Source organism: Thermoactinomyces sp. DSM 45892 (assembly GCF_900107305.1).
In the GTDB taxonomy this organism is placed as follows: Bacteria; Bacillota; Bacilli; order Thermoactinomycetales; family Thermoactinomycetaceae; genus Baia.
The window spans coordinates 1-55492 of sequence record NZ_FNPL01000010.1; the positions used below are offsets into that span (position 1 = coordinate 1).

Annotated in this window: 76 protein-coding genes, 1 rRNA gene and 2 other annotated features (1 of these 79 cut by a window edge); of the genes, 7 read left to right on the top strand and 70 right to left on the bottom strand. The window is 43.5% G+C overall.

Going from position 1 to position 55492, the window contains the following annotated elements; translation table 11 throughout:
* The 3 genes from BLU58_RS09195 to BLU58_RS09205 form a co-directional block, all read right to left on the bottom strand.
* Positions 1–98, bottom strand: a 16S ribosomal RNA gene (locus BLU58_RS09195); the annotation flags it as partial.
* Positions 99–392: 294 nt separating this feature from the next.
* Positions 393–812: an OsmC family protein gene (locus BLU58_RS09200; RefSeq protein ID WP_093291943.1), complete on the bottom strand. Its 420-nt coding sequence runs from the start codon at positions 810–812 to the stop codon at positions 393–395.
* 15 nt (positions 813–827) lie between these two features.
* Positions 828–1436: a stage II sporulation protein M gene (locus tag BLU58_RS09205; RefSeq protein WP_176786588.1), complete on the bottom strand. Its 609-nt coding sequence runs from the start codon at positions 1434–1436 to the stop codon at positions 828–830.
* Between the two features lie 89 nt (positions 1437–1525).
* Here BLU58_RS09205 and pdaB point away from each other — a divergent pair, with 89 nt between their 5' ends.
* Positions 1526–2302 (top strand): polysaccharide deacetylase family sporulation protein PdaB, encoded by a 777-nt coding sequence (pdaB, locus tag BLU58_RS09210; RefSeq protein ID WP_093291945.1) that lies wholly within the window; start codon positions 1526–1528, stop codon positions 2300–2302.
* Positions 2303–2317: 15 nt separating this feature from the next.
* Here pdaB and BLU58_RS09215 read toward each other — a convergent pair whose 3' ends face one another.
* On the bottom strand, positions 2318–2953 hold the full coding sequence (locus tag BLU58_RS09215) for a KinB-signaling pathway activation protein (protein WP_176786589.1): 636 nt from the start codon (positions 2951–2953) through the stop codon (positions 2318–2320).
* Positions 2954–3104: 151 nt separating this feature from the next.
* On the opposite strand from BLU58_RS09215, the gene gerD reads away from it, so the two are divergent.
* Positions 3105–3728, top strand: a complete 624-nt coding sequence (gerD, locus tag BLU58_RS09220; protein WP_143123761.1) for a spore germination lipoprotein GerD — start codon at positions 3105–3107, stop codon at positions 3726–3728.
* A 68-nt stretch (positions 3729–3796) separates the two neighbouring features.
* On the opposite strand, the gene BLU58_RS09225 is transcribed toward gerD, so the two are convergent.
* The 43 genes from BLU58_RS09225 to BLU58_RS09435 form a co-directional block, all read right to left on the bottom strand.
* The gene (locus tag BLU58_RS09225) at positions 3797–4891 is read right to left on the bottom strand and encodes a P-loop NTPase (RefSeq protein WP_093291948.1); all 1095 of its coding nucleotides are present in this window, start codon (positions 4889–4891) and stop codon (positions 3797–3799) included.
* Between the two features lie 154 nt (positions 4892–5045).
* Entirely contained in the window at positions 5046–5798 is a 753-nt protein-coding gene (gene cwlD / locus BLU58_RS09230) for an N-acetylmuramoyl-L-alanine amidase CwlD (protein WP_093291949.1), read from the bottom strand.
* Positions 5799–5894: 96 nt separating this feature from the next.
* Positions 5895–6614: a sulfotransferase family 2 domain-containing protein gene (locus BLU58_RS09235; protein ID WP_093291950.1), complete on the bottom strand. Its 720-nt coding sequence runs from the start codon at positions 6612–6614 to the stop codon at positions 5895–5897.
* 158 nt (positions 6615–6772) lie between these two features.
* Positions 6773–7165 (bottom strand): 30S ribosomal protein S9, encoded by a 393-nt coding sequence (gene rpsI / locus BLU58_RS09240; protein WP_072332725.1) that lies wholly within the window; start codon positions 7163–7165, stop codon positions 6773–6775.
* Between the two features lie 19 nt (positions 7166–7184).
* Positions 7185–7622 (bottom strand): 50S ribosomal protein L13, encoded by a 438-nt coding sequence (gene rplM / locus BLU58_RS09245; protein ID WP_093291951.1) that lies wholly within the window; start codon positions 7620–7622, stop codon positions 7185–7187.
* Positions 7623–7844: 222 nt separating this feature from the next.
* Complete coding sequence (truA, locus tag BLU58_RS09250; RefSeq protein WP_093291952.1) at positions 7845–8594, bottom strand: tRNA pseudouridine(38-40) synthase TruA; 750 nt, start codon at positions 8592–8594, stop codon at positions 7845–7847.
* Between the two features lie 7 nt (positions 8595–8601).
* The gene (locus BLU58_RS09255; RefSeq protein ID WP_093291953.1) at positions 8602–9396 is read right to left on the bottom strand and encodes an energy-coupling factor transporter transmembrane component T family protein; all 795 of its coding nucleotides are present in this window, start codon (positions 9394–9396) and stop codon (positions 8602–8604) included.
* Complete coding sequence (locus BLU58_RS09260; protein WP_093291954.1) at positions 9393–10250, bottom strand: energy-coupling factor transporter ATPase; 858 nt, start codon at positions 10248–10250, stop codon at positions 9393–9395. The genes BLU58_RS09255 and BLU58_RS09260 overlap by 4 nt, the downstream gene beginning before the upstream one ends.
* On the bottom strand, positions 10226–11083 hold the full coding sequence (locus BLU58_RS09265) for an energy-coupling factor transporter ATPase (RefSeq protein WP_093291955.1): 858 nt from the start codon (positions 11081–11083) through the stop codon (positions 10226–10228). Before BLU58_RS09265 ends, BLU58_RS09260 begins: the two co-directional genes overlap by 25 nt.
* A 79-nt stretch (positions 11084–11162) precedes the next feature.
* Positions 11163–11555 carry a 50S ribosomal protein L17 gene (gene rplQ / locus BLU58_RS09270; protein ID WP_072332740.1) on the bottom strand — a complete coding sequence of 131 codons (393 nt, stop codon included), beginning with the start codon at positions 11553–11555 and terminating at the stop codon, positions 11163–11165.
* A gap of 26 nt (positions 11556–11581) precedes the next feature.
* Positions 11582–12535, bottom strand: coding sequence for a DNA-directed RNA polymerase subunit alpha (locus BLU58_RS09275; protein WP_072332743.1), 954 nt, complete (start codon positions 12533–12535; stop codon positions 11582–11584).
* A 231-nt stretch (positions 12536–12766) separates the two neighbouring features.
* Complete coding sequence (gene rpsK / locus BLU58_RS09280; RefSeq protein ID WP_072332746.1) at positions 12767–13168, bottom strand: 30S ribosomal protein S11; 402 nt, start codon at positions 13166–13168, stop codon at positions 12767–12769.
* Positions 13169–13190: 22 nt separating this feature from the next.
* Entirely contained in the window at positions 13191–13559 is a 369-nt protein-coding gene (gene rpsM / locus BLU58_RS09285) for a 30S ribosomal protein S13 (RefSeq protein ID WP_072332749.1), read from the bottom strand.
* Between the two features lie 20 nt (positions 13560–13579).
* On the bottom strand, positions 13580–13693 hold the full coding sequence (rpmJ, locus tag BLU58_RS09290) for a 50S ribosomal protein L36 (RefSeq protein WP_072332752.1): 114 nt from the start codon (positions 13691–13693) through the stop codon (positions 13580–13582).
* A gap of 32 nt (positions 13694–13725) precedes the next feature.
* Complete coding sequence (gene infA / locus BLU58_RS09295) at positions 13726–13944, bottom strand: translation initiation factor IF-1 (protein WP_072332755.1); 219 nt, start codon at positions 13942–13944, stop codon at positions 13726–13728.
* 3 nt (positions 13945–13947) lie between these two features.
* Entirely contained in the window at positions 13948–14262 is a 315-nt protein-coding gene (locus BLU58_RS09300; RefSeq protein WP_093291956.1) for a KOW domain-containing RNA-binding protein, read from the bottom strand.
* Positions 14263–14273: 11 nt separating this feature from the next.
* On the bottom strand, positions 14274–15020 hold the full coding sequence (map, locus tag BLU58_RS09305) for a type I methionyl aminopeptidase (RefSeq protein WP_093291957.1): 747 nt from the start codon (positions 15018–15020) through the stop codon (positions 14274–14276).
* On the bottom strand, positions 15017–15670 hold the full coding sequence (locus BLU58_RS09310) for an adenylate kinase (protein ID WP_093291958.1): 654 nt from the start codon (positions 15668–15670) through the stop codon (positions 15017–15019). The genes map and BLU58_RS09310 overlap by 4 nt, the downstream gene beginning before the upstream one ends.
* A gap of 111 nt (positions 15671–15781) precedes the next feature.
* A complete protein-coding gene (gene secY, locus BLU58_RS09315; protein WP_093291959.1) occupies positions 15782–17086 on the bottom strand; it encodes a preprotein translocase subunit SecY in 1305 nt (434 codons plus the stop codon).
* Between the two features lies 1 nt (position 17087).
* Positions 17088–17528 carry a 50S ribosomal protein L15 gene (gene rplO, locus BLU58_RS09320; RefSeq protein ID WP_072332768.1) on the bottom strand — a complete coding sequence of 147 codons (441 nt, stop codon included), beginning with the start codon at positions 17526–17528 and terminating at the stop codon, positions 17088–17090.
* 31 nt (positions 17529–17559) lie between these two features.
* Positions 17560–17748: a 50S ribosomal protein L30 gene (gene rpmD, locus BLU58_RS09325; RefSeq protein WP_093291960.1), complete on the bottom strand. Its 189-nt coding sequence runs from the start codon at positions 17746–17748 to the stop codon at positions 17560–17562.
* Positions 17749–17759: 11 nt separating this feature from the next.
* Complete coding sequence (gene rpsE / locus BLU58_RS09330; protein ID WP_093292052.1) at positions 17760–18227, bottom strand: 30S ribosomal protein S5; 468 nt, start codon at positions 18225–18227, stop codon at positions 17760–17762.
* A 47-nt stretch (positions 18228–18274) separates the two neighbouring features.
* Complete coding sequence (gene rplR / locus BLU58_RS09335) at positions 18275–18634, bottom strand: 50S ribosomal protein L18 (protein WP_072332777.1); 360 nt, start codon at positions 18632–18634, stop codon at positions 18275–18277.
* Positions 18635–18667: 33 nt separating this feature from the next.
* Positions 18668–19204 carry a 50S ribosomal protein L6 gene (gene rplF / locus BLU58_RS09340; protein WP_093291961.1) on the bottom strand — a complete coding sequence of 179 codons (537 nt, stop codon included), beginning with the start codon at positions 19202–19204 and terminating at the stop codon, positions 18668–18670.
* Positions 19205–19235: 31 nt separating this feature from the next.
* On the bottom strand, positions 19236–19634 hold the full coding sequence (gene rpsH, locus BLU58_RS09345; protein ID WP_072332783.1) for a 30S ribosomal protein S8: 399 nt from the start codon (positions 19632–19634) through the stop codon (positions 19236–19238).
* Positions 19635–19660: 26 nt separating this feature from the next.
* A complete protein-coding gene (locus tag BLU58_RS09350) occupies positions 19661–19846 on the bottom strand; it encodes a type Z 30S ribosomal protein S14 (protein ID WP_072332786.1) in 186 nt (61 codons plus the stop codon).
* A 28-nt stretch (positions 19847–19874) separates the two neighbouring features.
* Positions 19875–20414, bottom strand: coding sequence for a 50S ribosomal protein L5 (gene rplE / locus BLU58_RS09355; RefSeq protein ID WP_072332789.1), 540 nt, complete (start codon positions 20412–20414; stop codon positions 19875–19877).
* A gap of 26 nt (positions 20415–20440) precedes the next feature.
* Positions 20441–20797 (bottom strand): 50S ribosomal protein L24, encoded by a 357-nt coding sequence (rplX, locus tag BLU58_RS09360; RefSeq protein ID WP_093292053.1) that lies wholly within the window; start codon positions 20795–20797, stop codon positions 20441–20443.
* A 58-nt stretch (positions 20798–20855) separates the two neighbouring features.
* The gene (rplN, locus tag BLU58_RS09365) at positions 20856–21224 is read right to left on the bottom strand and encodes a 50S ribosomal protein L14 (protein ID WP_072332792.1); all 369 of its coding nucleotides are present in this window, start codon (positions 21222–21224) and stop codon (positions 20856–20858) included.
* Between the two features lie 39 nt (positions 21225–21263).
* A complete protein-coding gene (gene rpsQ / locus BLU58_RS09370) occupies positions 21264–21530 on the bottom strand; it encodes a 30S ribosomal protein S17 (RefSeq protein ID WP_093291962.1) in 267 nt (88 codons plus the stop codon).
* Positions 21527–21739, bottom strand: a complete 213-nt coding sequence (gene rpmC / locus BLU58_RS09375) for a 50S ribosomal protein L29 (protein ID WP_093291963.1) — start codon at positions 21737–21739, stop codon at positions 21527–21529. The genes rpsQ and rpmC overlap by 4 nt, the downstream gene beginning before the upstream one ends.
* Complete coding sequence (gene rplP / locus BLU58_RS09380) at positions 21736–22158, bottom strand: 50S ribosomal protein L16 (RefSeq protein ID WP_072332801.1); 423 nt, start codon at positions 22156–22158, stop codon at positions 21736–21738. Before rplP ends, rpmC begins: the two co-directional genes overlap by 4 nt.
* A 3-nt stretch (positions 22159–22161) precedes the next feature.
* Positions 22162–22827, bottom strand: a complete 666-nt coding sequence (gene rpsC / locus BLU58_RS09385) for a 30S ribosomal protein S3 (protein WP_093291964.1) — start codon at positions 22825–22827, stop codon at positions 22162–22164.
* Positions 22828–22851: 24 nt separating this feature from the next.
* On the bottom strand, positions 22852–23184 hold the full coding sequence (gene rplV / locus BLU58_RS09390) for a 50S ribosomal protein L22 (protein ID WP_072332806.1): 333 nt from the start codon (positions 23182–23184) through the stop codon (positions 22852–22854).
* Positions 23185–23215: 31 nt separating this feature from the next.
* Entirely contained in the window at positions 23216–23497 is a 282-nt protein-coding gene (rpsS, locus tag BLU58_RS09395; RefSeq protein ID WP_072332809.1) for a 30S ribosomal protein S19, read from the bottom strand.
* A 42-nt stretch (positions 23498–23539) separates the two neighbouring features.
* A complete protein-coding gene (gene rplB, locus BLU58_RS09400; protein WP_072332812.1) occupies positions 23540–24370 on the bottom strand; it encodes a 50S ribosomal protein L2 in 831 nt (276 codons plus the stop codon).
* Positions 24371–24404: 34 nt separating this feature from the next.
* Positions 24405–24692, bottom strand: coding sequence for a 50S ribosomal protein L23 (gene rplW / locus BLU58_RS09405; RefSeq protein ID WP_093291965.1), 288 nt, complete (start codon positions 24690–24692; stop codon positions 24405–24407).
* Entirely contained in the window at positions 24689–25315 is a 627-nt protein-coding gene (rplD, locus tag BLU58_RS09410) for a 50S ribosomal protein L4 (RefSeq protein WP_093291966.1), read from the bottom strand. The genes rplW and rplD overlap by 4 nt, the downstream gene beginning before the upstream one ends.
* Positions 25316–25340: 25 nt before the next feature.
* On the bottom strand, positions 25341–25970 hold the full coding sequence (gene rplC, locus BLU58_RS09415) for a 50S ribosomal protein L3 (protein WP_093291967.1): 630 nt from the start codon (positions 25968–25970) through the stop codon (positions 25341–25343).
* Positions 25971–26003: 33 nt separating this feature from the next.
* Positions 26004–26312, bottom strand: a complete 309-nt coding sequence (gene rpsJ / locus BLU58_RS09420; RefSeq protein WP_093291968.1) for a 30S ribosomal protein S10 — start codon at positions 26310–26312, stop codon at positions 26004–26006.
* A gap of 329 nt (positions 26313–26641) precedes the next feature.
* Positions 26642–27364 (bottom strand): hypothetical protein, encoded by a 723-nt coding sequence (locus BLU58_RS09425; protein ID WP_093291969.1) that lies wholly within the window; start codon positions 27362–27364, stop codon positions 26642–26644.
* A complete protein-coding gene (locus BLU58_RS09430) occupies positions 27361–28059 on the bottom strand; it encodes an ABC transporter ATP-binding protein (protein WP_093291970.1) in 699 nt (232 codons plus the stop codon). Before BLU58_RS09430 ends, BLU58_RS09425 begins: the two co-directional genes overlap by 4 nt.
* Entirely contained in the window at positions 28056–28442 is a 387-nt protein-coding gene (locus tag BLU58_RS09435; protein ID WP_093291971.1) for a GntR family transcriptional regulator, read from the bottom strand. The genes BLU58_RS09430 and BLU58_RS09435 overlap by 4 nt, the downstream gene beginning before the upstream one ends.
* A gap of 188 nt (positions 28443–28630) precedes the next feature.
* On the opposite strand from BLU58_RS09435, the gene BLU58_RS09440 reads away from it, so the two are divergent.
* From BLU58_RS09440 to BLU58_RS09460, 5 genes are read left to right on the top strand one after another with little or no spacing between them, the layout of a single operon-like run.
* Positions 28631–29377 (top strand): ABC transporter ATP-binding protein, encoded by a 747-nt coding sequence (locus BLU58_RS09440; protein ID WP_093291972.1) that lies wholly within the window; start codon positions 28631–28633, stop codon positions 29375–29377.
* Positions 29374–30498 (top strand): ABC transporter permease, encoded by a 1125-nt coding sequence (locus BLU58_RS09445; RefSeq protein WP_093291973.1) that lies wholly within the window; start codon positions 29374–29376, stop codon positions 30496–30498. Before BLU58_RS09440 ends, BLU58_RS09445 begins: the two co-directional genes overlap by 4 nt.
* Before the next feature lie 12 nt (positions 30499–30510).
* The gene (locus BLU58_RS16435) at positions 30511–31218 is read left to right on the top strand and encodes a hypothetical protein (RefSeq protein ID WP_093291974.1); all 708 of its coding nucleotides are present in this window, start codon (positions 30511–30513) and stop codon (positions 31216–31218) included.
* Positions 31219–31234: 16 nt separating this feature from the next.
* Entirely contained in the window at positions 31235–31651 is a 417-nt protein-coding gene (locus BLU58_RS09455; RefSeq protein ID WP_093291975.1) for a GntR family transcriptional regulator, read from the top strand.
* On the top strand, positions 31651–32523 hold the full coding sequence (locus BLU58_RS09460; protein WP_176786590.1) for an ATP-binding cassette domain-containing protein: 873 nt from the start codon (positions 31651–31653) through the stop codon (positions 32521–32523). The genes BLU58_RS09455 and BLU58_RS09460 overlap by 1 nt, the downstream gene beginning before the upstream one ends.
* Positions 32524–32699: 176 nt before the next feature.
* Here BLU58_RS09460 and BLU58_RS09465 read toward each other — a convergent pair whose 3' ends face one another.
* The 23 genes from BLU58_RS09465 to gltX form a co-directional block, all read right to left on the bottom strand.
* Entirely contained in the window at positions 32700–33146 is a 447-nt protein-coding gene (locus tag BLU58_RS09465; RefSeq protein WP_093291977.1) for a hypothetical protein, read from the bottom strand.
* A 236-nt stretch (positions 33147–33382) separates the two neighbouring features.
* Positions 33383–34570, bottom strand: a complete 1188-nt coding sequence (gene tuf / locus BLU58_RS09470; protein ID WP_093291978.1) for an elongation factor Tu — start codon at positions 34568–34570, stop codon at positions 33383–33385.
* 114 nt (positions 34571–34684) lie between these two features.
* A complete protein-coding gene (gene fusA / locus BLU58_RS09475) occupies positions 34685–36760 on the bottom strand; it encodes an elongation factor G (RefSeq protein WP_093291979.1) in 2076 nt (691 codons plus the stop codon).
* 44 nt (positions 36761–36804) lie between these two features.
* Complete coding sequence (gene rpsG / locus BLU58_RS09480) at positions 36805–37275, bottom strand: 30S ribosomal protein S7 (RefSeq protein ID WP_072332850.1); 471 nt, start codon at positions 37273–37275, stop codon at positions 36805–36807.
* Positions 37276–37322: 47 nt separating this feature from the next.
* A complete protein-coding gene (gene rpsL / locus BLU58_RS09485) occupies positions 37323–37736 on the bottom strand; it encodes a 30S ribosomal protein S12 (RefSeq protein ID WP_093291980.1) in 414 nt (137 codons plus the stop codon).
* A 153-nt stretch (positions 37737–37889) separates the two neighbouring features.
* Positions 37890–38138, bottom strand: a complete 249-nt coding sequence (locus BLU58_RS09490) for a ribosomal L7Ae/L30e/S12e/Gadd45 family protein (RefSeq protein ID WP_093291981.1) — start codon at positions 38136–38138, stop codon at positions 37890–37892.
* Positions 38139–38235: 97 nt separating this feature from the next.
* A complete protein-coding gene (rpoC, locus tag BLU58_RS09495; RefSeq protein WP_093291982.1) occupies positions 38236–41844 on the bottom strand; it encodes a DNA-directed RNA polymerase subunit beta' in 3609 nt (1202 codons plus the stop codon).
* A 74-nt stretch (positions 41845–41918) separates the two neighbouring features.
* Positions 41919–45470: a DNA-directed RNA polymerase subunit beta gene (gene rpoB / locus BLU58_RS09500; RefSeq protein WP_176786591.1), complete on the bottom strand. Its 3552-nt coding sequence runs from the start codon at positions 45468–45470 to the stop codon at positions 41919–41921.
* Positions 45471–45737: 267 nt separating this feature from the next.
* On the bottom strand, positions 45738–46337 hold the full coding sequence (locus tag BLU58_RS09505; protein ID WP_093291984.1) for a class I SAM-dependent methyltransferase: 600 nt from the start codon (positions 46335–46337) through the stop codon (positions 45738–45740).
* Positions 46338–46407: 70 nt separating this feature from the next.
* Positions 46408–46770, bottom strand: a complete 363-nt coding sequence (gene rplL / locus BLU58_RS09510; RefSeq protein WP_093291985.1) for a 50S ribosomal protein L7/L12 — start codon at positions 46768–46770, stop codon at positions 46408–46410.
* 77 nt (positions 46771–46847) lie between these two features.
* Positions 46848–47360, bottom strand: coding sequence for a 50S ribosomal protein L10 (gene rplJ, locus BLU58_RS09515; RefSeq protein WP_093291986.1), 513 nt, complete (start codon positions 47358–47360; stop codon positions 46848–46850).
* Between the two features lie 22 nt (positions 47361–47382).
* Positions 47383–47503: a sequence feature (ribosomal protein L10 leader region), on the bottom strand.
* Positions 47504–47562: 59 nt separating this feature from the next.
* On the bottom strand, positions 47563–48261 hold the full coding sequence (gene rplA, locus BLU58_RS09520; RefSeq protein ID WP_093291987.1) for a 50S ribosomal protein L1: 699 nt from the start codon (positions 48259–48261) through the stop codon (positions 47563–47565).
* Positions 48262–48349: 88 nt separating this feature from the next.
* Positions 48350–48775 carry a 50S ribosomal protein L11 gene (rplK, locus tag BLU58_RS09525; protein WP_072332875.1) on the bottom strand — a complete coding sequence of 142 codons (426 nt, stop codon included), beginning with the start codon at positions 48773–48775 and terminating at the stop codon, positions 48350–48352.
* Positions 48776–48933: 158 nt separating this feature from the next.
* Positions 48934–49467, bottom strand: a complete 534-nt coding sequence (gene nusG / locus BLU58_RS09530) for a transcription termination/antitermination protein NusG (protein ID WP_072332878.1) — start codon at positions 49465–49467, stop codon at positions 48934–48936.
* A gap of 54 nt (positions 49468–49521) precedes the next feature.
* Positions 49522–49749 carry a preprotein translocase subunit SecE gene (secE, locus tag BLU58_RS09535; protein ID WP_176786592.1) on the bottom strand — a complete coding sequence of 76 codons (228 nt, stop codon included), beginning with the start codon at positions 49747–49749 and terminating at the stop codon, positions 49522–49524.
* A 35-nt stretch (positions 49750–49784) separates the two neighbouring features.
* On the bottom strand, positions 49785–49934 hold the full coding sequence (rpmG, locus tag BLU58_RS09540) for a 50S ribosomal protein L33 (RefSeq protein ID WP_072332881.1): 150 nt from the start codon (positions 49932–49934) through the stop codon (positions 49785–49787).
* 235 nt (positions 49935–50169) lie between these two features.
* On the bottom strand, positions 50170–50832 hold the full coding sequence (gene sigH, locus BLU58_RS09545; RefSeq protein WP_072332884.1) for an RNA polymerase sporulation sigma factor SigH: 663 nt from the start codon (positions 50830–50832) through the stop codon (positions 50170–50172).
* Between the two features lie 83 nt (positions 50833–50915).
* Complete coding sequence (locus BLU58_RS09550; protein ID WP_176786593.1) at positions 50916–51413, bottom strand: NYN domain-containing protein; 498 nt, start codon at positions 51411–51413, stop codon at positions 50916–50918.
* Positions 51414–51432: 19 nt separating this feature from the next.
* Entirely contained in the window at positions 51433–52173 is a 741-nt protein-coding gene (gene rlmB, locus BLU58_RS09555; RefSeq protein WP_255404668.1) for a 23S rRNA (guanosine(2251)-2'-O)-methyltransferase RlmB, read from the bottom strand.
* A gap of 12 nt (positions 52174–52185) precedes the next feature.
* Positions 52186–52617, bottom strand: coding sequence for a Mini-ribonuclease 3 (locus tag BLU58_RS09560; protein WP_369813728.1), 432 nt, complete (start codon positions 52615–52617; stop codon positions 52186–52188).
* Positions 52602–53999 (bottom strand): cysteine--tRNA ligase, encoded by a 1398-nt coding sequence (gene cysS / locus BLU58_RS09565; protein ID WP_093291990.1) that lies wholly within the window; start codon positions 53997–53999, stop codon positions 52602–52604. Before cysS ends, BLU58_RS09560 begins: the two co-directional genes overlap by 16 nt.
* Complete coding sequence (gene cysE / locus BLU58_RS09570) at positions 53968–54696, bottom strand: serine O-acetyltransferase (protein WP_369813735.1); 729 nt, start codon at positions 54694–54696, stop codon at positions 53968–53970. Before cysE ends, cysS begins: the two co-directional genes overlap by 32 nt.
* Positions 54697–54773: 77 nt before the next feature.
* Positions 54774–55016: a binding site (T-box leader), on the bottom strand.
* Positions 55017–55045: 29 nt separating this feature from the next.
* On the bottom strand, positions 55046–55492 hold the 3' portion of the coding sequence (gene gltX, locus BLU58_RS09575) for a glutamate--tRNA ligase (RefSeq protein WP_093291992.1). The gene runs 1014 nt beyond the window's last position; only the last 447 of its 1461 coding nucleotides appear in the window; its start codon lies beyond the right edge, outside the window; its stop codon occupies positions 55046–55048.

The following is a 55492-nucleotide window of genomic DNA, read 5'->3' on the forward strand; positions in this document are numbered from 1 at the left end:
CCCGTTCGCCGCTAGGAGCTAAAAGCTCCTCGCTCGACTTGCATGTATTAGGCACGCCGCCAGCGTTCGTCCTGAGCCAGGATCAAACTCTCCGTTAAAGAGAATGTTTAGTACGCGTTATCCGCGCGCTTAGCATTCTCTTAGTTCGACGGCACAGCCGTTCGAATTTCCGAGTTTAATTAGCTCGATTTAAAGTAATTAACAGGTCTTGGTTCATTCACTCTTTAGTTTTCAAGGAACACTTGCTTATTTGTTTGTGCCACCGTATCGCGGCGACATGTAATAATATAGCACAGACAAACTTACCGAGTCAACATCATTTTTATAAAAAAGATAAAGGGGTTCATTAGGATTCCGTTTCTACCTTCAAAATCAAACAAATTTAAAGACGATTACATAGTAAAACGTTCGCCATTCACCTCAAAACTAGCCGTAATATGGGCAGACAGAGAGCTGGATACAGTACAATACTTCTCAACAGATAGCTGAACAGCTCGTCTCACCTTCTCAATCGGAAGATCACCCGTTAAGCAATAGTGCATATGGACATTAGTAAACTTCTTGGGAAACTCATTTGCACGCTCCCCGCTTACCTCCATCGAGAAAGATTGTACTTCTAGACGCATTTTCGTCAGTATGTCTACAATATCAATTCCCGAACAAGTCCCGACAGCAGACAGCAACATTTCTGTCGGGCGAGGCCCTAAGTTCTCTCCACCTACGTCAGAAGATGCATCCATCGTAATATGATGCCCGGATGGAGTGTCCGTCTTAAATTCCATTTTCCCCTGCCATTGTATATCGATCTTCATGATTTCTTCTCCTTTTTATACAGAAGTGATCAACAGCCCTTCGATGCTAGCCGCTACGAGCAGTAATAGGACAATAAACCCCAGCAATACAGGAAAACGCTGCCAGATCTCTTTCCATGCCATCTTGGACTGAATCCGATTGGCTGATTTAAATAGTGAAACGACTGACGAAAACACAGAGATTCCAATTCGTAGTCCTAAAGCAGCTGCAAGAAAAATAGCCGGTAATTCAAAGACTCCATGGGGCACAATCTTCGTAAAGAATAAGCTCCAGCCTGAGATTCCTGTCTCTTGGCTAGAGACGGTATTGATATATCCTAACAATAGTCCGTTTGTCATCAGGCTTGAAATCGTTGGGATTCCTAATAATGCACCCATTCCTATTAGCATCAAACAAGCTGTAAGATTATTGATGAAGATTTCTTTACTAACTTTAAACCAACTGGGGTTTGCTCCTAAGCCCTGAATCATTTTCTCAAAGTGATCAAAAATCTGAAGTTGATCGAAAAGCTTCCGCCACTGTTCCGTATTCACACTGCCCATAAGCGCAGAAACCAGAAATAGGGCTGTGACAATCAGGATAAGCCTTTTTTCTGCTTGCAAGGCATACCAGAGTCGTTTCAATTTAATTTCACCTCCCATATATCATATCTCTTGTCCCCCACACATACACTACCACTAGGACAGGTTTCTAAATGAATGGAGGGTGTCAAATGAACTATTTTATGGTTTTATCTGGCAAGAAAATAAAGCGCATTTTTCTATTAGCACTGGTTTGCATCTTCGGTATTGGTGTTTATTATGCCGAAGCGAAGGATTTGCCAGTCTTTTTTTCCAAAAAAGCCCCCGATAAGGAGCCATCTGCCATCTACAGTGTAAAAACGGATAAGAAGGTAGTTGCATTAACCTTTGATATAAGCTGGGGTGAGGAACGTACCGCTCCTATCTTAGATGTACTTCAGAAAAAGGGGGTTAAGAAAGCAACCTTTTTCCTTTCTTCCCCTTGGGCAGAGACCCATCCCGATTTAGTGAAGAAAATTGGAGATGAGCTAAAATTCGAGATTGGCAGCCATGGGCATAAGCACGATAATTACAGTCAACTCTCTGAAGACCAAATTCGAAAACAAATTACAACATCCGATACGATTTTAAATAAAGTAACGGGTAAAAAGATGAACTTGATTCGCTATCCAAACGGGGATTTTGACAAGCGTGTATTAAAGGTAGCTCAAAGCCTTGGATACACTTCGATTCAGTGGGATACCGACTCTAGAGATTGGATGAATCCTGGTGTTAAAGCCATTGTAGATCGCGTCGTAACCAAAGCACATCCCGGTGATATAATCCTCCTTCACGCAAGCGATTCCTGCCGACAAACACATGAAGCACTACCTCAAATCATTGATCAATTGAGAAGCAAGGGATACGAATTTGTCACTGTCTCTGAATTAGTATCCAGCACACAACAAAAAGTGAAGCCAGTTCAGTAAGCTAGACGATTTGGTCTAGCTCTTTTTTTTCTGTTTCGTTACCGACGATGGAGTCTCATCCGATTTCTCTTCTTTTCTGGCACGAGTCCAGCGCTGGAGATTTAAAATTTGCCATGCATTACAGGTCACCAAGACGAAAACAGTAGATGTAATGGATAAAACAGGCGCTTCCCCACCCTTGATGTTCATAGTCGGAATGGCTTCTAACATGGTTACGGTAAACATAAAGAAGAGGGTTGGAATAAAGGCTGCCTTCTGTGTAAAGCGCACTTTTTGTTTTCCAATGATTACACTAACTACAAATAATATGATCGGAATCGATAAATGCATCCATAAGTCTGTACCATTATATTTATTGACATTTAAGTAGACTACACATCCAAATACAACGAGCAAGAAAAACACTTGGATAGTATTAAAGGTTTTTTGATTACGTACTAAGCCCATACTAAGCCAGTTAAAGACGAGATAAGAAAAGAAACCGAGCTGAGTAATAGAGGGAAGAAGAAGTCCTGTAAGGAGTAGGAGATTAACCGGTCCAAATAGCGAACTCCCTGTAATCCAATATGAAACCAAACCGAGTATACACGTAACACTTGCACCAATGAGAAGTGTGGAAAAATACCATTTAAATAAACTTTTTAGTGTCATGTCGTTTCGCTCCCTGATATCTAACTGAACCGATTGTAACAAAGTTGGTCTTCGTTGGCTATGAATGAACTTCCTTTGTTTGGATGGATAAAGAAAAATCACAAACAACATACTATAGGTACATAGGCAAACTGAAACGGGGTATGAAATTATGGCTCTCATACGTATCATTTCACTTATCGCAATCATGTTATTGGTAACTTCTTGTGGTTCCCAAAAAGAATCGGAGTCTGTGGACTATCAAAAGACGAAAGGAATTGTATTAGATGTCCTTCAAACTCAAGAAGGGAAGCAAGCATTGCAGAAAATGATGACCGATCCTGAATTTAAAGAGCAGATCGTTGTCAATTCACAAGAAGTAGAGAAGGCTATGTCTAAGGTAATGACAGATCCTAAAGCACAAGAAGGGCTGGGTAAGTTACTAACAAAGCCTGATATTGCGAATAGCTTCGCCAAAGCGACTGAGAAAGAAATGAAAAATCTATTTAAAGCCTTGATGAAAGATCCTGAGTATCAAAAATCGATGATGGATCTTCTCAAAGATCCAGAGTTCTCGAAGACAATCCTTCAGTTGATGAAAAGTCAAGAAAACCGAAAAGAAACCATGAAACTCATCGAAGAAGCACTAAAGTCTCCAAGTTTTCAACAACAACTGATGAAATTGATTCAAGAAATCTCTAAAAAAGGAAAGCAACAGTCTTCATCAGATCAAGGTAGTGAATCCGAATCAGGCAGTAGTTCAGGAGATGAAACTAGTAACTCACCAGCACCATAATCACTCGAATAAACAACTCTATCAAAGGCGAAACCAGTCCCGCTTAGGACTGGTTTCAGACTGTAAACTTATGTTTTAACAGCTTGAGTCACTTTTCGCGCTAGCTCATCATACACTTTCCCTGTTGGATGATTGGACGAATAAACAGACGGTGAGTACTCTGGGTCTTCTAATACATTACCCGGGGCTCCTAGAGGAATTTGGCAAAGCAGCTCTACATTTAATGATTCCGCAAGCTTTTCCCCGCCTCCACGGCCAAACACATACTCTTTATCACCGTTTCGATCTGTATACCAAGACATGTTCTCCACTACGCCGAGAATCTCGTGCTTAGTCGTACTAAGTGCCATCGCACCAGCACGAGCTGCCACAAATGCTGCTGTAGCATGCGGAGTGGTTACGATAATCTCTTTACTCTGGGGAATCATTTGGTGAACGTCGAGAGCAATATCTCCCGTGCCAGGTGGTAGATCGAGTAGCAGATAATCTAATTCCCCCCAATGTACTTCATGAAGGAAGTTACGCAACATCTTACCTAAGATAGGACCACGCCACACAACAGGGGCATTATCCTCTACAAAGAATCCCATCGATATCACTTTGACCCCATACCGTTCTACAGGGAGAATCACTTCATCGATAACGGTGGGTCGTTGTTCAATCCCCATCATATCTGGCACGCTAAATCCGTAGATATCGGCATCAATAATCCCGACTTTTTTACCTAAACGTGCTAAAGCAACTGCCAAGTTAACCGTTACAGTAGACTTTCCTACGCCACCCTTTCCTGAAGCAATCGCAATGTAGTTCGTTTGGGGAATGCCTGGTGCAGAGGGCGCCTTTCCGCCTTGCGTAGTAGCATTTCCACGACTTGCGTGTTGCTCTGCACGTAAGGAAGCAGATAGTGCTGCCCTCTCTTCATCTGTCATGGCTCCAAATGTGACCGTCACACGTTCTGCACCTAATTGCCGGATTGCATTTTCCACGTCTTCCTGAATCTTTATTTTTAATGGACACCCTCGGATGGTTAGAATCACATCTAACGAAACATCGTGACCCTGTATCTGGATATTGCGAATCATATTCAAACTTACAAGACTTTTATTAAGCTCGGGATCTTTTACCTCCCGTAAAGCTTCCATAATGCTTTCAGTCGTTAGCATATTTTAAACACACCTCGGAGTTATATACTAATATTCAGGTATGTTGAATGAGGATGAGAACAAGCTCATCCTCATCTTTTTTCCTCAACATATCCAGATTGATTATAGCATACTGAAGATCAAAACTGTTCTTTCTTCACATTCTACTAGTAAGTTACTGCGATTTAACTTCCTTTCCATCGTAGTAGGCAAGCATACCATAATAAATCGCTGAAGCAACTTGTTTTTGATAAGCTTCTGTAGCTAGTAACTTAGCTTCTTCATGATTAGATAAGAACCCTACTTCCACTAAGGACATGGGTACAGGTGAATACTTCATGAGAAATACATCATTTTTAGCCTTAGGCAGGCGATCTGTATTTGCAATGGTACGAATGATTTCAGATTGAATGAGGGAAGCAAGACGTTTATTCTCTTCCTTAATCGGATTATAAAAAGTTTGGGCACCCCTCCACGGTCCTTTTGCCATCGAGTTAAGGTGGATGCTGATAAAAAGCTCTGCTCCACTCTCGCGGACCAAGCGAATCCGATTAGATAAGTCTTCTGCTTTACGGCGTGAGATTTTCTGAGTATCAGGACTTGCAAGGTCTGTATCTGTTTCTCTCGTCATCACAACCTGTGCCCCAGCTTGTCCAAGGAGTTGTTGTAGATAAGAAGCGATCTTCAGTGTGATATCTTTCTCGATGACCCCCGAAGGGCTAACCGCTCCTCCATCTACTCCCCCATGACCTGCATCAATAGCAATTACTTTTCCAAACATCGGTTCATTCTGTGATATCCAAGTGCTCCGAATGGGCTCAATCATAAAGCTACAAGTAAATAAGATCACTCCCATCAGAGGAATCCAATATATTCTTCGCCAACGAAAGGTACTGATTGTGCGATAAAGAGATTTAAATAGTATCATGCAAGCGCCTCCATACACAGCTATATTACTAATGTGTATGCTTCCTTAGTACAGGCTATGAAAGGAATGAAAGAAACATCTAATGGAATCCCACTACTATGCATCAGCAATCATCACAAACGGCAATTCAAACGAATAGTTGTATTTTTCAAAATCCAATTTATATATTTGTTGCACCAAGTCGGCAGTCTCTTCCGTATAAAAGCTTTGATAGCTAGGCATTTGAGTCTTCAGATCAGAAAACGAAAACATTTTAACTGCCACACTTCTTTCAACTTCTACAGGATTCCTATGATGCTTCGATCGGCAAAGATCCTCTAGTGGAGAGTGTAATAAACCATATTTACTTTCTATGGTTCGTATTTCGCTTTCGAATTTTTCCAAATAAATATACTCTATGTTCATTCTTTGCTCAAAAGGATAATACTGGGGCGCTAAATGGCGATCCAACCCCATATTTTTCTCTCGATATTGCTTCATATGAAGGAGAAAGTCTTTAAAACTACACGGATTAGGTGCCTTTAATGTAGAGGGATTTTCTAAGTAATAAACAAAAGAACTTACCGCTCTTGTGTAAGGATTACGTACAAGTTTATATACTTTCTTAGTTCCTTCTCGAATGTGCTTAGTCCATATAGCGTAGTTCTCTTGCCCCATATACTTAATTCGAAAGTGATGAATCCACGGATTATACGAGATTGCTTCATCTAACAACCCTATCTGAAAGAAAAACCATTTGTTTAAACTCGTACACCCTGCCTTAGGACTCCAAAATAGGATAATAGGTAGATCTTCATGATATAAAGGTCCATACATCAACTATCAACCTCACTTTAAATAGTCATAGTCAAATGATTCCAAAACGAAATATCACCTATCATTCCACTATTACTCCCTAGTTGAAGAATATATGCCCAAAGACAAATAAAAGCCCCCAACCATCTACATGATTGGAGACTATTATGAAACAGCTATTACCGTTTAGAGAACTGTGGAGCACGACGAGCTGCTTTAAGACCGTATTTTTTACGCTCTTTCATACGTGGGTCACGAGTTAAGAAACCAGCTTTTTTCAGTGCAGGACGAAGCTCTGCATCTACTTTTAGAAGTGCGCGTGCGATTCCGTGACGGATTGCACCTGCTTGTCCGGTAAAACCACCGCCACCTACATTAACAAGTACGTCATAACGTCCAAGAGTATCTGTCAATACAAGTGGTTGACGAACGATCGCTTTCAAAGTTTCAAGTCCGAAGTAAGTGTCCAAGTCACGACCGTTTACCACGATGCGGCCATCGCCAGCAACGAGACGTACACGGGCAACCGACTCCTTACGGCGACCGGTTCCATAAAACTGAACTTGTGCCAAAATCGGTACCTCCTTTTTATTAACCGCGTAGTTCATACTCAACTGGCGATTGTGCCTGATGAGGATGTTCGGTTCCTGCATATACTTTTAGTTTTTTCAATTGTTGACGACCTAGGCTACCTTTTGGAAGCATACCTTTTACTGCTAGTTCGATCATGCGCTCTGGACGAGTTGCACGAAGATCAGCTGCTACTGTTTGCTTCAATCCGCCTGGATGACCAGAATGACGGTAGTAGATCTTTTTGTTTAGTTTGTTACCGGTAAGTTCGATACCGGAAGCATTGATTACGATTACGAAATCACCTGTGTCCACATGCGGGGTAAACTCAGGTTTATGTTTACCACGAAGTAGAGTAGCAACTTCAGTAGCTAGACGACCAAGTGTTTTACCTTGAGCATCTACCACATACCATTTACGTTCCACTTGATGTGGCTTTGCGATAAATGTTGTACGCATCGTATATTTCCCTCCTCTATGTGCAATGGACTACGGCTAAGCCGGCCCTATTCAATGATATCCATTCAAATTTCGCTCATCCTTTGAAGCGGAAGGATGGGCGGAACGACGAGTAAAAAGAACAATCTTTTTGTTTGCGCCGAACTAATTCCACCGGGGCGTGGAGTGGAAAATACCAAGCGTAATCATATACCACTTATGAAAAAATGTCAAGTTAAGAGCTTAAACTTCTAGAGGTGCATAGCCTACTTCAACTAATGTAAGTCCTTCAGGTGGATAGGTAGGGCCTGCAAGTCTTCGATCACAAGCTCTTAATAATGCAGGGATAGAATGAGGATCTCGCTCCCCTCTACCCACTTCAACCAATGTACCTGCAATAATCCGGACCATGTTGTAAAGAAATCCACTCCCCGATACTTCAATGGACACAATACCTTGATCCCCGCGAATGTTGCAACGATAAATAGTACGCCTATGATCTGGGACAACCGTTTTAGTCGAACACAACGAAGTAAACACATGGGTTCCCACTAGATAATTCGCTGCTTCTTGCATCAAAAACGGATCAAGTGGTATAGGATCATGCGTTTGGAAGCGTCTCATAAATACATTGGGTACACGATTGGTATCAATGCTATAGCGATACGTTTTCCAATACGCACTTTTTCGCGAGTGAAAGTCTATCGACACTTCTTGGCTAAAACGGATCACCAAATCCCGAGGAAGCATCTTACGTAATATATACGCGTATTTCTCTCCCGGAATAGGTGAAGCCGTTTCAAAGTGGCACACCTGTCCTAAAGCATGAACACCTGCATCTGTGCGCCCCGAACCATGAATGTGAATCTCTTCCCCGGTTAAGCGTTTCAATGCTTCTTCGAGCGTTCCTTGTACGGTTCTTTGCTCCGGTTGACGCTGATATCCTGCAAAATCAGTGCCATCATATGAGATGATTAATTGAATCTTCTTCATGATTGTCCTACCTTCTCATCCAAAAAAGGGCAGTTGCCACAATAGCAAAGCTTACTATCAAGAGAATGTCTGAGCGGCTTATGGAAAGTATCCGCAACTTCGTACGGCCTACACCACCCACATAGCCCCTTGCCTCCATCGCAGTTGCCAGATCTTCTGCCCGCCGAAAAGACGAGATCATAAGTGGGATTAAAACAGGAATATACGCCTTCACACGACGGTATAGGTTTCCGCTTTCAAAGTCCGCCCCACGCGCCTTTTGTGCTTTGATAATCTTATCCGTCTCTGCCCATAGTGTAGGAATAAAACGCAAGGCAATCGACATCATCATCGCAAACTCATGAACAGGAAACTTCCACCTGCGAAGAGGCGAAAGAAGCGACTCCAATCCATCCGTCAAGTCAATCGGTGAAGTAGTAAACATTAACAAAGATGCGAAAACCATTAATAAGATAAAACGAACCGAAATAATAGCGGCCTGACGAATTCCTTCTTCATAAATCGTAAGAATCGGTGTTTGAAAAACAATCTTTCCACTCTGCGTAAAAATCAGGTGAAAAAGGGTTGTAAACAAAATCATCCAGATAATCAATTTCATCGAACGCAAGAAAAGAAGGGGTGAAACTCGAGAGAGAACCACTCCGATTAATCCAACGAAAAGTAAAAGAGTATAGCTTTCTACATTGTTAGCGAAGAAAATCAAAATCAACATACAGAAGACATAGATGCATTTTGCACGCGGATCGAGTCGATGTAGCCAAGAGTCTATCGGTATGTACTGTCCAATGACAACAGAGTTCATGAGCCTTTCCTCCAACGATGGACGAGTTCATCAGCAAGTGTAGACAACTCATAAATCTCGGTTGAGATCGGTGTAGATAACTTCTCATTTAACGACATAATCCACTTCGTCACATCTGGAACATCTAGTCCGCTCACTTGTAGATATGGCAGATTCCGAAAGATTTCAACCGGTCTCCCAGTAGCAATCACTTTTCCATCACTCATGAGCACGACCTGTTCAGCCAGTTCGGCAGCTTCATTCATATTGTGTGTAACATGAACCACTGTACATCCAAAGTGCTGATGAAATCTCTTTAGAATAGACAGCAGATCTCTCTGTCCTAGGTGGTCTAATCCCGCAGTAGGTTCGTCCAGAATCAAGATGTCCGGACGCATAGCAAGTACTCCGGCAATCGCCACTCGTCTCATTTGACCACCCGATAACTCAAACGGTGATCGATCCCTTAAATCAGGAGACAGACCCATCCACACCATCGCTTCCGTCACCCGATGTTCGATTTCAGCTACATCACAACCAAGGTTATTCGGCCCAAAGGCGATATCCTTAGCCACTGTTTCTTCAAAGAGCTGATGCTCTGGATATTGAAAAACAACGCCAACTCTTTTGCGATACTCCCCCAGTTTCTTAGAGCGAGAGTGAATTCGAGTATCTCCTACCTGTAAAACACCTCTCGTAGGGAGGAGCAAACCCGCCAGAAGTTGAACCAACGTAGATTTGCCTGAACCCGTCTTACCAATCACCGCAACATAGGTACCTTGCTTAAATTGCACATTTATATCTTGAAGTGCTCGGTGTTCGAACGGAGTCCCAGTGAAATAGGTGTAGGTTACGTCTTTGAAAGATATCTCCATATCTGATCCACCATTTCATCTGAATTTCCAATCGGTTCGTTCAGTTCCACTCCCCGCTCCTTCAGCAATGCACGTAATCGAATCGGAAGAGGAACTTCTAACCCCCAACGCTCTAACAAATTAGATTGGTTATATAAATCCCTAGATGGACAATCTAACTGTAGACGATGATGAGCAATCACAATGACTCGTTCTGCTAGAAAAGCTTCTTGCGCAGAATGAGTAATATGAATCACGGTCCGACCCTGCTGATGAAGCTCTTTCATCAGCTCTCGTACTTCTTGTCGGCCTTGTGGGTCAAGCATAGAGGTAGATTCATCAAATACAATCACTTCTGGATTCATCGCAAACACACCAGCAATCGCAAGGCGTTGCTTTTGACCACCTGAAAGATGGGCTGGTTCACGATTTTCAAAACCAACTAATCCAACCTCTTCCAGAGAGCGTTTTATACGAGGAATCATCTCTTCTCTTGGAACACCTAGATTTTCAAGTCCAAACGCAACATCGTCACGTACCGTTGTCGCTACAATTTGATTGTCTGGATTTTGAAAGACCATTCCTACTTTTCTACGAATATGAAACCGTCCAAGGTCGTTCGAAGTAGAAAAATCCCCCACTCGAACTTCGCCTTCTGTGGGGATAAATAACCCATTTAATAAGCGAGCAAACGTGGATTTACCAGAGCCATTTGGCCCCATTACAACTACATACTCACCTGATTGAATCGTAAGATTTATGTCTTGTAGAGCCCACTGCTCCTTCATTTGGCGATCTGGATGATAATCAAACCATACACCAGATAGTTCTATGAGAGATTTTAAGTGCTTCATATATTCCCACCTAAAGAAAAAAGGGTAAACGTCAGGACCGGTTAGATCCTGCCCTCACCCTTTCAACATAGCAAGCAGTTTATTTTACAAGTTCAAGGAATACCATAGGAGCTCCGTCACCACGACGAGGTCCAATTTTCAAAATGCGAGTATAGCCACCATTACGCTCTGCATAGCGTGGCGCAACTTCATCAAACAATTTTTTTACTGCATCTACATTCTTATGATGGGTTAATTCTTCGCCATCTTTTTCGGTATAAGAACGCTCAGTACGAACGAATGCGGCTGCTTGGCGGCGAGCATGTAAGTCACCGCGTTTACCCAAAGTGATCAATTTCTCAGCAATGGAGCGAACTTCTTTCGCTTTGGATTCAGTCGTTTGGATACGTTCGTTGAGGATTAGATCGGTTACGAGGTCACGGAAAAGAGCCTTACGAGCTGAACTATTGCGACCTAATTTAGAGTATGCCATCTATTTTCCCTCCCCCTAAAAGCGGATTAATCTTCGTTGCGCAAGCCAAGACCAAGCTCAGCAAGCTTTTCTTGTACCTCTTCTAAGGACTTACGTCCGAGGTTACGGACTTTCATCATATCTTCTTCTGATTTTTGTGTAAGCTCTTGGACTGAATTAATTCCAGCGCGCTTTAGACAGTTATAAGAACGAACGGAAAGATCAAGTTCTTCGATGGTCATCTCCATCACTTTTTCTTTCTTATCTTCTTCTTTTTCAACCATAATCTCAGCATCTTTTGCTTCTTCGGTCAAACCGACAAAAAGCATAATGTGATCGTTGAGAATTTTTGCACCAAGGCTAACAGCTTCATCAGGTTTTAAGCTACCATTTGACCAAACTTCTAATGTCAGCTTGTCATAGTTAGTAACTTGTCCAACACGTGTATTCTCAATTTGATAGTTTACACGTTCAATTGGAGTATAGATAGAGTCAATTGGAATCACACCAATTGCCTGATCTTCGTTTTTATTCTTGTCAGCGGCCACATATCCTCGTCCACGATTCGCTGTCATACGAATGTGAAGATGTGCTCCCGATTCAAGCGTAGCAATGTGTAGATTTGGATTCAAAACCTCCACATCACTATCAGCTCGAATATCACCAGCAAGAATCTCATAACCATCCGTTCCGCCATCAATATCAATCTCTAGCGTTTTTTGTTCGTCGGAATGAATTTTGAGGGCGAGCTTTTTCAAGTTGAGAATTAGTTCTGTTGTATCCTCGACTACACCAGGAATTGTAGAGAACTCATGTAATACACCATCGATTTGGATCGCTGTAACAGCTGCTCCTGGCAATGAGGAGAGCAGTACACGGCGCAATGAGTTTCCTAGGGTAGTACCGTATCCTCGCTCTAAAGGTTCTACCACAAACTTCCCATATCGATGATCTTCGCTTATCTCAACAGCTTCGATCTTTGGCTTTTCAATTTCAATCATACGGCTCACAAACCCTCCTTCAGAACGTCGTAGTTCTGGATCTATCAGGTTACATAGGCTCGTTCATCGTTTAACAACGCCAATCACACGTTTGAGAAGACGTGTCATCCTACTCTAACGTGCCCGTGCAACTACATGTGCATAAGTAAGAGTGCTGAAAATAATTTCCAGTCCTATCCAGTATACACAATCTGGCTCTAAGATAAACCCTAAAGTTATCTTGTCAACGCATTATACACGACGACGTTTCGGCGGACGACAGCCATTGTGAGGGATTGGTGTCACATCTTTAATTAAGCTAACTTCTAACCCTACTGCTTGAAGAGAACGGATTGCTGCTTCACGACCGGAACCAGGTCCTTTTACCATTACTTCAACGGTCTTCATACCGTTTTCCATAGCGGTCTTTGCTGCCACTTCTGCTGCCATTTGCGCTGCGAAAGGTGTACTTTTACGGCTACCTTTGAAGCCCATAGTACCTGCAGATGCCCAAGCAATCGAGTTACCACGTGGATCGGTAATGGTGATGATAGTGTTGTTAAAAGTAGAACGAATGTGTACAACGCCAGACTCAACATGTTTTTTTACACGGCGCTTCACGCGTTGGTTCGCGCCTTTACGTTTTGGTGCCATTGGTAAGTCCCTCCTTATCTAATTATTTTTTCTTGTTCGCAACAGTACGACGTGGTCCCTTACGGGTACGTGCATTCGTTTTCGTTTTTTGACCACGAACTGGCAAGCCTCTACGGTGACGAATTCCACGATAGGAAGCAATCTCCATCAAACGTTTGATGTTGAGGGAAATTTCACGACGTAGATCCCCTTCGATTGTAAGAGTCTTGTCAATGTGAGTACGAAGTTTGTTTACTTCTTCCTCCGTTAAGTCACGGACACGAGTATCTGGGTTTACACCAGTCTCAGAAATAATTTTTTTAGATTGAGAGCGACCAATACCATAGATATAGGTTAGGGCGATCTCAACGCGTTTTTCACGTGGCAAGTCAATACCTGCAATACGTGCCATACGCTACACCTCCCTTTCTGTTAACCTTGTTTTTGTTTGTGTTTTGGATTTTCACAGATTACCATTACTACCCCTTTGCGGCGGATGACTTTACATTTTTCGCAAATGGGCTTCACCGATGGACGTACTTTCATTACCGGTTTACCTCCTTCTCGTTCCCGAAAGGTTACTTATAACGATAAGTAATCCGTCCGCGGGTTAAGTCGTATGGAGAGAGTTGAACCGTCACTTTATCCCCCGGAAGAATTCGGATAAAATGCATGCGAATCTTTCCTGATACAGTCGCGAGTACTGTATGACGATTCTCCAACTCCACTTTAAACATTGCGTTAGGTAGGGATTCAACTACGATTCCTTCCACCTCAATTACATCTTCCTTGGCCATGACTCACACTCCTTTCTGTTCTTTAGAACGTATTTGGAGCAGGTATTGGTTCAGGGCGTACCGCAACAGTGCATTGGTGACACGACCTGTAACCTGCAAGCTACTAATTACCTCTTGCGCCACCTGAATGGTTGGTTGTACATGCTTCTGGTTTTTTCGCTTAGGCTTCTCAGCCAATCGCTTTTTACCATCCGCTAACCATACAAAGTGAGGTTCTTCCAAGCCGATGACAACCGCGTAAGCACCAGCTTCTCGTCCTGTTTTCACTTGAACGATCTGACCAACACGTATACGACTGTCAACACCCGTCACATCCATCACCCTTCACCTTACGCTGTGGTAAGTATCTCATAGCCATCATCCGTAATCGCGATAGTGTGCTCGAAATGAGCACATCGAGAACCGTCTGTGGTTACAACTGTCCACTGGTCATCTAATGTACGAACAAAGCGGCTTCCCGCATTCACCATCGGTTCGATTGCTAAGGTCATCCCTTTAGAAAGACGTCTGCCTTTTCCAGGTTCACCGAAGTTTAGAACAGAAGGAGCTTCATGAAGCTCACGACCGATCCCATGTCCAGCGTACTCCTCCACAATCGAAAATCCCGCTGCCTCAGCAACAGATTGAATCGCATGAGATACATCACCCAACCGAATTCCTGGTTTACATACCGCTAAACCAGCATACAACGATTGTTCAGTGACGGCAAGTAAACGCTCTGCTTCAGGTGTTACGGTTCCTACTGGATAGGTCCACGCAGAATCACCATGAAAGCCTTCGTAATAAGCACCAATATCGATAGAGATAATATCCCGATTTAACAGTTTACGCTTGCTCGGGATACCGTGCACGAGCTCATCGTTTACGGAAGTACATACACTTCCTGGAAAACCGTTATATCCCTTGAAAGAAGGGGTGGCTCCCAAACTTCTGATAAACTTCTCTGCAACGTGATCAATCTCTCTTGTCGTGATGCCCGGCTCAATCCATTTTTTTAACTCTTGATGAGTTAGATAAACAATTTTACCGGCTTGCCTCATACGTTCGATCTCAGTTAACGACTTAACCGTGATCATAACTCTGTTCCTCGAACCACAGACAAGATATCCTTACTTACATGATCAATTGGCAGTGTTCCGTTTACACGCTCCAGCTTGCCAGTTGACTCGTAATAAGCAAGTAAATGATTTGTTTGTTCAAAGTTGACCTTTAGACGGTTCATAACCGTTTCTGCACGATCATCCTCGCGTTGGTATAGCTCTCCACCACAATGATCGCAAACACCTTCCTTTTCAGGAGGAGCAAACACAGCGTGGTAGGTAGCACCACAATCACGACAAATCCAACGACCTGTGAGGCGGCGTAAAAGCTCATCCATCGCTACATCGATGTAGATAACGTGATCTAATTCGCGATTCAAATCAACTAATAACTGATCCAATGCTTCTGCCTGAGGTACCGTTCTCGGGAAACCATCTAACAAGAAGCCTTTCGCACAATCATCTTTTGCCAGGCGCTCACGAACAATTCCAATCGTTACACGGTCAGGAACCAATTGCCCTTGATCCATAAACGATTTAGCTTCTAATCCTAGAGGCGTTTGTTCTTTCACAGCTGCACGAAACATATCACCAGTTGAGATATGTGGTATATTCAACTGCTCTATCATCTTCGCAGCTTGTGTACCTTTTCCTGCACCGGGCATACCCATCAAGATAATATTCAAGCGTCTTACCTCCCGGTGAATTCTGCGGGCGGTCCGCAATGAAAAGTTAAAAATTGTAAGTCCCAAGCGCACACGAGTCCCCGGAGATTTCTTACCGGGGCAATACTCATGTTACTTGGAAGACATGAAACCTTTGTAATGACGTTTTACGAGTTGAGCTTCGATCGTCTTCATCACTTCAAGCACTACACCAATCACGATCAAGAGCGAAGTACCACCTATTTGTACAGAAGTTGGTAAACCAGCTAGCTTGATAAAAATGACTGGTAGAATTGCGACAGCCGCTAAGAAAAGTGCTCCTGTCAAGGTAAGACGATTCATAATCCGGGTTAAGTAAGAAGTAGTCGCTTTCCCTGGGCGTACACCCGGGATAAAACCACCGTTCTTCTTTAACTGATCGGAAAGCTGAATCGGATTCATCTGAACAAACGTATAGAAATACGTAAATCCAAGAATCAACAGAACATATAGGATCATGCCTAATGTGGAACTGGTATAGTCGAAATGTTGGATAACCCAATTCGCAATTGCGTTACCCTCCCAAAATCTAGCGATCGTTGGAGGGAACATAAGCAAAGATACTGCGAAAATGACAGGAATCACACCCGCAGCATTTACTTTAAACGGAATATGTGTGGACTGACCTCCATACATCTTACGACCTACCACACGCTTGGTGTAGTTAATCGTAATTTTCCGTACGCCCTGCTGAATGTAGATAATCCCGACAATCACTACTAATACAACCAGTAGAATCCCAGCAAGCTTAAGGATTCCCATCGTCATATCAGCTTTACCCGCAAAGAATGTTGTCCATACTTGCGAGCCAACTCCGGGAATCCCGGCAGCAATCCCGGCAAAGATGATAATGGAAATACCATTCCCGATTCCTTTGTCCGTAATTTGCTCACCTAGCCACATTAAGAAAGCCGTTCCTGCTGTAAGCGTCAAAGAAATCGACGCATAGGTCCAAAAACCCTCGCCTATAATGAATGCTTTGGCAGCACGACCAAACCCGATAGACAACCCGATGGATTGGATAATGCCCAGAGCAATCGTAAAATAACGAGTTACTTGTGCAATCTTACGTCGTCCCGTCTCTCCCTCTTTAGCCCAACGAGCAAAGGCAGGAATCACATCCATCGTCAAAAGTTGCACAATAATCGAAGCAGTGATATACGGCATAATCCCCATCGCAAAGATCGAAAAGTTATGCAAAGAGTTACCCGAGAAGGTATTGATAAGTCCGAAGACTCCTCCTCCTTGTGTCTTTAGGTATTCCTGTAATGCACTTGCATCCGTATTAGGAACAGGAATATAGCTTCCGATACGGAAGACAACAAGCAACAACAACGTGAACAAAATACGACGACGAAGATCTTCCACCTTAAAAATGTTGCCTAGGGTTGTAAACATATTAGATTACCTCCGTCGCTCCACCAGCGGCGGTAATTTTTTCTTGTGCGCTTTGGGAGAACTTATGAGCTTTAATGGTAAGCTTTTTCGTTAGTTCGCCATTCGCAAGAACTTTTACGCCTGCTTTTAGGTTTTTCACAACACCCGTCTCTACTAAAAGCTCTGGGGTTACTACAGTACCATCTTCAAAGCGATTCAAAGTGTCTAAGTTGACAACTGCATACTCTACACGATTTGGAGAGGTAAAGCCTCGTTTTGGCAGACGACGATAGATTGGGTTTTGGCCCCCTTCAAATCCAGGACGAACACCACCGCCCGAACGAGCGTTTTGTCCTTTATGTCCACGACCAGAGGTTTTACCTAAGCCAGAACCTGTACCACGACCTACACGCTTTCTCGTATGACGAGAGCCTTCAGCTGGTTTTAACTCATGTAGTTTCATCTTCGCACCTCCTCTTCAACATGTCCTACTATTACTCGTTAATTTCTTTCACTTCAACCAAGTGGCTCACTTTATTAATCATACCACGGATCGCAGGATTGTCATTGTGGACAATCGTTTGTTCACGTTTGGTGAAGCCGAGTGTCCGCAGGGTAACACGTTGGGATTCCGGACGTCCGATCATGCTACCTGTAAAGGTAATCGCTAGTTTCTTTGCCACGGTGATCCCTCCTATCCTAACAACTCTTCTACTGTTTTTCCACGCAATTTAGCAACATCTTGAGGGCGTTTTAGTCCTGCAAGACCTGCGAGGGTTGCGCGAACCATGTTAATTGGGTTATTGGAACCCGTAGACTTTGTGAGGATATCTCCCACACCAGCTACGGCTAGTACGTCACGAACTGGACCACCCGCGATTACACCAGTACCTTTGGAAGCTGGTTTTAGAATAACGCTACCAGCGCCAAAGCGACCAATGATATCGTGAGGAATGGTGCTACCTTGCAATGGAATAGAGATCAGATTCTTTTTTGCATCATCTACACCTTTGCGGATCGCTTCTGGTACTTCAGCAGCTTTACCGATGCCGACACCAACACGTCCTTTGCCATCACCCACTACTACGAGTGCGCTAAAGCTAAAACGACGTCCACCCTTAACAACTTTGGATACGCGGTTAATGTTAACCACTTTTTCCACAAACTCGGATTGAACTGCATCCTTTTTGCGTGGTCTGTCTTGTCTGCTCAAAAGTCTAGACCTCCTTTCCTAGCTCCTTCAGCCAGTGCTTGCACACGTCCATGATAGATGTAACCACCACGGTCGAATACAACAGATTTATAACCCTTCTCGATTGCACGTTTTGCGATCAATTCACCTACAGCATGTGCAGCATCAACGGTAGTTCCTTTTCCTTCGAAATCTTTATCTAAGGAAGATGCTGCGATCACTGTTACGCCAGTTTGATCATCAATCAACTGGGCGTAGATGTTTTTCGATGAACGGAAAACATTAAGGCGAGGACGCACAGCCGTGCCAAAAACTCTTTTACGTACGCGTAAATGACGTTTCTTACGACCTTTATTGCGCTCCGGCTTTTGAATCACGGTCTAGTTCACTCCCTTCAACTAGCAAATTTATTACTTACCAGTTTTACCTTCTTTACGACGAACCACTTCATCGCTGTACTTGATCCCTTTACCTTTGTACGGTTCAGGTTCACGTTTCGAGCGAATGTTTGCCGCCATTTCTCCAACCACTTGCTTGTCAATCCCTTTGACGATCACTTGTGTTTGAGAAGGAACGTCGAACTCGATTCCTGCTAAAGGCTCAACCTCTACTGGATGAGAGTAGCCAACGTTTAGTACAACGTTGTTGCCTTTTTTAGAAGCACGATAACCAACACCTACGAGTTCCAAGGTTTTTGTGAATCCGTTCGCCACACCTTCAACCATGTTCGCAAGCAAGCTACGAGTTGTACCATGAAGCGCACGGTGTGTACGGTGGTCACTAGGACGGTTTACTGTTAGTTGATTATCCTCAACGGTGATCGTGATGTCTGGATTGAATTCGCGTGTAAGGGTTCCTTTTGGACCTTTTACAGTCACAACGTTACCCTCTTGCTTGAATTCCACACCCGCTGGAATCACAATCGGTTTTTTACCAATACGAGACATTCGAAGTCACCTCCGATCTTCTATAAGAAAATTACCAGATGTATGCAAGAACTTCGCCACCAACGTTTTGTTGACGAGCTTCTTTATCAGTCATTACACCTTTGTTGGTAGAAATAATTGCAATCCCGAGTCCACGAAGAACGCGTGGGATCTCAGTAGATTTTGCGTATACACGCAATCCTGGTTTCGAGATACGTTTTAGACCAGAAATAACTTTTTCGTTACTTGAGCCATATTTCAAGAAAATACGTAACACGCCTTGTTTCGAATCCTCAACGTACTCAGCGTCGCGGATGAAACCTTCACGCTTCAAGATCTCAGCAATCTCACGTTTCATGCGAGAAGCAGGAACTTCCAAGCTTTCATGGCGAACCATGTTTGCGTTACGAATACGTGTTAACATATCTGCAATTGGATCTGTCATCACCATTGTGAGAACCCTCCTTCCTCAAACAATTACCAGCTAGCTTTTTTCACGCCGGGAATCTGCCCTTTGTAGGCCAGTTCACGGAAGCAAATACGACAGAGACGGAACTTACGGTATACAGAATGCGGACGACCACAGCGCTCACAGCGAGTATAGCCTTGAACTTTAAACTTTGGCGTACGTTGATTCTTCACGATCATCGACTTCTTGGCCAACGGATTCCCTCCTTTAGCATTAGGATTTCTACTTACGGAATGGCATACCCATAGCAGTAAGTAGTTCACGAGCTTCTTCGTCAGACTTAGCAGTCGTAACAATGACTACGTCCATCCCACGAACTTTATCAACTTTATCATAAGAGATCTCTGGAAAGATCAACTGTTCTTTCAAACCGAGCGTGTAGTTACCGCGTCCATCAAACGATTTTGCGGAAACACCGCGAAAATCACGAACACGTGGTAGCGCAACGTTTACCAATCTATCTAAGAAGTGGTACATACGCTCACCGCGTAAGGTTACTTTCACACCAATTGGCATACCTTCACGGAGTTTGAAACCAGCAATGGATTTTTTCGCTTTGGTGATAACTGGTTTTTGACCAGCAATCAAGGTAAGGTCTTCCACTGCATTGTCCAATACTTTAGAGTTTTGAACGGCTTCACCAACACCCATGTTGATTACAACTTTTTCGACTTTAGGTAGCTGCATTACAGATTTGTAACCAAACTTTTTCTGCAGCGACGGAGCTACCTCATTCAAATAAAGTTCTTTTAAGCGAGCCATCTGGGTACCTCCTTTCATGCGAAGAATTACTTATCTAGAATTTCACCTGATTTTTTTGCATAACGAACTTTCTTTTGTTCGCCGTTCTTGCCATCAACGAATTTATAACCAATGCGTGTTGGTTGTTTCGTTTTCGGGTCTTCGATCATCAAGTTAGAAACATGAATAGGTGCTTCTTTCTCAATAATGCCACCTTGAGGGTTCGCCTGTGTTGGACGGCTATGGCGTTTTACCATGTTTACGCCTTCCACAACCACACGACCTTCTTTAGCAAGAACCTTGATTACACGACCTTTAGTGAATACTTTTTTACCAGCTGCATCGAAAGTTGGAGCTTCTTTCCCACGCATAACCAGTACAGTATCACCTTTTTTGATGTGCATTTTTGCGCTCACAATCGGCACCTCCTTCATTCAGAAGTCATATATTTGATCCGATCAATTAGAGAACTTCTGGCGCTAGGGAGATGATCTTCATGAAATCACGATCACGAAGTTCGCGAGCCACTGGTCCGAAAATACGGGTACCACGTGGGCTCTTATCTTCCTTGATCACAACTGCGGCATTTTCATCAAAGCGAATATAGGAGCCATCTGGACGACGTACAGGACGTTTCGTACGCACGACTACACATCTCACTACATCACCTTTCTTGACAACGCCACCGGGTGTTGCTTGTTTCACGGATGCAACGACGAGATCGCCGATCCCAGCAGTGGCTTTATTAGAACCACCCAACACACGGATGACCATTACTTCCTTCGCGCCGGAATTATCTGCTACACGAAGACGAGATAGGTTTTGAAGCATGAGTTTCCCTCCTTCCCGCTACTCTTTACGTGTCAATCATTAGATGATAACCGCTTCTTCTACGATTTCCACCAAGCGCCAACGTTTGTCCTTAGACAACGGACGAGTTTCCATGATTTTCACGAGATCTCCAGCTTTTGCTGTGTTCTCTTCATCATGAGCTTTAAATTTCTTGGTAAATTTAACACGCTTTCCATATTTGGAGTCACGTTTGTAGGTTTCTACAGAAACGACGATGGTTTTATCCATTTTATCGCTTACCACTTTGCCGATTCGAACTTTACGGCGTGTTGTGCGTTCGCTCATCCCTGTGTCCTCCTTTCGATTCCTAGTTCGCGCTCACGGAGAGCCGTTTTGCAACGAGCAATGTCCTTGCGAACTTGGCCCAAACGACTTGGGTTTTCCAATTGTCCAGTAGCGGACTGGAAACGAAGGTTGAACAGTTCTTCTTTGAACTCAGCAAGCTTTTGCTCGATTTCGGCGGTGGTCAACTCTAATAGCTCTTTCGCTTTCATTCGTTACCCCCCGCTTCACGTTTCACAAATTTCGTTTTAATTGGTAGTTTCATCGCAGCTAGGCGCATAGCTTCACGAGCTACATCTTCAGGTACACCAGCAACTTCGAACATGATTTTCCCAGGTTTTACAACCGCTACCCATTTTTCCGGGGAACCTTTACCGCTACCCATCCGTACCTCTAGAGGCTTTTGAGTAACTGGCTTATCTGGGAAGATCTTGATCCAAACTTGCCCACCACGCTTCATATAACGAGTCATCGCACGACGCGCTGCCTCAATCTGGCGGTTAGTGATCCAAGATGGCTCAAGAGCTTGCAAACCATATTCGCCGAATGCTACTTCCGTACCGCCTTTTGCTTTACCGCGCATCTTACCACGGTGTGGGCGACGATATTTTACGCGTTTTGGTAATAGCATCGCTTATTTGCCTCCTTCCACTTCTCCCTTTGGAGTGTTTTTTGTTGGGAGAACTTCACCACGATAGATCCAAACTTTAACCCCGATTTTACCGTAAGTCGTATCTGCTTCAGCAAAACCGTAGTCAATGTCAGCACGTAGTGTATGGAGTGGTACAGTACCTTCGCTATAACCTTCGCTACGAGCGATATCTGCTCCACCCAAACGACCGCTTACTAGGGTACGAACACCTTTCGCACCAACACGTAGTGTACGACCGATTGATTGTTTCATAGCACGACGGAATGAAACACGACGCTCTAATTGTTGAGCAATACTTTCAGCAACTAGATTTGCATCAAGCTCAGGGTGTTTAATTTCGTGAATGTTAATGTGTACTTTTTTGCCTGTTAGTTTCACAAGAGCATTACGAAGTGCGTCTACTTCTGTACCGCCTTTACCAATTACCATACCTGGTTTCGCGGTATGAACAGTGATGTTCACACGATTCGCTGCACGTTCGATTTCTACTTTAGAAACGGCTGCATCTTTCAGACGCTTTTTCACAAAGTCACGAATTTTTAAGTCTTCATGAAGTAGATCTGCGAAGTCTTTTCCGCCGAACCATTTGGATTCCCAGTCACGAATGACACCGACGCGAAGTCCAATTGGATTCACCTTTTGACCCATAGCTTATCCCTCCTTATTTAGAGATTATTTTTCTTTTACAACCACAGTAATGTGGCTTGAACGTTTGTTAATTCGGCTTGCACGGCCCATTGCACGAGGCATGTAGCGTTTCAACGTTGGCCCTTCATCAACGAAAGCTGTTTCTACAACGAGGTTGTTTGCATCCATGTTGTAGTTATGCTCTGCATTCGCAACAGCAGACTTTAACACCTTCTCGATGACCGGCGAGGCAGCACGGTGGGTAAACTGAAGGACTGCGAAAGCCTCTTCTACAGACTTACCGCGAATCAAATCAATTACCAAACGAACTTTACGTGGTGCAATTCGAATGTTACGCGCAATCGCTTTTGCTTGCATGCGTTGACCTCCTCTCTCGCGAATCGATCATCTACCGACGTTTCGTCTTCTTATCATCGTTACCATGACCTTTGTAGGTACGGGTTGGGGCAAACTCACCAAGTTTATGACCAACCATATCTTCCGTTACGTATACAGGAACATGTTTGCGTCCATCGTGAACTGCAATGGTATGACCAACGAAGTCTGGGAAGATGGTAGAACGACGAGACCAAGTTTTGACAATACGCTTTTCGCCTTTTTCGTTCAGCTCAACCACTTTCTTGATTAAGTGATCATCTGCAAAGGGTCCTTTTTTCAGGCTGCGGCCCATAGCTGAAACCTCCCTTCGAGTGAGGCTAGATAATAGTTTTTATTACTTCTTGCGACGACGTACGATGTACTTGTCAGACGCTTTGTTTTTCTTACGAGTCTTATAACCAAGAGTTGGTTTACCCCAAGGAGTAACAGGAGACTTACGACCGATTGGTGCACGTCCCTCACCACCACCGTGTGGGTGATCTACAGGGTTCATTACAGATCCACGTACAGTTGGGCGTTTACCTAACCAACGAGAACGACCTGCTTTCCCGATGTTGATCAATTCATGATCCAAGTTACCGACTTGACCGATTGTCGCGCGGCACTCAAGAAGAATCATGCGAGTTTCACCGGATACAAGACGAATGATTGCATAGCGACCTTCTTTACCAAGAAGCTGTGCACTAGTACCTGCAGCACGTACAAGTTGTCCACCACGGCCTGGTTTTAGCTCGATGTTATGGATCACTGTACCTACTGGGATGTTGCGAAGTGGAAGAGCGTTACCTGGCTTGATGTCTGATTCAGGACCGGAGATAATCTCTTGCCCTACTTTCAGACCGTTCGGAGCTAGGATGTAACGTTTTTCACCATCAACGTAATGAATGAGTGCGATGTTCGCAGAGCGGTTTGGATCGTATTCGACCGTTGCCACTTTTCCTACGATACCATCTTTATTACGTTTAAAGTCGATCACACGGTATTTACGTTTATGGCCACCGCCTTGGTGACGTACCGTAATTTTACCTTGGTTGTTACGACCTGCTTTCTTATTTAGAGGTTGTAATAGCGACTTCTCAGGAGTGCTAGTAGTAATCTCTTCAAAAGTAGAGCTGGTCATATGACGACGTGATGGAGTCGTTGGTCTGTATTGTTTAATACCCACTTCGATTTCCCTCCTTTTTTAATCAAATGTGTAATTAAGCTTGGAAGATTTCAATCGCTTTGCTACCTTCAGCAAGTGTAACGATTGCTTTCTTACGTTCTGGCGTCCGACCTGTATAACGACCATGACGCTTTTGTTTTCCTAGAAGACGATGTGTATTCACAGAAGCTACTTTTACGCCGAAAATACTTTCAACCGCTTTTTTCACTTCTACTTTGTTCGCACGTACGTCTACTTCGAAAACGTATTTACCTTGTTCCATCATCTCAGTAGAAGCTTCTGTTACTACTGGGCGACGGATGATATCGCGTGGATCCTTCACTGGCCAAACACCTCCTCAACACGATTTACAGCACCACGAGTGAAAATCACTTTATCATGGTAGAGGACGTCGAGCACGTTAACACCATCAGCTACGATCAATTTCACACCTGGAATGTTACGTGCAGCAAGAGCTGCTTTCTCCTCTAAATCGTCTAATACGATCAAAGTCTTTTTCGCCATGCCAAGATTTTTTAGCACTTGTACTAGCTCGCGAGTTTTCGCAGCTTCAAGAGCTAACGCATCTAGCACTACTACTTCGTTATCCAATACTTTGGAAGAAAGAGCAGACTTGATCGCTAGACGACGTACTTTCTTTGGCAATTTGTAAGCATAGCTACGTGGAACCGGTCCAAAGACTGTACCACCGCCAACCCATTGTGGGGAGCGAATGCTTCCTTGACGAGCATTACCAGTACCTTTTTGTTTGTATGGCTTACGACCACCACCACGAACTTCAGAACGTCCTTTTACCGCATGGGTACCACGACGCTGGGATGCTTGTTGCATAACAACTGCATCATGTAGTACGTGTTGGTTTGGAGTGATTCCGAACACCGCATCCGCTAGTTCGATCTCGCCCACTTCCTTACCATGCACATCTAATACAGTCAATTTAGGCATGTTATGTCCTCCTTTCTTTGCTCAGTTATACGCTTTTCTTAACAGATGATTTAACAATTACATAACCATTCTTAGGACCTGGAATACTACCTTTTACCAAGATCAGGTTCTTTTCAGCGTCTACACGTACAACCTCAAGGTTTTGTGTCGTAATACGCTCATGACCCATTTGACCTGGTAGAGTTTGCCCTTTGAATACACGGTTAGGAGCAACCGCACCCAAAGAACCGGGTCCACGGTGATAACGAGAACCGTGACTCATTGGTCCACGAGATTGATTATGACGTTTGATCGCACCTGCGAAGCCCTTACCTTTGGATGTTCCAACTACGTCTACAAATTCACCAGCAGCGAATAAGTCGGCTTTTAGAACACTTCCAAGCTCGTAGCTTGCAACGTCAACCCCACGAATTTCTTTTACGAAATGTTGTGGTGCCACACCTGCTTTTTTTGCATGTCCAATCTCAGGACGAGTAGCACGATGTTCTTTCTTTTCTTTGAGACCGATTTGGATTGCTTCATAGCCATCCGTACCGATTTCTTTCTTTTGAAGAACGACACATGGCCCTGCTTCAACAACCGTTACAGTCGCAACTGTACCATCTTCATTGAATACTTGAGTCATGCCGATCTTTTTACCAAGAATACCTTTCACGCCGTACACCTCCTACCCTATCGAAGTTAAGTATTACAATTTAATTTCGATGTCAACACCCGATGGAAGATCTAATCTCATCAGTGCATCTACGGTTTGTTGCGTAGGATTCACGATGTCGATCAGACGCTTATGAGTGCGCATTTCGAACTGCTCACGGGAATCTTTATATTTATGAACCGCCCGCAAGATCGTATAAACAGATTTCTCTGTTGGAAGCGGAATCGGACCTGACACGCTAGCGCCCGTACGCTTTGCAGTATCAACGATTTTCACCGCTGATTGATCTAGGACACGGTGGTCATAGGCTTTCAGCCGAATGCGAATCTTTTGTTTTGCCATTTGTAACCCTCCTTCGCTCATTTTTCTTAAATGAACTTCTCCGCAGAAATTTCTCCCGACCTAGGCCATGGCAAAGGGGCCGGGTGTGTCGGCAACCTTCTGCTTCATCGCTGTTCATGACCAACATTCGCTATTATATAGAAAATATAAAACAGATGCAAGGAAAAAAAGCATCTGTCTAATAGGTAAATTCTATGATGTAAGCGAAGCGGTGTAAGTAAAGTTATAGAGAAGACCGCAGGTGATATTCTATCAGATTGAAATGGGAATGACAAGGATGTTTGAAGAAAATGGTATATCGGGTTAAAAAGCTATTTTGATAAACTCATTTATAAGTCCACATACTTTTTCAAAACATGTGAACCAAGAATGTAAAACAAAATTGTGAGAAGAGGTGATCCAATCCATAGATAGATAGGAACAGAAATCATTTCTCCCTTTGCGGACGGCATAACCAATTCGCTAAAAAAGTTAGGCATAAAAGAACCTACAAGAGTACCGAATGGAATCCAAAAGAGGAAGGAAGTCTTCGTAAATTTCCTTGCTAGCAAACTCACAGAAGTGGTGAAAGCGCCCACTAATATCACACAGAGAAAGCTGGTCAAGAGAAAGATCTCATCATTTCGGAAGAGCTCCTCTAACGGAAACTGATTCCATTTATCTGTATAGATCGTAGCCACGATGCACGAAATTTTGATGACTAAGTAAAGTTGTATATAAAAATAGAAGTAAAAAAGTAAAAGAGAGGCCCCTTTTGCTCGGTAAAGCAATTCTCGTGGATAGGGAAGAGTCAGCCACCAAGAAGCGGTATTTTTCTTGAACTCCTTTTGAATAATCCAACCACCTATACCGAAAGCACTAAAAATTACAGAGACGTTAAATTGATTAAGATATTGAAAGGTTTGCATGCCATTATTGAGACCTATCACAAGACCAGTCGTTAGCCCTAAAAATACTACCACAGCAATTAAAGCATTTATTCCTAACCCTCGAGAAGTATTGGGCAATATATATTTCAGCTCATGCCGTACTAGTTTTAAAAATGTACTCATGCATATACCCCCCGATAAAGTTCCTTTAGGGAACCATGCTCTTGGCGTAGTTTCTCCACTTCTCCCTCTATCACAATCTTTTTATCCTTTATAAACGCTACCCTATTTAAAAGCCCTTCTACTTCATTAATCTCGTGTGTTGTGATGACCAATGTCAATTCTCTCTCGGAGATACCGTCAATGATTAACTCAATCATTTTTTCTCGAGTCATTAAATCGATTCCAGAGAATGGTTCATCTAGCAACATCAGCTTCACATCGCGAGCGAAGCAGAGTAGAAATTGCAATCTAGCTTCCTGACCCTTTGACATCTCTTTTGCCTTTAGTCCTTTATCTAGCTGAAAAAAATCAACTAATTCCTTTGCCTTCTCAATCTGGAAATCGGGATAAAAACTTGCTCCAAACTGTAGCGTTTCTTCAACCGTGTAGTTAGCAAACCATTTCGCCCGATCCGATAAATAAGCAATATGTTGATACAATTTCCAACTAGGCTCTTGCCCTAGTACTTCGATCTCTCCATGATCCGGCAGGCATAGATGGGCCATCATTTTCAACATCGTCGACTTCCCCGCACCGTTTTCTCCTAAGATCCCATACACTTGACTTCTAGGAACCGTAAATGAAATATTCTCTAACACACTCTTTCCTTTAAAAGACTTTCCTACTCCCTGAAAACGAATAGCCGTATCACTCATTTCCAGTCCACCTCCGCAATCATTTTTTGTGCCTCTTCTCGAGTAACACCTAGTATCTGTAAGGTTCGAACGAATGACCCTAGAGCACCCTCCGCCATCTCTTTCCGTAGCTCTGATACTTGACTAGCCGAGGAGGTGATAAACGTTCCTTGACCACGTCTCTTCTCACAAAGCCCATCCCTTTCTAACTCTTGATACGTTCTGACTACTGTACTTGGATTGATTTTCATCTGTACTGCAAAATCACGAACAGAAGGAAGTTTACTGCCCAATTCGATCTCCCCTTTTGCTAACATCTGACGAAATTGTTGTACCAATTGCTCGTAGATCGGTTGCGAAAAATCAAGGATAAAGCGATAAGAACCGACAACACGAGTCTCCATAAGCTTCACCGCATCTTTGTGTTATATTGTATCTATAGTATGGCTACACACCATACACTTTATTTGTATGTATGGTATTACACCACACACTATATTGTCAACCCTTTTCATTGACAGATATAAACGACATACTGTATATATAAATATATAGACTATAACATATTTCACAACTAGCAGGAGGGGAACAAATGTCACAAAACGTCGCAATCCAGACAATAGGGCTATCAAAGCACTACGGCTCTACGAAAGCTTTACAGAACATGGATATCTCCATACACTCGGGGGAATTAATTGCATTACTCGGAGAAAATGGAGCTGGTAAGTCTACTCTCTTTCAACTTTTAACTGGACTTATTACACCCACCACCGGCTCCATTAAAATTGGAGGGCAAGACTTATCGCAAAATCCAATCGCTTGTAAAAAACAAATCGGACTCTTATTTGGCAATGATTCTGGACTTTATCATCGTTTAACCGCCTATGAGAACATCTTATATTTTGCAAAATTTTATGATGTACCCGATGCTGTCGCCCGTAAGCGAATCGATGAGTGGGCAGAGCAACTTCTACTTACCCCCCATCTTCACAAAAAAGCAGGAGAACTCTCTAAAGGAAATCTACAGAAAACCGCTATCTTACGAACACTCATCCATAACCCAGACTATCTATTTTTTGACGAGCCAACTACAGGCCTGGATATTGCCGCGTCACTTGCGTTTCAAGACTTAGTAAAATCACTCCAACAATCTGGGAAAACCATCCTCTTCTCCACTCATATCTTAGAGGAAGTGACTCACTTAACGGATAACATTATCACCTTATCACAAGGAAAAATGATCTATAACGGAACCATTTCCAATCTCTATCAGGAGCTTCAAACCGATAACTTGCGGGATATCCTGCGGAATTGGATTCAAGGAGGAATTTCATCATGAAGCTAATGTGGCATATTGCGAAGAAGGAATTAATAGAGCAATTTCGAGATAAACGAACACTCTGGCTGTCGATCCTGATTCCTCTATTACTGATCCCGGGAATCTTTCTGTTAATGGATCGCATGCAATCATCGGATGAAGAGAAAGTGGAAATAGGCGTTAGCTCACAAGTACCTACGGAACTACAAACGGCTATTACAAAATCAGCCCCCGGCAAACTGGAACTAAAAACCATGTCACCCGAAGAAGCAAAAAAGCTCATGAAGCAAGGAGACTTAACAGCATACCTAGGAGTAGAGACAGATCAACCGGGAACTACGAAGCTGTGGACGCTAGATATTCCGGATGGTTCAGGATACAAAACAGCTCTCCAATCCCATATCGAAAAACAACTTTTACAGCAATATCTAGCCCAGAAAAGCATCGCCCCTACTGAATTACCTAAGCTACAAATAAAATCGGCTGAAGGGGCACCCAACATCTTTTCTGGCTTCTACCTGATTTCCATTCTCATCGCAATCACTCCACTTTCAGGAGGGATGATGATTGCCATTGACTCCATTGCCGGAGAAAAAGAACGTCGAACGATTGTCTCCTTACTCGGACTACCTATTCCGACATGGAAACTATGGATTGGAAAATGGATCGGCGTGACAGGAATGATTATGGTAACCACCTTAATCTCTTTAGGCTCTGTTCTAGGAATCCAGCCATACTTGACCCATCCAGCCGTTCAGCTTGATCAACTAGCTTCTATCGGAACCGTTCCATTGATCGGCTTTGCACTTTGTATTTTCTTCTATGTACTCGTTATATCTGCCTTATTACTTATCATGAGTACATTTGCACGTAGTTTTAAAGAAGCACAAAACTATATCAGCCCACTCATGTTTTTGGCGATGGCAGGAACCTTTATCATCATGCAACAAAGCGGTTCCCAGTTACCGAATTATCTATTCTGGATTCCGCTTTGGAATGTGCATGCCGTTCTTTATGAAATCCTTCATCAAAGCGTAGGGCTTACGGACATCATCATCACGTTTGCTTCCTGCTCTGCTCTAAGTCTTGCACTAGTAGCGTACGGAGCCTTTCTCTTTCAAAAACCAAAACATATGCTTTAGGAGATGGATTTCATGTGGAAAGATGCTTGGTTTTTATCAAAGCGGGATTTATCGGGAGCGATGATTCATATAGCCCCTTACTTTTTAATCAACTGCTTTGCATTTATAATACTAGCCAGCACTTTTATAACGGAAAAGGAGGGCGTCTTAGAACGCCCTTTGACTTGGATCACGACCGTTTTTTTATTATCTTTAATCACTTTTCCTTACTATACAAAGCGCCATCATGCCTCTTATAGGCTCGTTGGAAGCGACTTGAGTCGAAGAGAAATAGCCTTCTTTCGCACCTTTTCTATTCATCCGAACGCGATCGTGTACAGCCGACTTCTCAGTATTTTACTAGTAGGGTGTATATACCTAATGATCCTAGTACCCATAACCTATATCGGCTTAAAAAACTACTATCCGTTCTCAGAAACCCATATCACATCCATGATACTTCTTTCTTTAGCCATATCAATTCTATTAATCACGGTTTTACTCATTACAGAAATCGTGTTGCCCTATAAAACTTTTTTCTGGAGCTCACTCATTATCTATTTGATCCCATTATTTACTCTAATAATCCTGCAATATAAGTATAATCAACACCTAATTCAATTGCTGGCTACTGGAGCGAGCTCACTTACGAACACTGGTTGTGTCACCCTGTTCTTCGCTTCACTAGTAATCTTGTATTTCGCAACACAATCGATGATTCAATACGTTCGCCTCAAATAGGGAGGGAGCAAACAACATGCAACTACCTATCCAAGTCAAATTAGATCATCCCATGCCGATCTATCAACAGATACAAGATCAACTGAGTCAGCTCATCCTAAGCGGGCAACTACCTCCCGGGAGCCCACTTCCTTCGATTCGCGCTCTAGCTATTAACTTATCTTGTAGTATCATTACAACCAAACGTGCTTATCAAGAACTAGAACAAAAGGGCTTAATCGTTGTCAAGCAAGGACGTGGCACCTTCGTCTCCTCGCTTGAAGAGATTGACGTGCCTTCAGCACAACAAAAAGAAATCGAAAAAGCGATTCAAGAACTTTTCCTATTTCTAAAACGAATTCATGCTTCTCCTGAAAAAGTAGAGACCATTTTTATGAAGCAACTCCATTCGTTTCAAAAATGGCACCTAGAGAAAACAGAGGAGGATACTTGATGCTCCTAACAACCCATCAATTAGAGAAAACATATCCAAACAGAGAGATCGGTCCTATTAACCTATCAGTAGAACCGGGAATCATTTCCGGTTTAGTTGGACCAAATGCCTCAGGAAAGAGTACCATTCTACAGATGGTTTCTGGAGCAGAACATCGCGACTCTGGCCAGATTACTATCTTCGGAAAGCCTATCGCCGAATTACAACAATCAGAAAAGCGGATCGCCTATGTACCAAGCCATTATCAAGCATCCCCTTACTGGACTGGAAATGACCTAATCTCTTGGTATCATCATTGGTATCCCAAATGGAATCAGAATCAAATGCAACAGCTTGTGAAGCAATTTGATTTTGAGTTACATATACCCTATGAAAAGCTATCCACAGGGAATAAGCGAAAACTTTTAATCAGTCTCGCTATGTCTACAGAGTCTGATCTATTACTCCTAGATGAACCATCTAATGGTCTAGACTTTCTATCCAAAACTGCCTTATACGAATCGATACAAAATTGGATGGAGAATTCAGAGCGATCGATCCTACTTGCGTCTCATGATGTAGATGAGATTAATAAGCTAATGGATCATATCACACTCATCCATCTGGGAAAGCAGGTTCGGTCCTTTGAGAAAGATGAAGAATTAGGTCAATGGGCGTATGTATGGATCTCGAATCAAACTGCAATCTCTCCTCCAGAAGAGGTCGTAACGACTATCCCATCAAGTATGACCCAATGGATCACTCAGGACCTCTCTAAAACACGATCCATCCTCGAATTAAAACAAATCGATTATCGATACAACGTTATGCAGATGAATGAGATTCTGGAATGGATGTATAAAACAATACAAACAAACATGATAGCCAAATGATTATTCAACTCCACATCAATCGCACCCTTATCCTAAAAAGCCTTATGGTCTGTCCGGATCAGACCATAAGGCTTCTCTTCTGTAAGGCAATTCTCATATGATAGGCCACATCAACGGCTACAAGCGGCGGTACCTCTATATGAAGGATAGTGTAGTAAACGTAAAGATATCCTTGATTATTGACCTACGTTATTATCAATTAAATATCTCTTGGCTGTAAAGTTAACAGGGGTGTGGAAAAACATATTGGATACATTTGCATGAATAGATAGAGTATATTCTACATTGTCCATACATCTGGAAAGTAATGGGTCAATATGCTTGAATGTGACAAACGTATAATCATCTACAGCTTCTCCATCAATTTCAATATTAGCTTGATAGATCAACAAAGCGCCTCTTCTAATTTCCACTGTTACATATTGGGTACTTGTAACATTCGTATTATCATTATTCACATGAATAATTCCATCTAACTCTATTAGATTTGCTCCACAAATTTGAGGGAATCTAACTGTTGCAACTCGTGTTGGGGCAGTTCCACTTGTAGAAATTGGCGTAGAAGATCCTCCAGGTGTCGTGCTTCCATATTGATCATACCGAATATCCACCAAGTGGGCCATCCTCAAATTCCCCCTATATGATTTTTGAACATAGAGGGCATATTTCTATATGTTAGCTTTAAATGATACTACCATTGTTCCCTGCTATCATATGAGAATAGAATGAAAATGGAAGTGCATTTCTCCCCCTCGATTCACCTATTTTTCAATACAAAAAAAGCCTTACAGTCTGTCCGGATCAGACTATAAGGCTTTTTCTTATTAAGGATAGTCAAACATCGTTTACGAAGCAAAGACTACTCGATGATGGTTGTTACGGCACCAGCACCAACAGTACGTCCACCTTCGCGGATAGCGAAACGTGTACCGTCTTCGATTGCGATTGGAGCGATAAGTTCAACAGTCATTTCGATGTTGTCGCCAGGCATACACATTTCAGTACCTTCAGGAAGCTGGATAACACCCGTTACGTCAGTTGTACGGAAATAGAATTGTGGACGATAGTTAGAGAAGAATGGAGTGTGACGTCCGCCCTCTTCTTTGCTCAATACGTATACTTGTGCTTTAAACTTGGTGTGTGGTTTCACAGAACCAGTTTTAGCAAGTACTTGACCACGAGCGATGTCTTTGCGGTCTACACCACGAAGAAGAGCACCGATGTTATCACCTGCAACTGCGGAGTCAAGAAGTTTACGGAACATCTCAACACCGGTTACGATGGACTTACGAGTTTCAGTAAGACCGATGATTTCGATCTCGTCGCCCACTTTAATGGTTCCACGTTCTACACGACCGGTAGCAACGGTACCACGACCAGTAATAGTGAATACGTCCTCTACTGGCATCAAGAAAGGCTTGTCTGTAGCACGTTCTGGTTCTGGGATGTAAGCATCAACTTCGTTCATCAATTCAACGATACGATCAGCCCACTCGCTACCTGGATCTTGAAGTGCTTTTAAAGCAGATCCTTTTACTACTGGGATATCATCGCCTGGGAATTCGTACTCAGAAAGAAGTTCACGAATTTCCATTTCAACTAGTTCAAGTAGCTCTTCATCGTCAACCATGTCTACTTTGTTCATGAATACAACGATGTAAGGTACGCCTACCTGACGAGATAGCAAGATATGCTCACGTGTTTGAGGCATTGGACCGTCAGCTGCAGAAACAACTAGGATCGCTCCGTCCATTTGCGCAGCACCTGTGATCATGTTTTTCACATAGTCAGCATGTCCTGGGCAGTCAACGTGTGCGTAGTGACGGTTGTCTGTTTCATACTCAACGTGTGCAGTAGAGATGGTGATTCCACGCTCACGCTCTTCTGGTGCTTTATCGATTTGGTCGTAAGCGGTAGCAGTTGCTCCACCTTTTTGAGCCAATACAGTTGTGATTGCAGCAGTCAATGTTGTTTTACCGTGGTCAACGTGACCAATTGTACCAATATTAACGTGTGGCTTATTACGCTCGAACTTGGCTTTTGCCATGATAAAATCCTCCTCAGATAAGGAAATAAGTATTTTGGTTTTTGATTTTGGTAAAAAGATGTATAGGAATCTGGTAAAGTGATCGGGGTGACACTCTACCAGGTTCTTGTTAAATTAGTTACCAGAAGCCTTTTTAATAATCTCTTCTGCGACACTCTTTGGTACTTCTTCATAATGACTAAATACCATAGAGAAAGTACCACGACCTTGTGTACGAGAACGTAGGCTATTTACATAACCAAACATCTCAGATAGTGGAACCATACCACGTACTACTTGAGAATTACCACGAGCATCCATGCCCTCTACCCGTCCACGACGAGAGCTGACATCACCCATGATGTCACCCATGTATTCTTCAGGAACCGTTACTTCGACTTTCATCATCGGCTCCAAAATAACAGGGTTACACTTGGACTTCGCAGCTTTTAGCGCCATCGATCCAGCGATCTTAAATGCCATCTCAGAGGAGTCAACATCGTGATAAGATCCATCTACAAGTCTAGCACGAACGTCTACTAATGGGAATCCAGCAAGAACACCATTTTTCATAGACTCTTCGATACCAGCTTGAACCGCAGGGATGTATTCACGCGGAACAACACCACCGACGATTTTGTTCACAAACTCGAAGCCTTCGCCAGCTTCCATTGGTTCAAATTCAACCCAGACGTGACCGAATTGACCACGACCTCCGGACTGACGAACAAATTTTCCTTCGACTTTCGCAGCAGTACGGAACGTTTCTCTGTAGGCTACTTGCGGTGCACCGATGTTCGCTTCTACTTTGAATTCACGTTTCATACGGTCCACGATGATATCGAGGTGAAGCTCACCCATACCAGCAATGATCGTTTGACCTGTTTCTTCATCGGTCCAAGCTTTGAAAGTTGGATCCTCTTCTGCTAACTTGGTCAATGCGATAGACATTTTATCTTGATCGCCTTTCGATTTTGGCTCGATTGCGATCTCGATTACTGGATCAGGGAACTCCATCGATTCAAGTACGATCGGATTTTTCTCATCACAGAGAGTTTCACCAGTAGTCGTATCTTTAAGACCTACTGCTGCTGCGATGTCTCCAGCATATACTCTGCTAATCTCTTCACGGGAGTTCGCATGCATCTGAAGAATCCGACCTACACGTTCACGCTTCTCTTTAGTAGAGTTCAAAACATAAGATCCTGACTCTAATGTCCCAGAGTAAACGCGGAAGAATGTAAGTTTCCCTACATATGGGTCTGTCATGATTTTAAATGCAAGAGCGGAGAATGGCTCTTCATCGCTCGATTCACGAGCCGCTTCAGTACCATCTGGCAACTGACCTTGGATCGCAGGAACATCGAGTGGAGATGGCATATATGCCACTACAGCATCTAATAAAGGTTGAACGCCTTTGTTCTTGTAAGAAGAACCACAGGTAACAGGTGTAATTTTCACTTCACATGTACCTTTACGAAGTGCTTTTACAATTTCCTCTTCAGTGAGTTCTTCACCTTCCAAGTACTTTTCCATTAGCGCTTCGTCAAGTTCTGCTACAGCTTCTACCAATATCGTACGATACTCATCCGCTTTATCCTTCAACTCAGCTGGGATTTCCCCTGATTCAGAGGTAGTTCCCAAGTCGTCGGTATAAATAAGGGCTTTCATGGTTACCAAGTCCACAATCCCAAGGAACTTATCTTCAGAACCAATTGGAAGTTGGATTGGTACTGCGTTTGCACCAAGGCGCTCACGCATTTGCTCTACAGCACCGTAGAAGTCAGCTCCCAAGATGTCCATCTTATTCACATAAGCGATACGAGGAACACCATAACGGTCAGCTTGACGCCATACAGTTTCAGATTGTGGTTCTACGCCACCTTTAGCGCAGAATACACCTACAGCTCCATCGAGTACACGTAGGGAACGCTCAACCTCAACGGTAAAGTCTACGTGACCAGGAGTATCAATAATGTTGATACGGTGGCCATTCCACTGTGCAGTGGTAGCAGCGGAAGTAATCGTAATTCCGCGCTCTTGTTCTTGTTCCATCCAGTCCATGGTAGCTGCACCTTCATGCACCTCACCAATTTTGTGTACACGACCGGTATAGAAAAGAACACGCTCAGTAGTAGTAGTTTTACCAGCATCGATATGAGCCATGATCCCGATATTCCGTGTATCTTTTAAGGAGAACTCACGTGCCATCTGGAATTTCTCCCTTCATCTGTCAAACAGATAAACAATTATAATTACCAGCGGTAATGTGCAAACGCGCGGTTTGCTTCCGCCATACGGTGAACATCTTCTTTTTTCTTCACAGCAGAACCAGAGTTGTTTGCTGCATCAAGAATTTCATTCGCCAAACGTTCTTCCATGGTTTTTTCGTTACGCAGACGTGCATAACTTACCAACCAGCGTAGTCCAAGACTTGTACGACGCTCTGGTTTTACCTCAACAGGTACTTGATAGTTAGAACCACCTACACGGCGAGCCTTTACTTCAAGTACTGGCATTACGTTTTTAAGAGCTTGCTCAAAAACTTCCATTGGGTCATTACCAGAACGTTGTTGGATTAGGTTAAAAGCATCATACAAAATAGTTTGCGCTTTTCCTTTTTTTCCATCGTACATCAGACGGTTGACTAAACGAGTAACCAACTTGCTGTTGTATATTGGATCTGGAAGTGCATCACGGCGAGGTACTGGGCCTTTACGTGGCATGCTTTTCCCTCCTTCTTATAAGTAGTTAATATAAATTGATAAATACATTATTTCTTAGGACGCTTTGTACCATATTTGGAACGACTTTGGTTACGGTTGTTCACACCTGCAGTATCAAGTGCACCACGTACGATATGGTAACGTACCCCTGGTAAGTCTTTTACACGACCACCACGAATGAGTACAACACTATGCTCTTGCAAGTTGTGACCGATTCCCGGGATGTAAGCAGTTACCTCTGTACCGTTTGTCAAACGCACACGAGCATATTTACGCAACGCGGAGTTTGGCTTTTTCGGAGTCATCGTTCCCACACGAGTACATACACCACGTTTTTGTGGAGAACTTTGTAGAACAATGTCCTTTTTCATGCTGTTGTAAGTGTACTGAAGAGCTGGAGATTTTGACTTTTTCACTTTGTCAGTACGACCTTTACGAATCAACTGGTTAATTGTTGGCATCTTTGGCACCCCCCTGCTTATCTTGTAAGTCCACAGATCCAGGCGGATCGTAGAAGAGTAAAAAACATCCATGAGAACAAATAAGGGGAGACGAACTGCATGATTGCCTAGGATACATGCAGTTCGACCCAATTCATCTCAAGTGTTTCATCGTTATTTGCAAATCGCTACTGTTGCTGCACCGACATCGATGCCACACGCTTTACCTAGCTCCCTCATCGAAAGCACGCGCACAACAGGGATTCCCCGAGCCTGGCACATAGAGAAGATCAAGAGCTGAATCTTTTGATCTGCATCATCTGCTAGAATCACTTCTACAGCAGACAAATTCTCAATGGCCTTTTTCGTTTGCTTGGTTCCAATCGCCATTGCTTTTGCTACTTTCACTTTTTCATAAGACATCAAGTCATCAGCCCTCCAAAGTGAAACGTTCCAAGCACACGAATGTATCTTACCACCCGTTATTCACAATGTCAACAAGATTGTATTTCTATCTACTCTAGTCGATGAGCACGGAATCAGACGCTCGAAGATCATTTACTTCATTCGCCATCTTCACCTGTAGATTGCGGTAACGAGACATACCCGTACCAGCAGGAACTAGCTTACCAATAATAACGTTCTCCTTCAGACCTAGCAAGCGGTCCACTTTTCCTTTGATTGCCGCATCCGTTAGAACACGGGTCGTCTCTTGGAAGGAAGCAGCCGATAGGAAGGATTCTGTTTCAAGGGATGCTTTGGTAATACCTAACAAGAGCGGACGTGCAACAGCAGGCTCTTCGCCACGGAGGAGTACATCACGGTTTGCGGCTTCAAATTCATGTATATCTACCACGGAACCTGGTAGAAGAACGGTTTGACCTGCATCCGTAATTCGTACTTTTCTCATCATCTGGCGAATCATAACCTCTACGTGCTTGTCGTTAATTTCTACCCCTTGTAAGCGGTATACTTTTTGTACCTCTTGCAAGATATAACTTTGAACACCATGCACCCCTTTGACACGAAGCAGTTCTTTTGGATCAATTGAACCTTCCGTAAGCTCATCACCAAAGTCGACTACATCGCCAACAGATACACGAAGTCTGGAGCCATATGGAATGGAGTGTACTTTGCTTTCTACATCATTTTCCACTTCTACTTCACGACGATCTTTTACCTCTCGGATATCCGTTACCTTACCAGTGATCTCACTAATAACAGCTTGACCTTTCGGGTTACGAGCTTCAAATAGCTCTTGAATACGAGGTAAACCTTGCGTAATATCGTCGCCCGCTACCCCACCAGTATGGAAGGTACGCATCGTCAACTGAGTACCAGGCTCACCAATCGATTGAGCCGCGATAATCCCGACTGCCTCACCAATCTCCACCTGTGTACCAAGTGCCAAGTTACGTCCATAACATTTCTTACAAACTCCATGCTTAGTACGGCAACTTAGAACAGCACGAATGACTACTTTCTCAATCCCCGCCTCTACAATCTCTTCGGCGTGTTCTTCTGTGATCAATTCGTTACGATCCACAATCACATGGCCATCGGCTGGGTGTTTCACGGTCTCAAAAGCGGTACGACCTACGATACGATCAAATAATTCCTCGATGATCTCATTGCCATCATGAATGCGAGATACTCGCTGACCGCGGTCCGTTCCACAGTCATTTTCACGAACAATGACATCCTGAGCTACGTCTACGAGACGTCTTGTGAGATAACCAGAGTCAGCTGTACGAAGAGCGGTATCCGCCAAACCTTTCCGTGCTCCGTGAGTAGAGATAAAGTACTCTAATACGGTCAAGCCTTCACGGAAGTTCGTGCGAATCGGACGCTCAATAATCTTACCAGCTGGGTTCGCCATGAGTCCGCGCATCCCTGCAAGCTGGGTAATCTGTGAAACGTTACCCCGCGCACCTGAGTTAGCCATCATGAAGATTGGGTTATATTTACCCATGTTCTTCATCAAGACCTCCGTTACACGATCTTTTGTCTTGCTCCAGATGGAAATAACACGTTCATAACGCTCATCATCGGTAATCAATCCACGACGATATTGCTTCACGACTGCATCTACTTGTTGATCTGCTTCTTTCAAAATATCGTATTTTGCAGCAGGAACGTTTACATCTGATACAGCCATCGTGATACCGGCACGTGTGGAATAGGTATACCCAAGTTGTTTCACTTTATCTAGAATGACAGAAGTCATCATCGTCCCAAAACGACGGAAACATTCTGCGATAATCGCTCCCATATCCTTTTTCCGTAATGCACCTGGATCCGGTAGTGATTGAATAAACTCACGAACATTTATACCTTTTTCAAATATAAAGTGCTGATCACTTGTTTGAACAAAGTTCTTTTTACCAGGTTCATTGATATACGGAAATTCTTCTGGGAAAACTTCGTTGAAAATCAACTTACCGGGAGTGGTTACCAGCAATGCACCTTCTTGCGCTTCTGTGAAGGAGGTTTTCTTCAATGTTTTCGCCTGGATGGCAACACGACTATGCAACGTTACATACCCATGCTGATAAGCGTTAATCGCTTCTGCAATGGATTGGAAAACAGAGCCTTCGCCCTTTTCGCCTTCTTTTTGCATCGTAAGGTAGTAGCAACCTAGTACCATATCCTGCGAAGGTGTTACAACAGGTTTGCCGTCTTTGGGGTTTAAGATGTTTTGTGCCGCTAGCATCAATAAGCGAGCTTCCGCCTGAGCTTCTGCAGATAAGGGTACGTGAACCGCCATTTGGTCCCCGTCGAAGTCCGCGTTATACGCAGTACATACGAGTGGATGTAGACGAATCGCACGACCTTCTACTAAAATCGGCTCAAATGCTTGAATTCCAAGACGGTGAAGCGTAGGTGCACGGTTCAAGAGAACAGGATGTTCACGAATAACTTCTTCTAAAACGTCCCATACTTCTGGATGAACCCGTTCTACTTTTCGTTTTGCACTCTTAATGTTGTGAGCGAGGCCTTTTGAGACTAACTCTTTCATTACGAATGGTTTAAAGAGCTCCAGTGCCATCTCTTTTGGGAGACCACATTGATACATCTTAAGATTCGGTCCTACCACGATTACAGAACGACCCGAGTAGTCTACCCGCTTCCCAAGCAAGTTCTGACGGAAACGACCTTGTTTCCCTTTTAACATGTGGGAAAGGGATTTGAGTGGGCGGTTACCAGGACCTGTTACAGGACGACCGCGACGACCATTATCAATCAGTGCATCAACTGCCTCTTGAAGCATCCGTTTTTCATTTTGGACAATGATATCCGGCGCTCCTAGATCAAGTAAACGTTTCAGACGGTTATTACGGTTAATCACACGACGATAGAGATCATTTAAATCAGATGTTGCAAAACGCCCTCCATCTAACTGCACCATTGGACGCAGCTCTGGCGGAATAACAGGTAATACATCGAGAACCATCCAGTCTGGTCTATTACCAGAACTACGGAAGGCCTCTAGTACTTCCAAACGTTTTACAGCACGATTCCGACGCTGTCCTTGAGCCGTTGTCAACTCTTCTTTGAGACTATCCACTTCTTTCGTGAGATCGATATCAGCAAGCAAACGACGAATCGCTTCTGCTCCCATCTTCGCCACAAAAGAATTACCATATTTTTCACGATAGCTACGGAATTCTTTCTCAGATAAAAGTTGCTTTTTCTCAAGTGGGGTTTGACCTGGATCGACAACCACATAGGAAGCAAAGTAGATTACTTCTTCCAACGAACGTGGAGACATATCGAGAACCAGACCCATACGGCTAGGAATTCCTTTGAAGTACCAAATATGAGAAACAGGAGCAGCTAGCTCAATGTGCCCCATACGTTCGCGACGGACTTTTTGTCTGGTTACTTCTACACCACAACGGTCACAGACAACACCTTTATAACGAACGCGTTTGTACTTCCCACAGTGACACTCCCAGTCCTTCGTAGGACCAAAGATTTTCTCACAGAAAAGCCCCTCTTTTTCTGGCTTTAATGTACGGTAGTTAATTGTTTCTGGCTTCTTAACCTCACCACGAGACCAAGAGCGAATTTTTTCTGGCGAGGCCAGACCGATCTTCATATACTCAAAGTTATTCACATCGAGCATGTGGGCATTCCTCCCTCTGGGTTCCTCCTAGCCGGAGAAGTGACGCTTACCGGCTCACCTCTCCACATCTAGGACTACGAAACGGACCGAGGTCCTTCATCACTACTTTCTAGATCAAAGTGAAGCCTTTCATTGCCTGGCTCATCATCTTCGTCCAACTCACGCATCTCGATTTCTTCTTCGTTCTCAGCAAGAATCTTTACATCCATACCGAGAGATTGAAGTTCTTTGATCAGTACTTTGAATGATTCAGGAACACCAGGTTCTGGTACATTTTCACCCTTGACAATCGCTTCATACGTCTTCACACGACCCACTACATCATCCGACTTAACAGTCAAGATTTCTTGTAGTGTGTACGCCGCACCGTATGCTTCGAGCGCCCAAACCTCCATCTCCCCGAAACGCTGACCACCAAATTGAGCTTTACCACCCAATGGTTGCTGAGTAACGAGAGAGTATGGACCCGTAGAACGAGCATGGATCTTATCATCAACCATGTGCGCAAGCTTAATCATATACATGACCCCAACTGTTACACGGTTTTCAAACGCTTCGCCCGTTCGTCCATCATACAACATCGTTTTTCCATCGCGATCCCCGCCGGACTCTTCTAAGGCATCAAATACCTCATTTTCACGAGCACCATCAAATACTGGGGTAGCCATATGAAGTCCTAGTGACTTTGCCGCCATACCGAGATGGACTTCTAAAACTTGTCCGATGTTCATCCGCGAAGGAACACCTAGAGGATTTAAGACGATTTGTACAGGGGTACCGTCCGGCAAGAATGGCATATCTTCTTCCGGCATAATCCGTGAGATAACCCCTTTATTACCATGACGTCCCGCCATCTTATCCCCTTCAGAGATCTTACGCTTCTGCGCAATGTAAACACGTACAAGTTGATTTACTCCCGGTGGTAATTCATCGCCGTTTTCACGAGTAAACACTTTCACATCCACGATAATTCCATCTTGACCGTGTGGTACGCGGAGCGATGTATCGCGAACTTCACGTGCTTTTTCACCAAAGATTGCATGCAAAAGACGCTCTTCAGCCGTAAGTTCCGTTACCCCTTTTGGAGTTACTTTCCCTACTAAGATATCTCCAACTTTAATCTCAGCACCGACACGAACAATTCCACGCTCGTCCAGATTCCGCAGAGCATCTTCACCCACGTTTGGAATATCACGCGTGATTTCCTCTGGACCTAGCTTGGTGTCTCGCGCTTCTGATTCATATTTTTCAATATGGATCGAAGTATAGACATCCTCTTTCACGAGTTTCTCACTTAAGAGAATCGCATCCTCGTAGTTGTAACCTTCCCAAGTCATAAAGGCCACGACGACGTTTCGACCGAGAGCCATTTCCCCTTGTTCGGTAGATGGACCATCAGCGAGAACAGCACCTTTTAGTACTTTCTCACCTCTGCTAACCACAGGGCGTTGGTTAATACAAGTACCTTGGTTGGAACGAGAAAACTTGGTCAATTTATATTTATCCAAGTCACCCTTTACGAGACGACCATCTAATACTTGTTCCTTACGAACCCAAATCTCGTTAGCTGTAACGCGCTCAACTGTACCCGGATTCTTTGCTAGGATCATAACACCAGAGTCTGCCGCTGCTTTATGCTCCATACCTGTACCGATAAATGGAGATTCAGGAACCAATAATGGTACCGCTTGGCGCTGCATGTTAGAACCCATCAAAGCACGGTTGGAGTCGTCGTTTTCCAAGAATGGAATACACGCTGTCGCCACCGAAACAACTTGTTTGGGAGATACGTCCATGTAATCGATTCGATCTCTCGTAACCGTTAATAGCTCATCACGATAACGAGTGATAACGGTATTAGTGAGGAAGTTTCCTTCTTCATCAATTTCTGCATTTGCCTGAGCTACATAGTAGTTATCCTCTTCATCTGCAGTCAGATAATGGATTTCGTTTGTTACTTGGTTCGTATCTGGATCTACTCGACGATACGGCGTTTCGATAAAGCCATAATTGTTAATACGAGCAAAGCTAGATAAGGAGTTGATCAAACCAATGTTCGGACCCTCCGGAGTTTCAATCGGGCACATACGACCATAGTGAGAATGGTGGACGTCTCGAACTTCAAAGCCCGCACGCTCACGAGTCAAACCACCAGGTCCTAGTGCCGATAGACGACGTTTATGAGTCAATTCAGCGAGTGGATTGGTTTGGTCCATAAATTGAGACAACTGGCTAGAACCAAAAAATTCTTTAATCGAAGCGATAACCGGACGGATATTAATCAATGCTTGCGGTGTGATCGCATTCGCATCTTGAATGGACATCCGCTCACGAACCACACGCTCCATACGGGATAAACCGATGCGGAACTGATTCTGCAACAGCTCCCCAACAGAACGTAGACGACGATTCCCCAAGTGATCGATATCATCGGTATCCCCTACACGGTGCAAGAGGTTCACAAAGTAGTTAATCGAGGAGATGATATCAGCAGGTGTGATATTTTTCACAGACATATCAATTTCTGCATTGGAAATCACTTTTATTACTTTCTCTTCATCGATCGGAGAGAAAATATGAATCGATTGTAAATGGATTGGACCTTCATCAGGAACTCCGCCACGTACGGTCGTTTCTGTTAGACCGTATGGACTCTCACCTGTTAAAGCTGGTAATAGTTTATCAAGCACTCGGCGCTCGAGCACCGTGCCTGCTTCTGCTAAAATCTCACCTGTTTCAGGATCAACGATTGCTTCTGCTAGCTTTTTATTTAATAAGCGATTTTTAATGTGTAACTTCTTATTCATCTTGTAACGACCTACGCTTGCTAAATCATAGCGCTTTGGATCAAAGAAACGAGAGAATAGAAGACTACGAGCATTATCTGCCGTTGGTGGTTCCCCTGGACGAAGACGCTCATAGATTTCAATTAACGCTTTTTCGGTGTTGCCTGTGTTGTCCTTATCTAACGTATTGCGTACATACTCGTCATCACCTAGTAGATCAATGATCTCAGCATCAGAACTAAAGCCTAACGCACGCAAAAGAACCGTCACAGGAATTTTTCTTGTGCGATCAATCCGCACATAAATAATATCCTTCGCGTCGGTTTCCAACTCCAGCCATGCACCGCGATTCGGAATCACTGTAGCTGTGTAAGTTGGCTTACCGTTTTTGTCGACTTTCGTGTTATAATACACACTAGGTGAACGAACCAACTGGCTGACAATGACACGTTCCGCTCCGTTGTAGATAAACGTACCCGTTTCTGTCATGAGCGGGAAATCACCCATAAAGACTTCCTGCTCCTTCACTTCGCCTGTTTCTTTATTGATCAGACGAACTTTTACACGGAGTGGAGCCGAATAGGTAACCTGATTATCTTTCGCTTGTTCTACGTTGTACTTGGGTTCTCCCAAACTGTAGTCAACAAACTCCAATACGAGGTTTTTCGTAAAGTCCTCAATCGGTGAAATGTCATGAAACATCTCACGAAGGCCTTCCTCTAAAAACCACTCGTATGATTTTTGTTGAATTTCAATAAGATTGGGTAATTCTAATACCTCTTCAATGCGGGCATAACTTCTTCTTTGCCGCCGACCGTACTGGACAAGTTTACCAGCCAAACAAATTCCCCCCTCGGATCCTGACGCAATTGATTGCGTACTAAGGATAAAAGCGAAAAAAGAAAAATGGGTCGAATTACCACATTTTTAACTATAAAGTAGTCTATTTTCCTATCTTAACCAGTGATTTCCATATTTAAACAAATCTCACTAGTTTTCCTGTAATGGCACAAAAAAATGCAGGAAATATCATCTAAACTAGACTTTCTGCATTTTATAACACTAGCACACGCCGATTTCGTTTGTCAACGATGTTTACAAATTTTCTCAGAAACCAGCCCGAATTACCCAGTACCCTTTTTTTCGTTCCACTACTTCCACAGACGGAAATAGATCATGTAATTCTGTACATGCTGACTCTGCACCTTGTTGCTTACGAATCACAATCCAAAACGAACCGGAGTCATGTAGATGTTTTTTTGCCTCAGCGAACATCTGGTAAATAACTGCCTTTCCTGTTCGAATCGGTGGATTCAATAAAATACAGTCAAACTTCATGCCAGCTACTTTTTCGAATCGATCACTAACGAAAATGTTCACTCGCTCGGAGAGTCGATTATACACAGCATTTTTCTTCGCAAGTTCAACAGCACGTTCATTTATGTCAACCATCGTAATGTGGATATTAGGATTCATTTTTGCAATCGATAAACCAATTGGGCCATAACCGCAACCTAGATCAAGCAGATGCCGAATCCCTTCTAAGTCTACCGATTCAATCAAAAATCGACTGCCAAAGTCTAGCCCTTTCTTCGAAAATACACCTGCATCTGTCTGAAAGGACAACTTTTCTCCTCGAACCATCACTTCAAAATCGCGTTCCTCTTTTTTAGAGGTAGGATTCTTCGAGTAGTAATGATCACTCATCTAGACAGCCTCCTATATAGAAATGACCCGCCGACCGATGACGACGGGTCAAACCGGAACGAAAAGTTAATTACTTAACTTCTACGTTAGCACCAGCTTCTTCAAGTTTTGCTTTGATAGCATTTGCATCATCTTCGCTAATGCCTTCTTTAATTGGAGCAGGTGTTCCATCAACAAGTGCTTTCGCTTCTTTCAAGCCAAGGCCTGTGATTTCACGAACTGCTTTGATTACGTTGATTTTGCTGCTACCAGCGCTGGTTAGGATTACATCGAACTCAGTTTTCGCTGCTGCTTCAGCTGCTACTGCTCCGCCACCCATTACCATAGGTGCTGCTGCAGTTACACCAAATTCTTCTTCAATTGCTTTTACAAGATCGTTCAATTCTAGAACGCTCATAGTTTTAATCGCTTCAATGATTTGTTCTTTAGACATTGAGTTATACCTCCCAGTAAATTTATCAGTAAAGTTTCATCATACGTCAATCACATTTGAGCGAAAGGAATATACCCTTACGCCTCAGTAGCTTCTGGAGCTTCTCCGTCTTTATCGGCAACTGCTTTAACAGCAAGCGCAAAATTGCGGACCGGAGCTTGCATAACAGAGAGAAGCATGGAAAGAAGACCTTCGCGAGATGGAAGTTCAGCAAGAGCTTGGATATCTTCTAAGCCAACTACTTTCCCCTCTACTACGCCACCTTTAATCTCCAACGCTTTGTTATCTTTTGCAAACTTATGAAGAACACGAGCCGGCGCTACAACATCATCATAGCTAAACGCAACCGCGCTTGGACCAGTCAAGTACTCGCCAAGTTCACTCAAACCAACTTGCTCAGAAGCACGACGAGTCATCGTGTTTTTCAGAACTTGAAGCTCTACACCAGCCTCACGCAATTCTTTGCGAAGTTCGTTTGTTTGTTTTACAGTTAAACCGCGGTAGTCAGCAACTACAGTCGTTTTGCTACGTTCTAGTTTAGAAACGATATCTGCTACCACTAGTTTTTTCTGTTCAACTGCTTTGGACATAGGGGACACCTCCTTACGAGTTGTAGGAAAAAGAAAAGCCTTCGTAGACAGTCGAAGGCCAAGGGTTCTATTAAAACACCTCGGTAGGAAACATTAAGTGCTTCTCGCACTCCTACTGTCTACGGTTCTATTCGATTTCAATCAGCTTTATCAGTTTACTAGAAACTGTAAGCCTTTGTCAAATAAAAGCCAAATCTATTTATTAACGACCAGAAAAGCGAAGTGCGTTAACCGAAACCCCAGGACCCATGGTCGAAGAAACGGTTACACTCTTCATGTAAGTGCCTTTCGCAGCCGCTGGTTTCGCCTTCATAAGAGCATCAGCAAGAGCTTGCAAGTTTTCAGCGAGTTGTGCTTCTGTGAAGGACACTTTTCCGATAGGAGCATGAATAATACCTGCTTTATCCCCACGGTACTCGATTTTACCCGCTTTGATCTCATTGATTGCTTTTTCGACTTCAAATGTTACTGTGCCTGTTTTTGGGTTTGGCATAAGACCTTTTGGTCCGAGTACACGACCTAGGCGACCTACTTGACCCATCATATCAGGAGTTGCTACAACAACATCAAAGTCGAACCAACCTTGTTGGATTTTGTTGATGAGATCCTCATCACCTACATAATCCGCTCCAGCAAGTTCAGCTTCTTTTGCTTTCTCGCCTTTAGCAAAAACAAGAACGCGTTGAGTTTTACCAGTACCATGTGGCAACACAACGGCACCTCTCACTTGTTGATCTGCTTTTTTGGTATCAATACCTAAGCGGAATGCAGCTTCAACCGTTTCATCAAATTTAGCTGTAGAAAGTTCTTTTACGAGAGTAAGCGCTTCGGCTATATCGTATTGTTTGAGACGATCTACTTTCTTGGTAGCTTCCAAGTACTTTTTACCATGTTTAGCCACTTCAATTCCTCCCTTCGTGGTTGTAACGGATGATCCTCCCACTTACCTAGACAATCGTGGCAGAGAGCCTAGGCAACGAAGACGTTTATTAGTCCTCGATGACGATCCCCATGCTACGGGCAGTGCCTTCTACCATACGCATAGCGCCTTCAACATCAGCTGCGTTTAGATCCGGCATTTTTGTTTCAGCAATTTCGCGAACTTTATCACGTTTAACCGTTGCTACTTTTTTCTTGTTAGGCTCTCCAGAACCGGATTCGATTCCAGCAGCTTTTTTCAAGAGAATTGCAGCTGGTGGAGTTTTTGTAATGAAGGTGAATGAACGATCTTCAAATACAGTAATCTCCACAGGAATGATCATACCTGCTTGATCAGCAGTACGAGCATTAAATTCTTTACAGAATCCCATGATGTTAACACCAGCTGCTCCGAGAGCTGGTCCAACAGGTGGCGCTGGGTTAGCTTTGCCAGCAGGGATTTGTAGCTTGACCACTCTAAAGACTTTCTTGGCCATCGCTAACTACCTCCTTCAACACAATGTGGTATTTTGCGGGGAATTCCCCTCCCACGATCACAGCAAGCGAATCAACGCTTCTGTTCCGCCTTACGCGGCTGGGTAATAACTATAACAATCTATCATACTTTCAGGAGAAACAAAAGTTTTTCCTGATGTTAAATTTTTTCCACTTGGAAATATTCTAGTTCTACTGGTGTTTCTCTACCGAACATGTTGACTAGCAGCTTCAACTTACCATTTTTGGCATCGACTTCTTCGATTAGTCCAATCGTACCTGCAAATGGACCCTCTTTCACACGTACCGATTCCCCGACCTCGTAATCTACGATGATCTGAGCTTCTTCTACGCCCATCGAAGCAAGAATGACCTGAACCTCGTCTGGTAAAAGGGGTGTTGGTTTCGAACCAGCACCAGAAGAACCAACAAAGCCGGTTACACCTGGTGTATTCCTTACTACATACCAAGAGTCGTCTGTCATGACCATTTCGACTAGGACATACCCAGGAAACACTTTTCGCATGACAGTCTTCTTCTTACCATCTTTCAGTTCCGTCTCTTCTTCCATGGGAACGAGTACGCGAAAAATCTTATCCTGCATCTCCATTGATTCGATGCGTTTCTCTAGGTTTGTCTTTACCTTGTTTTCGTAGCCGGAATACGTGTGAACGACATACCAATTCTTTTCCATGTAATCCAGGGTAGCTTACCCTGTCCCCCCTTACGACAATCGATTCAAATCAATCTATTTTTTTGGAATCAAATTCAATACCTCAATAATCCCTAAATCAACTAGGAACAAAAAGATGGTTAGAACAACAACAGTAGATACAACGACCAGTGTGTAGTTTACCATTTCCTTACGAGATGGCCAACGAACACGTTTGAGCTCTTGAACGCTACCGCTAAAGAAACCCACAGTACCGCCCACGCTTTTCTTGATACCACGTCCGATATTAGCAAGAAAAGTCATATTGTCACCCCCATCTTTCCTTAAGGAAGAAGTTATTACTTGGTTTCACGATGAACAGTATGAGTGTTGCAACGAGGGCAATACTTCTTCAACTCCATACGATCTGGATGCTTACGCTTGTTTTTGGTCAACGCATAATTGCGCATTTTGCAAGTTACGCAAGCCATAGTGATGTTTACGCGCATTGAAAAACACCTCCCCTACAAATATCAGTCCGATCAAATCATGATGGTAAATGATTAGAAAACACCCAAGTTAATTTATCATAACCTCGCATCCTCTGTCAATGAAAGCCTACTTCTTACCATTATGGGCCAAATTTTCTTGGTAGAAACAAAAAAAGGAATTTGTCCTTTTTTGTCGAATGAAATAAAAAACAGGCTGGTCCCCTGTTTTTTATTTCATTCGTTATTTTCACTGTTATAGAGAGATTTCTCTTACTTCTAAGTAACGTTCTAGTTTCCTTTTCACACGTTGTAGCGCATTATCGATGGACTTTACATGACGGTTTAGGTCCACAGCGATTTCTTGGTAGCTTCGCCCATCTAAGTATAACATCAACACTTTTCGCTCGAGGTCACTTAAAATTTGGGAAATTTGATCCTCGATATCGCTATATTCTTCTTGATTAATATAAATCTCTTCTGGATTTAGCCTGCCACCGGTGAGCGTATCATATAGTGTACGATCCGAATCATCGTGGCTAGGCTTGTCCAATGAGACATAAGAATTAAGCGGAATATGCTTTTGACGAGTTGCTGTTTTGATGGCGGTGATGATTTGTCTGGTTATGCAAAGCTCAGCAAAAGCTTTAAACGAGGCTAGCTTGTCCCCACGAAAATCACGTATTGCTTTATACAAGCCAATCATGCCTTCTTGCACAATATCTTCATGGTCTGCCCCAATCAAAAAATAGGAGCGAGCTTTTGCTCTAACAAAGTTCTTATACTTATGAATTAAGTATTCGAGGGCTTCTTGGCATCCAATCCGAACTTCCTCAACCAGCTCTTCATCTGGTAATGTTTTGTACTCGACTACCTTCTCATACTGAATAGCATTACTTGTTTGTAGGTCTACACTCACTGCGATCCCCCCGGCAAAAGTAGCATGTAAACCGCATGTAAGGCTATTATATCTGAAATGAAACAAAATCGTCAATTTTCCACCTATTTTTTCCTTCTCAACTTTTCGAATTCTTTCTGCAAATGAGTAGGTAGATAATCCCCTAGCTTATTTTTCGGACTTGTTGACTCTTGAGAGCGCAAATCCTCCCCTAATTGAACTCTTGCACTTCGGATCTGCTCCAACAGTTCCCTTGAAGAAACCCGATACGCCCCTTGGCCAAATACCATTCGTTGTTCCAGATAATCAGAGGTGGCAACATATATTCTACGATGTGGATTTTTACTTTTTCTTACAAATTGCTCAATATATTCATCTGCCGTCTCATCCTTACATGTAAAGACCACTTCCACCTTTTCCTGTATTTTTTGTACACGCGCTCCGTGAGTCTGGTGAGCATCGAATACTACATATACTTTACGACCTGTCATCGCCTGATACTCAGATAGTTTACTAATTAACTGATTTCGTTGCTCCTCTAGTCGTCTTTCCTTCCGCTGAATGTTTGACTGAAGGCCGATCACATTATAGCCATCGACCACCAGCCATTCCTCCCGCCTGCTAGCCATTATCTCGTCCGAGTGCCACTTGGTACATACAAATCCCCGCAGCCACAGATGCATTGAGAGAAGCAACACGCCCCTTCATCGGAAGTCGCACTAGGAAGTCGCACTTTTTCTTCATTAACTGGCTTATCCCTTGGCCCTCATTGCCAATGACGAGCGCAACCGGCATATCAAAATTCACCTGATTGTAGGATTGCTTTGCAGATCCATCTGTTCCTACCAACCAAATACCTTCTTTTTTAAGCTCGTCTGCAACCCGGTTTAAATTGGTAACTTGTGCCACTGGTACATATTCAATAGCCCCCGCAGAGGTTTTTGCCACGACCGAAGTCAGACCGACTGCACGCCGTTTTGGAATCACGACACCATGGACACCTGCTGCATCTGCCGAACGAAGAATCGAGCCTAGATTATGTGGATCTTCAATCCCGTCTAGCAAGAGTAAAAACGGCTTCTCTCCTTTCTTCTGGGCGCGCTTTAAGATCCGATTTACTGTGCTATATTCATAAGCCGCGATCTGGGCTGCTATTCCTTGATGGTTTCCTCCATCCGCTAGTTGATCTAACTTCGAACGAGGCACCCATTGGTACGAAATCTTTTGATCCTCTAATTGTTTAAGAATGTCGGCAATGGTCTTTTTCTGAACTCCCTCCGCTACAAACACCTTCTCGATATGTCGCCCCGAGCTAAGCGTCTCTGATAATGCTTGTCTTCCGATGATCCAATCTGTCCCCATGTTGATCTCCTCCTAGCATTCACACGCTGCTATAATTTGTTTCATCAATTGCTCAAGTCTCTCTTGTCTGCCTGATAGATACAGATATCCAATCAAGGATTCCAAACCTGTACTATAGCGATACTGTGTCACGGAAGCGCTTTTCGCCACGCTACCTGATTTGGCATTACGCCCTCGGCGGAGCACATCCGCTTCTTCCTCTGTCAATTCACCTTCAATGATACGACTTGCTTTTGCTTGTGCCACCGCTGATACATATTGGACCGCTCTTTGTTGTAATTCGTGAGGCTTGACCACCCCAATAGCAAGAAGGTGGTAACGTACATATACTTCATACACGGAATCCCCTATATATGCTTGTAATAGGGGATGGATTTGAGAAGGGGGCCTAGGCAAGTCGGTTTCCCCCATCCCCAGTAAATACGAATTTATTTTCTCTTCCATCGCACACCTTGGGGAGTATCTTCTAATACAATCCCCTGCTCCATTAATTGATTTCGAATCGCATCCGCTAAGGCAAAGTCGCGATTTTTTCTAGCTTGTTGTCGCTCTTCAATAAGCGATTCGATTTCATCTTCCAAAAACGTCCCATTCTGATGAATCAAACCTAAAATACTTCCAGCAAACGTTTCGAACCAGTTGATTACCCGTTTACCCGTTTCTTGGGTGATTACTTCTCGAGATACCAGATCATTCGCCAGTCTGACACAATCAAACACGACCGTAATCGCATTGGCTGAGTTAAAATCATCGCTCATCTCTGCAATAAATCGACTAGTTAAACCCTCTACTTGTGACACAATGCTTCCATCCACTTCTCCCGACTGTGCAGCTTGGATGCGATGCTGTAGATTTTCATAGGCTGTCTGGATACGCTTTACACTCTCATCCGCTTGTCTGAGCGTATCTTCCGTAAAATTCATCGGGTTCCGATAATGAGTTGATAGCAGGAAATAACGCAGAGCAAGTGGCTCGAAATGCTTGCGTAATTCCACTACACTCATCACATTCCCAACCGACTTGGACATCTTTACATTGTTCATATTGATAAATTCATTATGCAACCAATAACGAACAAACGTCTCACCCGTCATCGCTTCACTCTGGGCAATTTCATTTTCATGGTGCGGAAAGCAAAGATCGATCCCCCCAGCATGTATATCCAAAGTATCTCCAAGATATCTGCGTGCCATAGCCGAACATTCGATATGCCAACCCGGACGCCCCGGTCCCCACGGAGTCTCCCAGCTAATCTCACCTGGCTTCGCAGCTTTCCATAGTGCAAAATCAAGCGGACTCTCTTTTAAATCATTTACCTCTACGCGAGCACCCGATTTCAAGTCTTCTAGCGAGTGATGCGATAGGCACCCGTATCCTTCTTTCTTTAAGGAACGGAAGTAGACATCGCCGTTTTTTTCATAAGCATATCCTTTTCCAATCAAATCCTGAATAAATTCAAGCATCTCTTGGATGTTTTCAGTCGCCCTCGGATGGGTGGTTGCCCTTTTTACTCCCAGAGCATCCATATCCTCAAAGTACGCTTCGATGTATCGCTCCGCAATCTCTGGAACCGAAAGCCCTGTCTCAATCGATGCATTGATCAGGCGATCATCCACATCGGTAAAGTTTTGTACGTAGTTTACCTCATAACCCTGGTGCTCCAAAAAACGTCTCACCACATCAAAAAATACAAAGCAACGAGCATTCCCGATATGAATATAACTATAAACAGTTGGACCGCAAACATACATATTGATCCTATTTTTCTCTAAGGTGGTAAGAGTTTCTTTTTGTCTAGTCAGTGTATTGAACAGTTTGATTGTCATGGTGGTTACCTCCTTGTTGTCCTTCTGGTATCAGCTTCATTTGTCCATTTTGTTCTTGTTTTAAGTGTTCTATCTCCTGTTTTAGTAGCGCGATCTCTCCCTGCAAGCCGCGAAACATCTCAGCTACTGGATCCGGGAGATTTACTTGGTCGAGATCGGTTTGAACACGCACTCCATCCTGTACCACAATCCGTCCAGGAACACCCACAACAGTGGAGTTAGCAGGTACCTCTCTTAACACGACAGACCCCGCTCCAATGCGAGCGCAACGCCCCACTCGGATCGATCCTAACACTTTCGCACCTGATGCAATGAGTACATGGTCGTCAATCGTAGGATGACGTTTTCCTTTTTCTTTCCCAGTACCCCCTAATGTAACCCCTTGATAAATGGTTACATAGTTACCAATCTCGCACGTTTCCCCGATCACCACACCCATCCCGTGGTCAATAAAGCAACCAATCCCTATTTTGGCACCTGGATGGATTTCGATACCTGTGTGGAACCGATTACTCTGTGAAATCAAGCGGGCGACAAGGCACCAGCCCTTCTTATAAAACCAATGCGCTACCCGATGAGCCCAAATCGCATGTAACCCTGCATACGTGAAGATGACTTCAATCGTATTTCTTGCCGCTGGATCTCGATCAAAGACGGCTTGGATATCCGCTTGGATCGTTCTCCGAAGCGTGCCCATTTTACTCAACCATGACATACAACCTTCTCCCCTCATCTGCCGAATAAAACAAAAAACCATCTCCATAGCACATCTGCTACAGAGACGGTTTGCCCGCGGTTCCACTCTGTTTGAACCCACCTAACAAAAGTGGATTCCCCTTAAATCCCGATAACGGTAGGATACCGAACCTCCCTACTAAGATAGGTGAATCAACACCATCCGTTGGAGAAATTAGCTCTTGGGGGCACTTCTAGATGACATCGCTAAGGCCGTCTCACCGTTCGACCTCTCTCTGAAAAACAACGATCATCTATACTTTTCCCAATCATCGCAAAGCCGTATGAATTTAACTCTATTCTCTCCGATTCTAGGAACGTTTGTCAACGAAGCTTTGTAAACGTTTTACAACAATGTCTTTCCCTAGGAGTAAAATCGTTTCAGTCAAATCTGGGCCGTGTGTCTCTCCAGAAATGACCGCACGCACTGGCATAAAGAGCTGCTTCCCTTTAAAGCCAGTCTCTTTTTGCACTGCTTTAAACATCGATTTAACAGTCGCAGCGTCTAAATCGTCTTGAGCTTGAACTTCCGCCACATAGCTTGAAATAACCGTCAGCACAGACTCCTCAGCCAGAACCTGCTCCGCTTCTGAAGAGTAATGGACATCTTGACGGAAGAAGATATCTGATAGCTCCACGATTTGAGAAATCTCATCCATCTGCTCCTGATAAAGACCTACTAACCGTGTGATCCATTTCTTTTGCTCCGGGTCAAGAGTGGATGAAATTTTGCCTGCCTTCTCTAAATAAGGTATGGC

Bases quoted from the DNA above. Each gene is read 5' to 3' on its own strand.
- secY (WP_093291959.1), bottom strand. From the start codon at position 17,086: ATGTTTACAACCCTAGGCAACATTTTTAAGGTGGAAGATCTTCGTCGT.
- rplL (WP_093291985.1), bottom strand. From the start codon at position 46,770: ATGTCTAAAGAACAAATCATTGAAGCGATTAAAACTATGAGCGTTCTA.
- BLU58_RS09445 (WP_093291973.1), top strand. From the start codon at position 29,374: ATGAAGCTAATGTGGCATATTGCGAAGAAGGAATTAATAGAGCAATTT.
- BLU58_RS09225 (WP_093291948.1), bottom strand. From the start codon at position 4,891: ATGCTAACGACTGAAAGCATTATGGAAGCTTTACGGGAGGTAAAAGAT.
- BLU58_RS09275 (WP_072332743.1), bottom strand. From the start codon at position 12,535: ATGATTGAAATTGAAAAGCCAAAGATCGAAGCTGTTGAGATAAGCGAA.
- BLU58_RS09460 (WP_176786590.1), top strand. From the start codon at position 31,651: ATGCTCCTAACAACCCATCAATTAGAGAAAACATATCCAAACAGAGAG.
- rplQ (WP_072332740.1), bottom strand. From the start codon at position 11,555: ATGGCATACTCTAAATTAGGTCGCAATAGTTCAGCTCGTAAGGCTCTT.
- BLU58_RS16435 (WP_093291974.1), top strand. From the start codon at position 30,511: ATGTGGAAAGATGCTTGGTTTTTATCAAAGCGGGATTTATCGGGAGCG.
- fusA (WP_093291979.1), bottom strand. From the start codon at position 36,760: ATGGCACGTGAGTTCTCCTTAAAAGATACACGGAATATCGGGATCATG.
- BLU58_RS09435 (WP_093291971.1), bottom strand. From the start codon at position 28,442: ATGGAGACTCGTGTTGTCGGTTCTTATCGCTTTATCCTTGATTTTTCG.
- rplF (WP_093291961.1), bottom strand. From the start codon at position 19,204: ATGTCTCGTATTGGTAAAAAACCGATTGTGATTCCAGCGGGTGTGGAA.
- rpsK (WP_072332746.1), bottom strand. From the start codon at position 13,168: ATGGCACCAAAACGTAAAGGCGCGAACCAACGCGTGAAGCGCCGTGTA.
- rpmG (WP_072332881.1), bottom strand. From the start codon at position 49,934: ATGCGCGTAAACATCACTATGGCTTGCGTAACTTGCAAAATGCGCAAT.
- cysE (WP_369813735.1), bottom strand. From the start codon at position 54,696: ATGGGCACGCTTCGGAGAACGATCCAAGCGGATATCCAAGCCGTCTTT.
- BLU58_RS09440 (WP_093291972.1), top strand. From the start codon at position 28,631: ATGTCACAAAACGTCGCAATCCAGACAATAGGGCTATCAAAGCACTAC.
- rpsH (WP_072332783.1), bottom strand. From the start codon at position 19,634: ATGGTGATGACAGATCCAATTGCAGATATGTTAACACGTATTCGTAAC.
- pdaB (WP_093291945.1), top strand. From the start codon at position 1,526: ATGAACTATTTTATGGTTTTATCTGGCAAGAAAATAAAGCGCATTTTT.
- BLU58_RS09200 (WP_093291943.1), bottom strand. From the start codon at position 812: ATGAAGATCGATATACAATGGCAGGGGAAAATGGAATTTAAGACGGAC.
- rpoC (WP_093291982.1), bottom strand. From the start codon at position 41,844: ATGCTCGATGTGAATAACTTTGAGTATATGAAGATCGGTCTGGCCTCG.
- gerD (WP_143123761.1), top strand. From the start codon at position 3,105: ATGGCTCTCATACGTATCATTTCACTTATCGCAATCATGTTATTGGTA.
- truA (WP_093291952.1), bottom strand. From the start codon at position 8,594: ATGAAGAAGATTCAATTAATCATCTCATATGATGGCACTGATTTTGCA.
- map (WP_093291957.1), bottom strand. From the start codon at position 15,020: ATGATCACGGTTAAGTCGTTAACTGAGATCGAACGTATGAGGCAAGCC.
- BLU58_RS09490 (WP_093291981.1), bottom strand. From the start codon at position 38,138: ATGTCTTATGAAAAAGTGAAAGTAGCAAAAGCAATGGCGATTGGAACC.
- rlmB (WP_255404668.1), bottom strand. From the start codon at position 52,173: ATGGGGACAGATTGGATCATCGGAAGACAAGCATTATCAGAGACGCTT.
- rpsJ (WP_093291968.1), bottom strand. From the start codon at position 26,312: ATGGCAAAACAAAAGATTCGCATTCGGCTGAAAGCCTATGACCACCGT.
- BLU58_RS09265 (WP_093291955.1), bottom strand. From the start codon at position 11,083: ATGAAGCACTTAAAATCTCTCATAGAACTATCTGGTGTATGGTTTGAT.
- infA (WP_072332755.1), bottom strand. From the start codon at position 13,944: ATGGCCAAGGAAGATGTAATTGAGGTGGAAGGAATCGTAGTTGAATCC.
- BLU58_RS09260 (WP_093291954.1), bottom strand. From the start codon at position 10,250: ATGGAGATATCTTTCAAAGACGTAACCTACACCTATTTCACTGGGACT.
- rpsM (WP_072332749.1), bottom strand. From the start codon at position 13,559: ATGGCACGTATTGCAGGTATTGACTTGCCACGTGAAAAACGCGTTGAG.
- BLU58_RS09215 (WP_176786589.1), bottom strand. From the start codon at position 2,953: ATGACACTAAAAAGTTTATTTAAATGGTATTTTTCCACACTTCTCATT.
- rplO (WP_072332768.1), bottom strand. From the start codon at position 17,528: ATGAAACTACATGAGTTAAAACCAGCTGAAGGCTCTCGTCATACGAGA.
- rplM (WP_093291951.1), bottom strand. From the start codon at position 7,622: ATGCGTACAACATTTATCGCAAAGCCACATCAAGTGGAACGTAAATGG.
- BLU58_RS09425 (WP_093291969.1), bottom strand. From the start codon at position 27,364: ATGAGTACATTTTTAAAACTAGTACGGCATGAGCTGAAATATATATTG.
- rpsL (WP_093291980.1), bottom strand. From the start codon at position 37,736: ATGCCAACAATTAACCAGTTGATTCGTAAAGGTCGTACTGACAAAGTG.
- BLU58_RS09300 (WP_093291956.1), bottom strand. From the start codon at position 14,262: ATGGATGTGACGGGTGTTGACAGTCGTATACGTGTTGGTCAGATCGTT.
- BLU58_RS09560 (WP_369813728.1), bottom strand. From the start codon at position 52,617: ATGGAAGAGAAAATAAATTCGTATTTACTGGGGATGGGGGAAACCGAC.
- BLU58_RS09465 (WP_093291977.1), bottom strand. From the start codon at position 33,146: ATGGCCCACTTGGTGGATATTCGGTATGATCAATATGGAAGCACGACA.
- rpsC (WP_093291964.1), bottom strand. From the start codon at position 22,827: ATGGGTCAAAAGGTGAATCCAATTGGACTTCGCGTCGGTGTCATTCGT.
- rplE (WP_072332789.1), bottom strand. From the start codon at position 20,414: ATGGCTCGCTTAAAAGAACTTTATTTGAATGAGGTAGCTCCGTCGCTG.
- rplJ (WP_093291986.1), bottom strand. From the start codon at position 47,360: ATGTCCAAAGCAGTTGAACAGAAAAAACTAGTGGTAGCAGATATCGTT.
- rpmJ (WP_072332752.1), bottom strand. From the start codon at position 13,693: ATGAAAGTACGTCCATCGGTGAAGCCCATTTGCGAAAAATGTAAAGTC.
- secE (WP_176786592.1), bottom strand. From the start codon at position 49,749: ATGACTTTTCTTGCTAATATCGGACGTGGTATCAAGAAAAGCGTGGGC.
- tuf (WP_093291978.1), bottom strand. From the start codon at position 34,570: ATGGCAAAAGCCAAGTTCGAGCGTAATAAGCCACACGTTAATATTGGT.
- rplD (WP_093291966.1), bottom strand. From the start codon at position 25,315: ATGCCTAAATTGACTGTATTAGATGTGCATGGTAAGGAAGTGGGCGAG.
- rpsQ (WP_093291962.1), bottom strand. From the start codon at position 21,530: ATGAGCGAACGCACAACACGCCGTAAAGTTCGAATCGGCAAAGTGGTA.
- BLU58_RS09255 (WP_093291953.1), bottom strand. From the start codon at position 9,396: ATGAACTCTGTTGTCATTGGACAGTACATACCGATAGACTCTTGGCTA.
- cysS (WP_093291990.1), bottom strand. From the start codon at position 53,999: ATGACAATCAAACTGTTCAATACACTGACTAGACAAAAAGAAACTCTT.
- rpsS (WP_072332809.1), bottom strand. From the start codon at position 23,497: ATGGGCCGCAGCCTGAAAAAAGGACCCTTTGCAGATGATCACTTAATC.
- rplN (WP_072332792.1), bottom strand. From the start codon at position 21,224: ATGCTTCAAAACCTATCTCGTCTTCGTGTAGCAGATAATTCCGGCGCG.
- rpmC (WP_093291963.1), bottom strand. From the start codon at position 21,739: ATGAAAGCGAAAGAGCTATTAGAGTTGACCACCGCCGAAATCGAGCAA.
- cwlD (WP_093291949.1), bottom strand. From the start codon at position 5,798: ATGATACTATTTAAATCTCTTTATCGCACAATCAGTACCTTTCGTTGG.
- nusG (WP_072332878.1), bottom strand. From the start codon at position 49,467: ATGGAAAAGAATTGGTATGTCGTTCACACGTATTCCGGCTACGAAAAC.
- BLU58_RS09505 (WP_093291984.1), bottom strand. From the start codon at position 46,337: ATGAGTGATCATTACTACTCGAAGAATCCTACCTCTAAAAAAGAGGAA.
- BLU58_RS09455 (WP_093291975.1), top strand. From the start codon at position 31,235: ATGCAACTACCTATCCAAGTCAAATTAGATCATCCCATGCCGATCTAT.
- BLU58_RS09235 (WP_093291950.1), bottom strand. From the start codon at position 6,614: ATGTATGGACCTTTATATCATGAAGATCTACCTATTATCCTATTTTGG.
- rplV (WP_072332806.1), bottom strand. From the start codon at position 23,184: ATGCAAGCAAAAGCGATTGCGCGTAACATTCGAATTGCACCACGTAAA.
- rplP (WP_072332801.1), bottom strand. From the start codon at position 22,158: ATGCTATTACCAAAACGCGTAAAATATCGTCGCCCACACCGTGGTAAG.
- rplX (WP_093292053.1), bottom strand. From the start codon at position 20,797: ATGCACATCAAAAAAGGTGATACTGTACTGGTTATGCGTGGGAAAGAA.
- BLU58_RS09430 (WP_093291970.1), bottom strand. From the start codon at position 28,059: ATGAGTGATACGGCTATTCGTTTTCAGGGAGTAGGAAAGTCTTTTAAA.
- rplK (WP_072332875.1), bottom strand. From the start codon at position 48,775: ATGGCCAAGAAAGTCTTTAGAGTGGTCAAGCTACAAATCCCTGCTGGC.
- rpsG (WP_072332850.1), bottom strand. From the start codon at position 37,275: ATGCCACGTAAAGGCCCAGTACCTCGCCGTGATGCACTTCCAGATCCA.